The organism is Acidovorax sp. GW835-FHT14B10, assembly GCF_058793725.1.
This window is the reverse complement of the sequence record NZ_JBXAGC010000022.1, coordinates 1-57,671: the sequence shown is the minus strand read 5'-3', so window position 1 is coordinate 57,671 and position 57,671 is coordinate 1. Positions and strand designations below refer to the sequence as shown.

47 protein-coding genes (1 of these 47 running past the window's edge) are annotated in these 57,671 nt (G+C 66.9%); 20 read left to right on the top strand and 27 right to left on the bottom strand.

Annotated features, from left to right (window positions below):
* The 4 genes from AC1Q5S_RS16265 to AC1Q5S_RS16250 form a co-directional block, all read right to left on the bottom strand.
* Positions 1 to 637 carry the beginning of a glycerate kinase type-2 family protein gene (locus tag AC1Q5S_RS16265; RefSeq protein WP_422202804.1) on the bottom strand. Its footprint begins 716 nt before the window's first position, so only the first 637 of its 1,353 coding nucleotides appear in the window; it begins with the start codon at positions 635 to 637; its stop codon lies off the left edge, out of view.
* A gap of 116 nt (positions 638 to 753) precedes the next feature.
* Positions 754 to 2,250, bottom strand: coding sequence for an efflux transporter outer membrane subunit (locus AC1Q5S_RS16260; RefSeq protein WP_492239070.1), 1,497 nt, complete (start codon positions 2,248 to 2,250; stop codon positions 754 to 756).
* Positions 2,243 to 5,401 (bottom strand): efflux RND transporter permease subunit, encoded by a 3,159-nt coding sequence (locus AC1Q5S_RS16255; RefSeq protein WP_422202806.1) that lies wholly within the window; start codon positions 5,399 to 5,401, stop codon positions 2,243 to 2,245. The genes AC1Q5S_RS16260 and AC1Q5S_RS16255 overlap by 8 nt, the downstream gene beginning before the upstream one ends.
* 12 nt (positions 5,402 to 5,413) lie before the next feature.
* Positions 5,414 to 6,715: an efflux RND transporter periplasmic adaptor subunit gene (locus AC1Q5S_RS16250; protein ID WP_422202807.1), complete on the bottom strand. Its 1,302-nt coding sequence runs from the start codon at positions 6,713 to 6,715 to the stop codon at positions 5,414 to 5,416.
* Positions 6,716 to 6,888: 173 nt separating this feature from the next.
* Between AC1Q5S_RS16250 and AC1Q5S_RS16245 the strand changes: the two genes are divergently transcribed.
* A complete protein-coding gene (locus AC1Q5S_RS16245; RefSeq protein WP_303833779.1) occupies positions 6,889 to 7,521 on the top strand; it encodes a TetR family transcriptional regulator in 633 nt (210 codons plus the stop codon).
* Here the strand turns inward: AC1Q5S_RS16245 and AC1Q5S_RS16240 are convergent, their stop codons facing one another.
* Together AC1Q5S_RS16240 and xdhC are read right to left on the bottom strand one after the other, a co-directional pair.
* Positions 7,522 to 8,748 (bottom strand): urate hydroxylase PuuD, encoded by a 1,227-nt coding sequence (locus AC1Q5S_RS16240; protein ID WP_422202808.1) that lies wholly within the window; start codon positions 8,746 to 8,748, stop codon positions 7,522 to 7,524.
* Between the two features lie 184 nt (positions 8,749 to 8,932).
* Entirely contained in the window at positions 8,933 to 9,772 is an 840-nt protein-coding gene (gene xdhC / locus AC1Q5S_RS16235) for a xanthine dehydrogenase accessory protein XdhC (protein ID WP_303833777.1), read from the bottom strand.
* 141 nt (positions 9,773 to 9,913) lie between these two features.
* On the opposite strand from xdhC, the gene AC1Q5S_RS16230 reads away from it, so the two are divergent.
* Positions 9,914 to 10,384, top strand: a complete 471-nt coding sequence (locus tag AC1Q5S_RS16230; protein WP_303833785.1) for a hypothetical protein — start codon at positions 9,914 to 9,916, stop codon at positions 10,382 to 10,384.
* 75 nt (positions 10,385 to 10,459) lie between these two features.
* Here the strand turns inward: AC1Q5S_RS16230 and uraH are convergent, their stop codons facing one another.
* On the bottom strand, positions 10,460 to 10,810 hold the full coding sequence (uraH, locus tag AC1Q5S_RS16225) for a hydroxyisourate hydrolase (RefSeq protein ID WP_303833776.1): 351 nt from the start codon (positions 10,808 to 10,810) through the stop codon (positions 10,460 to 10,462).
* Between the two features lie 270 nt (positions 10,811 to 11,080).
* Between uraH and puuE the strand changes: the two genes are divergently transcribed.
* From puuE to otnI, 11 genes are all read left to right on the top strand, one after another.
* On the top strand, positions 11,081 to 12,031 hold the full coding sequence (puuE, locus tag AC1Q5S_RS16220) for an allantoinase PuuE (RefSeq protein WP_303833775.1): 951 nt from the start codon (positions 11,081 to 11,083) through the stop codon (positions 12,029 to 12,031).
* A 64-nt stretch (positions 12,032 to 12,095) separates the two neighbouring features.
* Entirely contained in the window at positions 12,096 to 13,874 is a 1,779-nt protein-coding gene (gene uraD / locus AC1Q5S_RS16215) for a 2-oxo-4-hydroxy-4-carboxy-5-ureidoimidazoline decarboxylase (protein WP_303833774.1), read from the top strand.
* Positions 13,871 to 15,118, top strand: a complete 1,248-nt coding sequence (locus AC1Q5S_RS16210; RefSeq protein WP_422202809.1) for a M20 family metallopeptidase — start codon at positions 13,871 to 13,873, stop codon at positions 15,116 to 15,118. Before uraD ends, AC1Q5S_RS16210 begins: the two co-directional genes overlap by 4 nt.
* Positions 15,119 to 15,459: 341 nt before the next feature.
* Complete coding sequence (locus AC1Q5S_RS16205; protein WP_303833772.1) at positions 15,460 to 17,766, top strand: NADP-dependent malic enzyme; 2,307 nt, start codon at positions 15,460 to 15,462, stop codon at positions 17,764 to 17,766.
* 207 nt (positions 17,767 to 17,973) lie between these two features.
* The gene (locus AC1Q5S_RS16200) at positions 17,974 to 19,026 is read left to right on the top strand and encodes a patatin-like phospholipase family protein (RefSeq protein ID WP_303833771.1); all 1,053 of its coding nucleotides are present in this window, start codon (positions 17,974 to 17,976) and stop codon (positions 19,024 to 19,026) included.
* A gap of 150 nt (positions 19,027 to 19,176) precedes the next feature.
* Positions 19,177 to 19,956 (top strand): FadR/GntR family transcriptional regulator, encoded by a 780-nt coding sequence (locus AC1Q5S_RS16195; protein ID WP_303833770.1) that lies wholly within the window; start codon positions 19,177 to 19,179, stop codon positions 19,954 to 19,956.
* Positions 19,957 to 20,095: 139 nt separating this feature from the next.
* Complete coding sequence (locus AC1Q5S_RS16190) at positions 20,096 to 21,463, top strand: GntP family transporter (protein WP_303833769.1); 1,368 nt, start codon at positions 20,096 to 20,098, stop codon at positions 21,461 to 21,463.
* Between the two features lie 35 nt (positions 21,464 to 21,498).
* Positions 21,499 to 22,413, top strand: coding sequence for an L-threonate dehydrogenase (gene ltnD, locus AC1Q5S_RS16185; protein ID WP_303833768.1), 915 nt, complete (start codon positions 21,499 to 21,501; stop codon positions 22,411 to 22,413).
* Positions 22,410 to 23,768, top strand: coding sequence for a 3-oxo-tetronate kinase (otnK, locus tag AC1Q5S_RS16180; RefSeq protein WP_303833767.1), 1,359 nt, complete (start codon positions 22,410 to 22,412; stop codon positions 23,766 to 23,768). The genes ltnD and otnK overlap by 4 nt, the downstream gene beginning before the upstream one ends.
* A 29-nt stretch (positions 23,769 to 23,797) precedes the next feature.
* A complete protein-coding gene (locus AC1Q5S_RS16175; RefSeq protein ID WP_303833784.1) occupies positions 23,798 to 24,487 on the top strand; it encodes a class II aldolase/adducin family protein in 690 nt (229 codons plus the stop codon).
* Positions 24,488 to 24,520: 33 nt separating this feature from the next.
* On the top strand, positions 24,521 to 25,318 hold the full coding sequence (gene otnI, locus AC1Q5S_RS16170) for a 2-oxo-tetronate isomerase (RefSeq protein WP_422202810.1): 798 nt from the start codon (positions 24,521 to 24,523) through the stop codon (positions 25,316 to 25,318).
* Positions 25,319 to 25,495: 177 nt separating this feature from the next.
* Here otnI and AC1Q5S_RS16165 read toward each other — a convergent pair whose 3' ends face one another.
* The 19 genes from AC1Q5S_RS16165 to apbC form a co-directional block, all read right to left on the bottom strand.
* Positions 25,496 to 25,873: a M48 family metalloprotease gene (locus AC1Q5S_RS16165; RefSeq protein WP_369693245.1), complete on the bottom strand. Its 378-nt coding sequence runs from the start codon at positions 25,871 to 25,873 to the stop codon at positions 25,496 to 25,498.
* Positions 25,798 to 26,172 carry a LemA family protein gene (locus AC1Q5S_RS16160; RefSeq protein ID WP_422202811.1) on the bottom strand — a complete coding sequence of 125 codons (375 nt, stop codon included), beginning with the start codon at positions 26,170 to 26,172 and terminating at the stop codon, positions 25,798 to 25,800. Before AC1Q5S_RS16160 ends, AC1Q5S_RS16165 begins: the two co-directional genes overlap by 76 nt.
* 63 nt (positions 26,173 to 26,235) lie before the next feature.
* Positions 26,236 to 26,667 (bottom strand): group II truncated hemoglobin, encoded by a 432-nt coding sequence (locus AC1Q5S_RS16155; RefSeq protein ID WP_422202812.1) that lies wholly within the window; start codon positions 26,665 to 26,667, stop codon positions 26,236 to 26,238.
* Positions 26,668 to 26,759: 92 nt separating this feature from the next.
* Positions 26,760 to 29,279: an ABC transporter permease gene (locus AC1Q5S_RS16150; RefSeq protein WP_303833764.1), complete on the bottom strand. Its 2,520-nt coding sequence runs from the start codon at positions 29,277 to 29,279 to the stop codon at positions 26,760 to 26,762.
* A gap of 39 nt (positions 29,280 to 29,318) precedes the next feature.
* Positions 29,319 to 30,179 carry a formate dehydrogenase accessory sulfurtransferase FdhD gene (locus AC1Q5S_RS16145; RefSeq protein ID WP_303833763.1) on the bottom strand — a complete coding sequence of 287 codons (861 nt, stop codon included), beginning with the start codon at positions 30,177 to 30,179 and terminating at the stop codon, positions 29,319 to 29,321.
* Between the two features lie 63 nt (positions 30,180 to 30,242).
* On the bottom strand, positions 30,243 to 30,614 hold the full coding sequence (locus AC1Q5S_RS16140; RefSeq protein ID WP_303833762.1) for a hypothetical protein: 372 nt from the start codon (positions 30,612 to 30,614) through the stop codon (positions 30,243 to 30,245).
* A gap of 2 nt (positions 30,615 to 30,616) precedes the next feature.
* Complete coding sequence (locus AC1Q5S_RS16135; protein ID WP_422202813.1) at positions 30,617 to 31,822, bottom strand: formate dehydrogenase subunit gamma; 1,206 nt, start codon at positions 31,820 to 31,822, stop codon at positions 30,617 to 30,619.
* 8 nt (positions 31,823 to 31,830) lie between these two features.
* Positions 31,831 to 32,067 (bottom strand): hypothetical protein, encoded by a 237-nt coding sequence (locus tag AC1Q5S_RS16130; RefSeq protein ID WP_303833760.1) that lies wholly within the window; start codon positions 32,065 to 32,067, stop codon positions 31,831 to 31,833.
* A complete protein-coding gene (gene fdh3B, locus AC1Q5S_RS16125; protein ID WP_422202814.1) occupies positions 32,064 to 32,684 on the bottom strand; it encodes a formate dehydrogenase FDH3 subunit beta in 621 nt (206 codons plus the stop codon). Before fdh3B ends, AC1Q5S_RS16130 begins: the two co-directional genes overlap by 4 nt.
* A 29-nt stretch (positions 32,685 to 32,713) precedes the next feature.
* On the bottom strand, positions 32,714 to 35,683 hold the full coding sequence (locus AC1Q5S_RS16120; RefSeq protein ID WP_303833758.1) for a formate dehydrogenase subunit alpha: 2,970 nt from the start codon (positions 35,681 to 35,683) through the stop codon (positions 32,714 to 32,716).
* A gap of 14 nt (positions 35,684 to 35,697) precedes the next feature.
* On the bottom strand, positions 35,698 to 35,907 hold the full coding sequence (locus AC1Q5S_RS16115) for a formate dehydrogenase (RefSeq protein ID WP_303833757.1): 210 nt from the start codon (positions 35,905 to 35,907) through the stop codon (positions 35,698 to 35,700).
* Between the two features lie 148 nt (positions 35,908 to 36,055).
* Positions 36,056 to 36,685, bottom strand: coding sequence for a TorD/DmsD family molecular chaperone (locus tag AC1Q5S_RS16110; RefSeq protein ID WP_422202815.1), 630 nt, complete (start codon positions 36,683 to 36,685; stop codon positions 36,056 to 36,058).
* Entirely contained in the window at positions 36,682 to 38,751 is a 2,070-nt protein-coding gene (locus AC1Q5S_RS16105) for a 4Fe-4S binding protein (RefSeq protein WP_422202828.1), read from the bottom strand. Before AC1Q5S_RS16105 ends, AC1Q5S_RS16110 begins: the two co-directional genes overlap by 4 nt.
* Positions 38,711 to 39,457, bottom strand: coding sequence for a DUF3306 domain-containing protein (locus tag AC1Q5S_RS16100; RefSeq protein WP_303833754.1), 747 nt, complete (start codon positions 39,455 to 39,457; stop codon positions 38,711 to 38,713). The genes AC1Q5S_RS16105 and AC1Q5S_RS16100 overlap by 41 nt, the downstream gene beginning before the upstream one ends.
* Entirely contained in the window at positions 39,450 to 40,010 is a 561-nt protein-coding gene (locus AC1Q5S_RS16095) for a DUF3305 domain-containing protein (protein ID WP_422202816.1), read from the bottom strand. The genes AC1Q5S_RS16100 and AC1Q5S_RS16095 overlap by 8 nt, the downstream gene beginning before the upstream one ends.
* 62 nt (positions 40,011 to 40,072) lie before the next feature.
* Entirely contained in the window at positions 40,073 to 42,970 is a 2,898-nt protein-coding gene (fdhF, locus tag AC1Q5S_RS16090; RefSeq protein ID WP_422202817.1) for a formate dehydrogenase subunit alpha, read from the bottom strand.
* Positions 42,967 to 44,865, bottom strand: a complete 1,899-nt coding sequence (locus AC1Q5S_RS16085) for an NADH-ubiquinone oxidoreductase-F iron-sulfur binding region domain-containing protein (RefSeq protein WP_422202818.1) — start codon at positions 44,863 to 44,865, stop codon at positions 42,967 to 42,969. The genes fdhF and AC1Q5S_RS16085 overlap by 4 nt, the downstream gene beginning before the upstream one ends.
* A gap of 188 nt (positions 44,866 to 45,053) precedes the next feature.
* Complete coding sequence (locus AC1Q5S_RS16080) at positions 45,054 to 46,010, bottom strand: LysR substrate-binding domain-containing protein (RefSeq protein WP_422202819.1); 957 nt, start codon at positions 46,008 to 46,010, stop codon at positions 45,054 to 45,056.
* 25 nt (positions 46,011 to 46,035) lie between these two features.
* Complete coding sequence (gene apbC / locus AC1Q5S_RS16075; protein WP_303833749.1) at positions 46,036 to 47,127, bottom strand: iron-sulfur cluster carrier protein ApbC; 1,092 nt, start codon at positions 47,125 to 47,127, stop codon at positions 46,036 to 46,038.
* 119 nt (positions 47,128 to 47,246) lie between these two features.
* On the opposite strand from apbC, the gene AC1Q5S_RS16070 reads away from it, so the two are divergent.
* The 4 genes from AC1Q5S_RS16070 to AC1Q5S_RS16055 are packed head-to-tail and all read left to right on the top strand — an operon-like array spanning position 47,247 to position 51,613.
* Positions 47,247 to 47,825, top strand: a complete 579-nt coding sequence (locus AC1Q5S_RS16070) for a restriction endonuclease (RefSeq protein ID WP_303833748.1) — start codon at positions 47,247 to 47,249, stop codon at positions 47,823 to 47,825.
* Between the two features lie 33 nt (positions 47,826 to 47,858).
* The gene (locus tag AC1Q5S_RS16065; protein ID WP_422202820.1) at positions 47,859 to 49,094 is read left to right on the top strand and encodes a patatin-like phospholipase family protein; all 1,236 of its coding nucleotides are present in this window, start codon (positions 47,859 to 47,861) and stop codon (positions 49,092 to 49,094) included.
* 60 nt (positions 49,095 to 49,154) lie between these two features.
* On the top strand, positions 49,155 to 51,248 hold the full coding sequence (metG, locus tag AC1Q5S_RS16060; protein WP_303833746.1) for a methionine--tRNA ligase: 2,094 nt from the start codon (positions 49,155 to 49,157) through the stop codon (positions 51,246 to 51,248).
* Positions 51,249 to 51,262: 14 nt separating this feature from the next.
* A complete protein-coding gene (locus tag AC1Q5S_RS16055; protein WP_303833745.1) occupies positions 51,263 to 51,613 on the top strand; it encodes a hypothetical protein in 351 nt (116 codons plus the stop codon).
* Here AC1Q5S_RS16055 and AC1Q5S_RS16050 read toward each other — a convergent pair.
* On the bottom strand, positions 51,579 to 52,199 hold the full coding sequence (locus AC1Q5S_RS16050; RefSeq protein ID WP_303833744.1) for a YitT family protein: 621 nt from the start codon (positions 52,197 to 52,199) through the stop codon (positions 51,579 to 51,581). The two genes, AC1Q5S_RS16055 and AC1Q5S_RS16050, sit on opposite strands and share 35 nt — an antisense overlap.
* A 265-nt stretch (positions 52,200 to 52,464) precedes the next feature.
* Here AC1Q5S_RS16050 and AC1Q5S_RS16045 point away from each other — a divergent pair, with 265 nt between their 5' ends.
* The 3 genes from AC1Q5S_RS16045 to AC1Q5S_RS16035 are packed head-to-tail and all read left to right on the top strand — an operon-like array spanning position 52,465 to position 57,489.
* Positions 52,465 to 54,204 carry a SulP family inorganic anion transporter gene (locus AC1Q5S_RS16045; RefSeq protein WP_422202821.1) on the top strand — a complete coding sequence of 580 codons (1,740 nt, stop codon included), beginning with the start codon at positions 52,465 to 52,467 and terminating at the stop codon, positions 54,202 to 54,204.
* A complete protein-coding gene (locus tag AC1Q5S_RS16040; RefSeq protein WP_422202823.1) occupies positions 54,185 to 55,810 on the top strand; it encodes an FAD-dependent oxidoreductase in 1,626 nt (541 codons plus the stop codon). Before AC1Q5S_RS16045 ends, AC1Q5S_RS16040 begins: the two co-directional genes overlap by 20 nt.
* Before the next feature lie 20 nt (positions 55,811 to 55,830).
* Positions 55,831 to 57,489 (top strand): acetolactate synthase large subunit, encoded by a 1,659-nt coding sequence (locus AC1Q5S_RS16035; RefSeq protein WP_303833741.1) that lies wholly within the window; start codon positions 55,831 to 55,833, stop codon positions 57,487 to 57,489.
* Positions 57,490 to 57,671: the final 182 nt, after the last annotated feature.

Below are 57,671 nucleotides of genomic sequence, written 5' to 3'. Positions count from 1 at the left end.
CGCCCGGCACATCACTGATGGTGAGCGTGACCACCCGCGCCGGCGCGCAGGCCGCGGCCAGGCGGCCGCCCTTGATGCGGGAGAGGTGCTTGCGCACGCAATTCATCTCGCCAATGCTGGCGCCGCTTTCCAGCAGGGCGCGGTTGATGCGTTGTTTGTCTTCCAGCACCAGGCCGTCGGCGGGCAGCGTGAGCAAGGAGGAGCCGCCGCCCGAAATCAGGCACAGGACCAGGTCATCGGCGGTCAACCCGGCGGTGAGCCCCAGCATGCGCTCCGCCGCCGCCATGCCCGCCGCATCGGGCACGGGGTGCGCGGCCTCGACCACCTCGATGCGCTGCGCCAGCCCCTGCGGCCGGGGCGGCAGATGGCCGTAGCGCGTCACCACCAGACCCGACAGGGGTGCGTCGGCAGGCCACAGGGCCTCCAGCGCCTGGGCCATGGAGCCCCCCGCCTTGCCGGCGCCCAGCACCAGCGTGCGTCCGCGTGGCGGCGCGGGCAGCCAGGCCCGCATGCCGTGCAGTGGCTGGGCACTGCGCACGGCGATGTGAAAGAGCGCTTGCAAAAATGCGCGCGGCTGGGAACGAAAGTCCGGCAGGCTCGCGCCCGAAACGTCAGAAGGTGCTGGCATGGCAGGCATTGTCGCCGCAGTCCCACGCAGCGCGAAGCGGCGGCACGGTGCAGGCCCGTCTTCCCATCGCCCGGAGCGAAAGACCTCCCAGGTCAACCCCGCAGCCGACGCCCGGCCCGCCCCCCTCAGTTTTGTGGGCCCGTGCTTGCGGCACTGACAACCGCATCGCGCCAGCCGCCGCCGAGCGCCTTGTACAGCGCCACCTGGTTTTGCCGCTGGGCCAGCTGGGTCTGCGCCAGCGCCTGCTGCGTGGCAAACAGGGCGCGCTGGGCATCGAGCACATCGAGGTAGCTGGCCACGCCGTTGCGGTAGCGCAGATCGGCCAGGCGAAAGCGGTCGGCCTCGGCGGTGGCCTGCTCCTGCTGGGCCCGCACCTGCTCGCCCAGGGTGGCGCGGCCCGCCAGGGCGTCGGCCACTTCACGAAACGCGCTCTGGATGGCCTTGTCGTACTGGGCCACCGCAATTTCGCGCGCGGCACGGGCCGAGTCGAGCCCGGCCTGGTTGCGCCCGGCATCAAAAATGGGCAGCACTGCCTGGGGGGCCAGCGTCCAGCCCCACGAGCCGCTCTTGAACAGGCCCGACAGCGCACTGCTGGCGGTGCCTGCGCTGGCCGTGAGGGCGATGCGCGGAAAGAACGCGGCCCGCGCCGCACCGATGTTGGCGTTGGCCGCGATCAGTTGCTGCTCGGCCTGGCGGATGTCGGGGCGGCGTTCCAGCAGATCGGACGGCATGCCTTCGGGCACGTCGCGCAGGGCCACCGCGCGCTCATCGCCCTGCGGCGTGGGCAACAGCCGCTCGGGCAGGGCTTGCCCCACCAGCAGCGTGAGCGCGTTCACATCGAGCGCGCGCAGGCGTTGCTGCTGGGCCAGGGTGGAGCGCGCGGCAGCCGTGAGGGATTCGGCCTGCCGCAGGTCCAGGGCCGAGGTCACGCCCTGGTCAAAGCGCAAGCGGTTGAGCCGCAACGAGTCGTCCCGGGTGGCCAGGGTGCGCTGCGTCAGGACCAGCAGTTCTTCGTTGGTCTGCAGGCTCAGCCAGGTGCTGACCACGGAGGCGACCAGGCTGGTCTGCACCGCACTGCGCGCCTCCTGCGTGGCCAGGAACTGCGCCAGGGCCGCTTCCTTCAGGCTGGCCACGCGGCCAAAGAAGTCGATTTCCCAGGATGCCATGGTCAGGCCAGCGGTGTAGGCGCTGCTGATCCCGCCGCTGCCATCGGTGGCCGGCTGGCGGTTACCCATGGCGGCGGCGTTGATGGTGGGCAACTGGTCGGCCCGGCGGATCTGGTACTGGGCGCGGGCCTGCTCGATGGAGAGCACCGCCACGCGCAGGTCGCGGTTGTTTTGCAGCGCCAGCGCCACCAGCTCGCGCAGGCGCGCGTCCCCCACGAAGTCCTGCCAGGGCAGATCGGCCGCCGCGGTGGTGCCTGTGGCGGCTGCGGCGGCCGTGGTGCCTTGGGCAGCGCCCACGGCGGGCCATTGCGCCGCCACGGGGGCCGCGGGCCGCTCATAGGTGGGAATCATGGAGCAGCCGGCCAGCAGCGCTGCGGCGGCGGCAAGCACCGTGGCAGCAGGCAGGCGGGCCGCGCAAGCGCCGGCAGCGCGGCGGGGCGTGAAAACATTAAGCATGGGAGTCCCCTGGGCCAGCCTGGTGGGAATGCTGGGCATCAAATTGCCGCTGGCGCTGGCTGCCCTTGAACAGGCTGCGCACCACCACGAAGAAGATCGGCACGAAAAACACGGCCAGGAAGGTGCCCACCACCATGCCGGAGATCACGCCCGTGCCAATGGCGCGCTGGCTCGCCGAGCTGGCGCCCGAGGCAATGGCCAGTGGCACCACGCCCAGGATGAAGGCCAGCGAGGTCATGACGATCGGGCGAAAGCGCAGATGGGCCGCGGCCAGCGCCGACTCGATGACGCCCTTGCCCTGCGCCTGCAGGTCTTTCGCGAACTCGATGATCAAGATGGCGTTCTTGGCCGACAGGCCGATGATGGTGATCAGCCCCACCTGGAAATACACGTCATTGGTCATGCCCCGCAGGCTGATGCCCAGCAGCACGCCCAGCACCCCCAGCGGAACCACCAGAATCACCGACAGCGGAATCGACCAACTCTCGTACAGCGCCGCCAGGCACAGGAACACCGCCAGGATGGCAAAGCCGTACAGCACGATGGCCTGCGAGCCGGCGAGCTTTTCTTCGCGCGACTGCCCCGTCCATTCAAAGCCGAAACCGGCCGGCAGCTGCGCGGCCATGCGCTCCATCTCGGCCATGGCCTCGCCGGTGCTGTAGCCGGGGGCCGCGCCACCGGCAATGCGCATGGCGGGGTAGCCGTTGTAACGCACGGTCTGCATGGCACCACTGATCCAGCGCGTGGTGGCAAACGACGACAGCGGCACGGCCTTGCCCTGGCTGTTCAGTGCCGTGAGCTGGAGGATGTCCTCGGGCTGCATGCGGGCCTCGGCCTCGGCCTGCACCACCACCCGCTGCAGACGCCCGGCGTTCGGGAAGTCGTTGATGTAGGCCGAGCCCAGAGCGGTAGAGATGGCATGGTTGATGGCGGCAAAGCCTACGCCCTGGGCGCTGGCCTTGTCACGGTCGATGTCCACCTGCAATTGCGGCGCGTCTTCCAGGCCGTCGGGTCGCACACCCGCGAGCACCTTGCTCTTGGAGGCCATGCCCAGCATCTGGTTGCGCGCCGCCACCAGCGCATCATGGCCGTTGCTGCCGCGGTCCTGCAGGCGGAAGGTGAAGCCTGAACTCACGCCCAGCTCGGGAATGGGCGGTGGGCTCAGTGCAAAGATGAACGCATCGCGCACGCCCGACAGCGCACCCATGGCCCGGCCCGCAATGGCATCGGCCGTGTGCCCGGCACCCACGCGCTCGGACCAGTCCTTGAGCGTCACGAACGAGAGACCGGCGTTCTGCCCCTGGCCAGAGAAGCTGAAGCCCAGCACGGCGACGATGTTCTTGACTTCCGGCTGCTGCAGCATGAAACCCTCGACCTTTTCCACCACGGCCTGGGTGCGCTCGAGCGTGGCGCCAGGCGGCAGCTGGATGTTGACCAGCAGGTTGCCCTGGTCTTCGTTGGGCAGGAACGAGGTGGGCAGGCGCAGGTACAGCACGCCCACGGCGGCGATCAATGCCACATAGATGACCATCATGCGGCCGCCGCGGCGCAGCAGCTTGGCCACCCAGCCCTCATAGCCCTTGGCACCGCGGGCAAAGCTGCGGTTGAACCACCCGAAAAAGCCCGTCTTGGCGTGGCCATGCCCGGCCTCGACCGGCTTGAGCAGGGTGGCGCACAGCGCGGGCGTGAGCGACAGCGCCATGAAGGCAGAAAAGGCGATGGACACCGCCATCACCGCCGAAAACTGGCGGTAGATGTTGCCCACCGAGCCGGCAAAGAAGGCCAGCGGCAAAAACACCGAGATCAGCACCACGGTGATGCCAATGATGGCGCCCGAGATCTGGCCCATGGCCTTGCGGGTGGCCTCCAGCGGCGGCAGGCCTTCCTCGTTCATGATGCGCTCGACGTTTTCCACCACCACGATGGCGTCGTCCACCACGATGCCGATCACCAGCACCATGCCGAACATGGTCAGCACGTTGATCGAAAAGCCCATCGCCAGCAACGCGCCGAAGGTGCCCAGCAGTGCCACCGGCACCACGATGGTCGGGATGACGGTATAGCGGAAGTTCTGCAGAAACAGGAACATCACCAGAAACACCAGCGCGATGGCTTCCAGCAGGGTCACTGCCACCTGCTTGATGGAAATCTTGACGAAGTCGGAGCTGTCGTAGGGGATGGTCCAGCTCACGCCCGGCGGAAAGTATTTTTCCAGCTCGGCCATGCGGGTCTTGACCGCCGTGGCTGCAGCCAGCGCATTGCCCGAGGGCGACAACTGCAGTCCCATGCCGGTGGCCGGCTTGCCGTTCAGGCGCGCGGTGGTGGCATACGACTGGGCGCCCAGCTCGATGCGCGCCACATCCTTGAGGCGCACCGTGGAGCCATCGGTATTGGCGCGCAGCACGATGTCGCCAAACTCCTGGGTCGAGCTGATCTGCCCGGGCACCACCACGGTGGCCGAGATGCTCTGGCCGCGCAGGTTGGGCAACTCGCCCAGGCTGCCGGCCGAGACCTGCGCGTTCTGCGCCTGGATGGCGCTGGCCACATCGGCGGCAGACAGGTTGTAGCCCTGCAGCTTGGCCGGATCGACCCAGACGCGCATGGCGCGCTCGGCACCGAACAACTGCACCTGGCCGATGCCGGGCACGCGCTGCAGTTCCGGCACCACGTTGCGTGCGGCGTAATCGCTCAGCGCGTTGACGTCGAACTTGGGGTCTGATGACGACAGCATGGTGAACAGCAGGAAGTTGCTGCGCGACTTGTCCACGCGCACGCCCTGCTGGGTCACCACGGCGGGCAACCGCGGCGTGGCGCGCGACAGGCGGTTTTGCACCTCGACCTGGGCCAGATCGGGATTCGTGCCCGGCTCGAAGCTCAGCGTCAGGGTGCCGGTGCCGTTGGCCTGGCTCACCGCTTCCATATAAGCGAGTCCGGGCGCGCCATTCATTTCGCGTTCGATCACGGCCAGCACGCTGTCTTCCAGCGTCTGTGCCGAAGCACCCGGATAGGCAGCGGTGACCACGATGCTCGGAGGTGCCACGGAGGGATACTGCGACACCGGCAGCCGGGTGATCGACACGGCGCCCAGCACCATGATGAACAAGGCAATCACCCACGCAAAGATGGGACGGTCAATAAAGAACTTGGCCATGGGGATGGCTCCTTATTTCTGGCCGGCGCTGGCAGCCGCAGCGGGGGCGCTGGCCGCTGGCGCAGCACCTGAGGCCGCGGGTGCCGGAGCAGCGGCGCTGCCAGGGGCCTGCCACGGCACCGCCTTCACGGGCGTGCCGGGCGGCATCATCTGCAGCTTCTGGAAGCCATCGACCATGACCTGCTCGCCTTCTTTCAGGCCTTCGAGCACAACCCACTGGTTGTTGCGCGCGGCACCCACCTTCACCGTGCGCTGGCTGGGCTTGCCGTCGGTGCCCACCACCGTGATGCGGTCGCCCTGCTGGGTGCGCGTCACGGCCTGCTGCGGCAGCGTGATGGCGTTGGCCACCTCGGCCTGCTCCAGCCGCACGCGCACATACAGGCCCGGCAGCAAATCGCCCTTGGGGTTGGGCACCTCGGCGCGCAACGTGATCTGGCCCGTGCTGGCGTCCACCGTCAGGTCGGAAAACAGCAGCTTGCCGGGGCGTGCGTATTCGCTGCCATCTTCCAGCACCACGCGCACGCTGGCCGCATCACTGCCCCCGGCGCGCTGGAGCTGGCCGTCGGCCATGGCGCGGCGCAGCTTCATCACCTCGCCAGCCGACTGGGTGAAATTGACATACACCGGGTCGATCTGCTGGATCACGGCCAGTTGCGTGGCCTCGCCTTGCCCCACCAGCGCGCCTTCGGTGACCAGGGCGCGGCCGATGCGGCCCGCAATCGGCGCCGTGACGCTGGCGTAATTCAGGTTGATGCGCCCCGTCTGCACCGCGGCCTTGCCGGCGGCGACATCGGCCTCGGCCTGCTTGTGCGCGGCCACGGCGTTCGCGTATTCCTGCTGGCTGACCGCATTGGCGGCCAGCAGCGGCTTGTAGCGCTCTGCCAGCGCGGCGGCCTGGGTCAGGTTGGCCTGGGCCCGCGCCAGCGTGGCCTCGGCACTTTGCAGGGCCGCCGCGTAGGGGGCGGGGTCAATCGCAAAAAGTGGCTGGCCGGCCTTCACGTCACTGCCTTCACGGAACAGCCGCTTTTGCAGAATGCCGGCCGCCCGGGCCCGCACCTGGGCCACGCGCGAGGCTTCCAGACGCCCGGGCAGTTCGGTGACCAGGCCCACATTGCCCGGCGTTGCCACGATCACACCCACTTCGGGTGGGGGCATGCCGCCACCGGCCGCTGCCGCTGGCGCCTCGGACTTGCCACAGGCTGCCAACAGCAAGACAACAGACAGGCCACCCGCCGCAACACCCAGGCGCACCAGCGCAGGGGACGAGGCAGAGGCAACAACGGGGACAGTCTTGACATGGCGCAAGGCAGACATGGTGTTCCTTGGAGAGAGAGGCGCGGTGAATCCGCGGATGGAGTCAGTCTAGTGTGGCTCGGCGTTCAGCACACAGGACCGCAGCACGGTAACGAAGTGCTGCATTAGAGCATACATACATTCAAGAATGTATGTATAGTGGCAAAAGCACCCCTGCCAATGAAAGGTATTCCATGGCCCGCCGCACCAAGACAGACGCACAGACCACGCGCAACAACCTGCTCGATGCTGCGGAACAATTGTTTCAATCGCGTGGCGTTTCACACACCTCCCTCAATGACATTGCGGTGGCGGCAGGCACCACGCGGGGAGCGATCTATTGGCATTTCAAGGACAAGGCCGACCTGTTCAACGCCATGATGGAGCGCGTGACCCTGCCGCTGGAGCAAACCCTGGTAGCGGCCTGTGTGGAGCAATCGCACCACCCCGTGGCCGAGATCCGCCGCGCCATGCTGGATGCGCTGCACCTGATCGCCACCGACGCGCAAACCCGTTGCGTGCTGCAAATCGCCACCCACCAGGTGGAATACACCGCCGACATGGGTGCCGTGCTGGAGCGCCATCTGAGCGTGCACGACGGCTGCGTGGCGCGCAACCATGTCGCGCTGCAAAGAGCCTTCGACGCCCGCAGCCAGCCCCCGCCGGTGCCGCTGGACTGCGCGGCCCGGGGCCTGCAGGTGCTGATCGAGGGGCTGGTGCACCAATGGCTGCTCAACCCCGCCGCGTTTGACCTGCAGGCCAACGGCCGGGCTGCGCTGGACATCTACCTGACGGGTCTGGGCCTGCAGACCAACACACCCGCCTGATCACTGCGCGGGGGCACCCGCCGCGTACCAGCGCCCGATCAGTGCGCGTTCATCGTCGGTCATCTGCGTGGCATTGTTCATGGGCATGAGCTTTTGCACCACCACCTGCTGGTAAATGGCCTGGGCGTGCTGCTTCACGCTGCCCGGCGAATCCAGGCGCAGGTTCTTCATCTGCACCTGGGCGCCATGGCACTGGGTGCAGCGCTGCTCCAGCACCGCCTGCACGGACACATAGCCATTTTGGCCTCCAGCGCTTACTTCACCTGCACCAGCAGCTCCTGCAACAGGAGCAACAACGGCTGCCGGGCGCATCCACACGATGGCGCCCAGAATCACGGCCACGCCCACCAACGCATACGGCAGCGGATTGCCGTTCTTGCCCAGCTTGTAGCCATGGCGCATCACAAAGAACTGGCGGATGGCCGCGCCTGCCAACATCATGAGGATGAGCACCAGCCAGTTCTGCGGATGGCTCCAGGTAAAGCTGTAGTGGTTGCTCAGCATGGCAAACAACACCGGCAGCGTGAAGTAGGTGTTGTGCACGCTGCGCTGCTTGCCACGCTTGCCGTGAATGGGGTCCACCGGCTGGCCGGCTTTGATCTGGGCCACCACCGTGCGCTGGCCGGGGATGATCCAGAAAAACACGTTGGCGCTCATGGCGGTGGCGATCATGGCGCCCACCAGCAAAAAGGCCGCGCGGCCGGCAAACCAGTGGCAGGCCAGCCAGGAGGCCACGCACACCAGCACGAACGCCAGGGCGCCCACGGTGGCGTCGCCGTTCTTCTTCTGGCCAAAGATGCGGCAGATGGCGTCGTACAACAGCCAGAACACCCCAAAGAACGCCAGCGCCACCCCGATGGCCGTGGCAGGCGCCCAGTCCATGCGCGCTTTGTCGATGAGGTAGGTGCTGGCGCTGTAGAGATAAGACACCGTGAACAGCGCAAACCCGCTGAGCCAGGTGCTGTAGCTTTCCCAGAAGAACCAGTGCAGGTGTTTGGGCAACCGGGGCGGCGACACGGCGAACTTGACCGGATGGTAGAAGCCGCCGCCGTGCACGGCCCACAGCTCGCCGCTGACTCCCTGCTTTTTCAGGTCTGCATCTTCGGGCGGCGTGAGGCTGCTGTCGAGGAAGACGAAGTAGAACGACGAGCCGATCCAGGCAATCGCGGTAATGACGTGGACCCAGCGCAGCAGCAGGTTGGCCCAGTCGAGAAGATAGCTTTCCATGTCTCAACCCTGGCAGCGCCGGCGCGCTGCGTTGCAAACCTGCTCACCACTGCGGGCGCTCTGAGCAGACAAAAGGGGCCGCGCACCGTGGCAGACATCTGCCGGGGCACCGCTGCGACCCAGACACCTTGCGGTTCGGCACAAAGTGTAAGCAGGAATTTTTCCGGCGATGCCCAAACCCGCTTCATCGACCGCTGGAATGGCGCCTGAAAGCCGTTCGCGCCCCCTGCAAGGTCTGCAGCAGCTGCGCGGCCACGGCCACCGCAATCACCTCGGGCTCCTTGCCTGCGATGCCCGGCACCCCGATGGGGCAAGTCACATGCGCCAGCTCTTGCGGCGTGAACCCCCGCCCCTGCAGCCGGCTCGCAAACCTGGCCCATTTGGTCTGGCTGCCGATCAGCCCGATGAAGGGCAGATCGCCCTGCACGCGCTGGCGCTGCAGGCAGGCCGCGACCACATCCAGGTCTTCGGCATGGCTGAAGCTCATGACCAGCACGCGGCTGCCCGCTGCCAGACGCGGCACCGCCATGTGTACCGGCTCGGAATGCTCGCACACCCCATCGCCCGGCGGATGGGCAGGAAAGACAGCCTCGCGGCTGTCGATCCAGGTCAGCGCAAACGGCAGCGGCGCCAGCACACGCGCCAGCGCATGGCCCACATGCCCGCCGCCAAACAAGGCCACCGGGTGGCGCACGCTCGCCAGGCGCTGCTGCAGGTCTGCCCCGTCCTGCGCCCCCACCAACGCAAATCGCAGGTGCATCACACCGCCACAGCACTGACCGAGGGCAGGCCCCAGTGCGTAACGCAGCTGCGGCGCCCCCTGCCCCCCGCGCAGCCTGCGCCGGGCCTCGGCAATGGCCTGGTGCTCGATATGTCCGCCACCGACCGTGCCCACCAGGTTGTCTTCAAACACCGACATCCACGCCCCCACTTCCCGCGGGGTAGAGCCTTGTGTAGACTCCACGGTCACCAAACAGGCCGGGGCAGCCTTCAGGCCCTCCAGCAGTAACAACAGATCAGCCACGGCAAACTTCCCACAGGTTCGTTGCACGCCCCATGCACAGCGCGCATGAATCGTGCCCACCAGCATAGCGACAACACCATGCCCCCCACCTCGCTCCAACGCTCCTCCCGAACGGGTCGTCACTGGCTGCTGGCCAGCCTCATGGCGGCCGTTGGCGCCATCGTTGCCGCCTGCAAGTCCACCCCTGAAAACGTGCCCCCGCCTCCCGAAAGCCGCTCGCCCAGTGACGATGCTGCGGCGCATTCCCTGGGCAAATCGGTCACACCGGGCCCCTCAGCGGCCAGCACCGCGCGCGCTTATCGCCGCGACGCGGCGACCCATCTCTACAACCAGAACAACCAGCGGGTTTTCAAGGGCAAGCTCCCGCCCATGCTGTACGCCATTGGGGTGCTGGAAGTGGACATCGACCGCAGCGGCCGTATCACCAAATTGCACTGGATGCGCGCCCCGCGCCATGCCCCCGAAGTGGTGGCCGAGATCGAGCGCACCGTGCGTGCCGCCGCACCGTTCCCGGTACCCGCCCGCATGGGCCGCGTCACCTATACCGACACCTGGCTGTGGCACAAGAGCGGGCATTTCCAGCTGGATACCCTGACCGAAGGTCAACTCTAAGGAAATCCCCCGGAGGCGCTGTGCGCCTTCCGTGCGTGGGGCGTGCCAGTTTCGGCCCGCGCAGCCATGCTCTCATCACGACCCCCGGTAGGTCGAATAGCTCCAGGGGCTCACCAGCAGCGGCACGTGGTAATGCTGGTCGGCATGGGCGATGCCGAAGTCCAGGTTCACCTGGTTCAAGAAATTGGGCTCGGGCAGCGCCACGCCCCGGGCCTTGAAGTATCCCGCCACGTCAAAACGCAGCCGGTAGGTGCCAGCGTGCAGGCTGGCGTTGTCCAACAGCGGCGCATCGGTGCGGCCATCGTGGTTGAGCACCAGCCGCTGGATCAGCGTGGCCTCGTCACCCCGGGTGGAAAACAGCGACACCTCCATGCCAGCCGCAGGGCAGCCGTGCATGGTGTCCAGAACGTGGGTGCTCAAGCCCATGGGGAAATCTCCTGAAGGTGGAAGACCGGCACGGGATACCACAGCCGGCGCCCAAAGTGTAGGCACTGCGGGTCGCGCCACCCCGCATCGGGTGCATGGAATTTTCGCCCACCAGCACCAAGGCATGGAGGCCTGCCGTCGCACCCCGCTGCTTCAACCCGGCCTCCGGCGGGCCGATGATTGGCTTGCCGGGGGCAGGGGTACCCCGCCAGCCATTCGGCGGCGATACTGCCAGGCAACACATGATTTCCCACCCCTTTGCCACCGTCCATGATCTACGACTCCACCCTGCCTTACCCGCGCGACCTGATCGGCTACGGCAAGAACCCGCCCCATCCGCATTGGCCCGGCGGTGCCCGCATTGCCGTGCAGTTTGTGCTGAACTACGAGGAAGGTGGCGAGAACGCCGTGCTGCACGGCGACGCGGGCAGTGAGCAGTTTTTGTCGGAAATGTTCAACCCCGCCAGCTACCCCGAGCGGCACATGAGCATGGAAGGCATCTACGAATACGGCGCGCGCGCGGGCGTGTGGCGCATCCTGCGCGCGTTTGAAAAGCGCAAGCTGCCGCTCACGGTGTTCGGCGTATCGACCGCGCTGCAGCGCCACCCCGAGCTCACGGCCGCTTTCGTGGAACTGGGCCACGAGATCGCCTGCCATGGCCTCAAGTGGATCCACTACCAGAACGTGCCCGAGGATGTAGAGCGCGCCCATATGCAGCAGGCCATGGACATCATCGAGCGCCTGACTGGAGAGCGGGCCCTGGGCTGGTACACCGGCCGCGACAGCCCCAACACCCACCGCCTGGTGGCCGACGATGGCGGCTTTGCCTACGACAGCGACTACTACGGCGACGACCTGCCCTTCTGGATGAAGGTGCAGCGCACCGACGGCACGGCGGTGCCCCAGCTCATCGTGCCCTACACGCTGGACTGCAACGACATGCGCTTTGCCCTGCCCCAGGGCTACTCGCACGCCGACCCGTTTTTCCAGTACCTCAAGGACACATTCGATGCCCTGTACGCCGAGGGCGATCCGGCCGGCGACGACGCCCCCAAGATGATGAGCGTCGGCATGCACTGCCGCCTGCTGGGCCGCCCCGGGCGCATCACGGCGCTGCAGCGTTTTCTGGACCACATCGCCCGGCACGACAAGGTGTGGGTGGCCCGGCGCATCGACATTGCGCGCCACTGGACACAGCGGTTTCCAGCGCCTATTTTTTGAATCAAATGGGCCAATGACGCTTATTCGACAAGCGCAAGCAGCTCACTTTTTAGAAGCAAAAACCATGCCCCTGACTCTGGAACAACTCAACACCGCCAGCGCGGCCGATGCCCTGCAGTGGCTGGACGGACTGTACGAACATTCGCCCTGGATTGCCAAGCAGGCGCTGGCGCAGCGGCCTTTTCGCTCGCTGGCACACCTGAAGCACGCCATGGTGCAAGCCGTGCGCACAGCCCATGCTGACGCGCAGCTGGCACTGATCCGCGCCCACCCCGAACTCGCAGGCAAGGCCATGGTGGCAAAAAGCCTCACGGAAGAGTCCACCCACGAGCAAACCAAGGCGGGCCTGACGCAGTGCACGCCCGAGGAGTTGGAGCACATCCAGCAGCTCAACGCCGCGTACAACGAGCGCTTCGGCTTCCCCTTCATCCTGGCCGTGCGCGGCCCGCGTGGCACGGGTTTGGCCCAGCGCGAGATCATCGACACCTTTGCCCGGCGGCTCGATAACCACCCGGAGTTTGAGCTGGCCGAGGCCCTGCGCAACATCCACCGCATCGCCGAGATTCGCCTGAACGACAAGTTTGGCGCCGAGCCCGTACTGGGCGGCGATGTGTGGGACTGGCAAGAACAACTGGCCGAACACTCCGACCCCGGCTTTGCCGAAAAAGGCCAGCTCACCGTCACCTACCTCACCGACGCACACCGCGCCTGTGCGCAGCGCATCAGCCAATGGATGCGCGCGTGCGGCTTTGACAGCGTGGAGACCGATGCCGTGGGCAATGTGGTGGGCCGCTACCACGGCGCGCAGCCCGTAGCCAGATACCTCATGAGCGGATCGCACTATGACACGGTGCGCAACGGTGGCAAGTACGACGGACGCCTGGGTATCTTTGTGCCCATGGCCTGCGTGCGCGAACTGCACCGCGCAGGCCAGCGCCTGCCGTTTGGCATCGAGGTGGTGGCGTTTGCGGAGGAAGAAGGCCAGCGCTACAAGGCCACCTTCCTCGGCTCGGGCGCGCTGATCGGGCACTTCAACCCCGCCTGGCTGGACCAGAAGGATGCCGATGGCGTGAGCATGCGCGAAGCCATGCAGCACGCGGGCCTGTGCATCGACGACATCGCAAAGCTTCAGCGCGACCCAGCGCAGTACCTGGGCTTCATCGAAGTGCACATTGAGCAGGGCCCGGTGCTCAACGGACTGGACCTGCCCCTGGGCGTGGTCACCTCCATCAACGGCGGTGTGCGTTTCGTGGCCGAGATGATCGGTACCGCCAGCCACGCTGGCACCACCCCCATGGACAGCCGCCGCGACGCCGCCGTGGCCGTGGCCGAACTGGCGCTGTATGTGGAGCAGCGCGCCGCGCAGGATGGCGACTCGGTGGGCACCATCGGCCTGCTGAGTGTGCCCGGCGGCTCCATCAACGTGGTGCCGGGGCGCTGCAGCTTTTCACTGGACTTGCGCGCCCCCACCGACGCCCAGCGTGACGCCCTGGTGCGCGACGTGCTCGATGCGCTGGCGCGCATTGCCCAACGGCGCGGCCTGCGCTACACGATCGAAGAATCCATGCGCGCCGCCGCAGCGCCCAGCGCCCCTGCCCTGCAGCACCACTGGGAGCGCGCCGTGGACGCCCTGGGCCTGCCCGTGTTCCGCATGCCCAGCGGCGCGGGGCACGATGCCATGAAGCTGCATGAAATCATGCCGCAGGCCATGCTGTTCGTGCGCGGGCAAAACTCCGGCATCAGCCACAACCCGCTCGAATCCACCACCCACAACGACATGCAGCTGGCCGTGGACGCCTTCACCCAGGTGCTGCAGCAGCTGGCCAAGGAACACCAACCATGACAACCCCCACACCAGCCCCTTACTCCGCCCTGGACGCCTGGATCGACCAGCACTTTGACGACGAAGTGCGCTTTTTGCAGGCCTTGGTACGCGTGCCCACCGACACGCCGCCGGGCAACAACGCGCCGCACGCCGAGCGCACCGCCGAGCTGCTGCAGGGTTTCGGCTTCACCGCCGAGAAACATGCCGTGCCGTCTGCCGATGTGCTGGCCTACGGCATGGAATCCATCACCAACCTGATCGTGCGCCGGCCCTACGGCGCACCCGGTTCGGGCAGGACCATCGCCCTGAACGCCCATGGCGACGTGGTGCCCCCCGGCGAAGGCTGGACGCACGACCCCTATGGCGCCGAGATCGTGGACGGCACGATGTACGGCCGCGCCACCGCCGTGAGCAAAAGCGACTTTGCCAGTTTCACCTTTGCCGTGCGCGCGCTCGAAGCCGTGGCCAGGCCCACGAAAGGCGCAGTAGAGCTGCACTTCACCTACGACGAAGAGTTTGGCGGCGAACTCGGCCCGGGCTGGCTGCTGAAGAACGGCCTGACACAACCCGATCTTCTGATCGCCGCGGGCTTCAGCCACGAGGTGGTGACCGCCCACAACGGCTGCCTGCAGATGGAAGTGACCGTGCACGGCAAGATGGCCCATGCCGCCGTGCCCCACACCGGCGTCGATGCGCTGCAGGGCGCAGTGCACATCCTGAACGCGCTGTATGCGCAGAACCAGGACTACCTGAAGGTCACGTCCAGCATCGCGGGCATCCAGCACCCGTACCTCAACGTGGGCCGCATCGAAGGCGGCACCAACACCAACGTGGTGCCCGGCAAGGTCACGTTCAAGCTCGACCGCCGCATGATTCCCGAAGAAAACCCGGTGGAGGTGGAAGCCACGATCCGCCGCGTGATCGAGCAGGCCACAAGCGAGCGCGCCGGCATCAGCGTGGAGATCAAGCGCCTGCTGCTGGCCAACGCGATGACGCCGCTGGCGGGCAATGCCCCATTGGTACAGGCTATCCAAAAGCACGCCCAGGCCGTGCTGGGCGAGCCCGTGCCTGCCGTGGGCACGCCGCTGTACACCGATGTGCGCCTGTATGGGGAACGTGGCATTCCGGGCGTGATCTATGGCGCCGGCCCGCGCACCGTGCTCGAATCGCATGCCAAGCGGGCCGACGAGCGGCTCGATCTGGACGACCTGCGCCGCGCCACCCAGGTGATTGCCCGGGCACTCAGCGACCTGCTTGCCTGAGCGCTGCGGCAGCGTTCACGCCCGCCCCAAAGCAACCCTCGGCCGTCAGGATTCACTCAGCCAGAACCGTAACCCGGTTATCCTGTCAGCCAGCTCCATCCCGGGGACATTCCAGTGCCCTGCACCGGCCCGGTCGCGACACCTGCGCGACTGTGTGCTCGCCCACCTGGCCGCCGCGCACCCGCGTTCGGCAGGGTGGCGACAGATGCAGGAAAGGAAGGTCCGGCCCCATCTGCGCGCGGCGGCACACCCTTTCGCCTGCGCACGAAACAACCCATGGGCCCCGTGACCCCCGGGGTGCGCTGGTTTTGCATTCCGCCGACGATTTCCAGGATTTCCGCATGACACAGAATATTTCCGCCGCCGAACAGGCTTTGCGCGACGCTGCGCGCGAATACCACCGCAACCCCACGCGGGGCAAGATTTCGGTCACCCCCACCAAGCCTTTGTCCAACCAGCGCGACCTGTCGCTGGCCTACTCGCCCGGCGTGGCCTACCCCTGCCTCGATATCCAGGCCGACCCCAGCAAGGCCTTCGACTACACCTCGCGCGGCAACCTGGTGGGCGTGATCACCAACGGCACGGCCGTGCTCGGCCTCGGCGACATCGGCCCGCTGGCCGGCAAGCCGGTGATGGAGGGCAAGGGCTGCCTGTTCAAGAAGTTTGCGGGCGTGGACGTGTTCGACATCGAACTGGCCGAGCGCGACCCCGACAAGCTCATCGACATCATTGCCGCGCTGGAGCCCACGCTGGGCGGCATCAACCTCGAAGACATCAAGGCGCCCGAGTGCTTCTACATCGAACAGGAGCTGAGCAAGCGCATGAACATCCCCGTGTTCCATGACGACCAGCACGGCACCGCCATCATCAGCAGCGCCGCGCTGCTCAATGGCCTGGAACTGGTGGGCAAGGACATCGGCGCCGTCAGGATCGCGGTGTCGGGCGCCGGCGCCGCCGCCATTGCCTGCGTGGGCGTGATGGTGGGCCTGGGCGTGAAGGTGGAAAACATCTTCATGTGCGACTCCAAGGGCGTGATCTACGAAGGCCGCCCCGGCGGCTACGACGAATCCAAGGCCCGCTACGCGCAAAAAACCGAAGCGCGCACGCTGGCCGATGCCGTCAACGGCGCCGACGTGTTCCTGGGCTGCTCGGCCCCGGGCGTGCTCACGGCCGAGATGGTGAAAACCATGGCACCCAAGCCCATCATCCTGGCGCTGGCCAACCCCGAGCCCGAGATCCGCCCCGAACTGGCCAAGGCCATCCGCCCCGACTGCATCATCGCCACGGGCCGCTCGGACTACCCGAACCAGGTCAACAACGTCCTGTGCTTCCCCTACATCTTCCGGGGCGCGCTGGACTGTGGCGCCACCAAGATCACCGAGGCCATGAAGCTGGCCTGCGTGCGCCAGATCGCCGATCTGGCCAAGGCCGACATCAGCGAAGAAGTGGCCAGCGCCTACGCGGGCAAGGAACTCACCTTCGGCCCCGACTACCTCATCCCCACACCGTTCGACTCGCGCCTGATTCTCAAGATCGCTCCCGCCGTGGCCAAGGCCGCGGCCGAATCGGGCGTGGCCACGCGCCCCATCGAAGACATGGAGGCCTACAAGGAGACGCTGTCGCGCTTTGTGTACCAGACCGGCATGCTCATGCGCCCCGTGATCAACGCAGCCAAGGCCCTGCCCGATGCGCAAAAGCGCGTGGCCTACGCCGACGGCGAAGACGAGCGCGCCCTGCGCGCCGCGCAGATGGCGATTGACGACAAGATCGCCCAGCCCATCCTGATCGGCCGCCCTGCCGTGATCGCCGCGCGCATTGCCAAGGCCGGCCTGCGCATGCAGCTGGGCAAGGATGTGGAGGTCTGCAATCCCGAGGACGACCCGCGCTTTCGCCAGTACTGGGAGCACTACCACCAGCTCATGAAGCGCAACGGTGCCACGCCCGAAGTGGCCAAGGCCGCCGTGCGCCGCTCCAACACCATCATCGCCTCGCTGATGGTGTCGCTGGGCGACGCCGACGCGATGATCTGCGGCCTGGTGGGCACCTACGAGACGCACCTGGAGCGCATCCACAGCATCCTGGGCCGGCAGGCCGGCGTGAACGATTACGCCGCGCTGAACGCCCTGATGACCAACCGCGGCACGCTCTTCATCGCCGACACCTATGTGAACGAAGACCCCACGGCGCAGCAGCTCGCCGACATCGCCTGGATGTCGGTGCAGGAGGTGCAGCGCTTTGGCCTGCCGCCCAAGGTGGCCTTCCTGTCGCATTCGAGCTACGGCTCGTCCAAACGCGCCTCGGCCCGCAAGATGCGCGAGGCGCGCGACCTGTTTGTGGCGGCCCACCCCGAGATCGAGTGCGACGGCGAGCTGCACGGCGACGCCGCGCTGGAGCCGAACATCCGCAACGCCTGCATGGCGGATTCCACGCTCACGGATTCGGCCAACCTGCTGATCTGCCCCAACCTGGATGCCGCCAACATCCTCTACAACGTGCTGAAAACCACCACCAGCGGTGGTGTGACCGTGGGCCCCATCCTGATGGGCGTTGCGGCCACGGCCTGCATCCTGACGCCCGCATCCACCGTGCGCCGGGTGTTCAACATGACGGCACTGGCCGTGGCCAGCGCGGCGGCAAGGCCCAGGTAAGGGCAAGGCGCTCTGCTGCCCGAGGCCCGCAGAGGGCGTAACGGTGCGCGGGCGTGCTAGTCCGTTGAAATTCAGCCCAAAAACCTTCTAGCGCAATCAGGTCAAGCGCCAAAAGCTCCTTTTCCAGGGGCAAATACCACCACCCACGGCGTCAGGGGAATGCCACCGCTATACTGCCCGCCCCGTTGGACCGCAGGATTGCCTGGCATGCGCTTGACCGCTTTTTTCCATCCACTGGCCGCCCCCGCTGCAGTGACCGTGCTGGCAGCCCTGGCCCTGGCGGCCTGTGGTGGCACCACGCCCACGCGTCCCGAAGCCTCGGCGCAGCCCCCTCTGGCATCTTCCACCACCCCCATCCGCGTGGGCATTGCCCTGGGCGGCGGTGCGGCCAAGGGTTTTGCGCACATCGGCGTGATCAAGATGCTGGAGGCCAATGGCTTTGCACCCGCTGTCATCTCCGGCACCAGCGCAGGCAGCGTGGTCGGCGCGCTGTATGCCAGCGGCATGAATGCCTTCGAGATGCAGGAAAAAGCCGTGGCACTCGACGAAACCCGGATCCGCGACCTGCAGCTGTCTTCGGGCGGGCTTGTGCTGGGCCAGAAGCTCGAAGACTATGTGAACGAGCAGGTGCGCCGCAAGCCCATGGAGCAGCTGGCCAGGCCCTTCGTGGCCGTGGCCACAAGGCTTGAAGACGGCGAGCGCACCGTGTTTGCGCGCGGCAACACGGGCCAGGCCGTGCGCGCCTCCAGCAGCGTGCCGGGCGTGTTCCAGCCCGTGACCATCGGCAAATACCATTTTGTGGATGGCGGCGTCGTGAGCCCCGTGCCGGTGGATGCGGCGCGCCAGCTGGGCGCGGACATCGTGATCGCCGTGGACATCTCCAGCAAGGCCCGGGGCAAATCACCCGGCGACATGCTGGGCACGCTGGGCCAGTCGATTGCCATCATGGGCCAGAAACTGGGCCAAGCCGAACTGGCGCGTGCCGATGTGATCATCCGCCCCCAGGTGCTGGACATCGGCGCGACGGACTTCAGCCAGCGCGCCAATGCCATCGTGGAAGGTGAAAAATCGGCCCTGGCCGCCATGCCGCAAATCCGCGAGCGAATGGCCCAGCTGCAGGCCGAACGCGCCAACGCTGCGCGGCTGGCCCAGCAGAAGACCGCCGAGGCACATTACCAGACCTGCTTGGACAGCCGTTCCCGCCTGCAAAAAATCGCGGACCTGGCGCGGCTGGACGATGCCTGCGCGGCGCCAAAGTAGCCAGACGGCGGGTTGCACGCCGGGCCATGCGTCCTTGTGCACCTGCCCTGGCCCCTTCGCTGCGCCGGTGTCCATGCAGGCGCTTGGGGTACAGTCAGCCGGGCTTGCCTCCCCCGCGCTGCCGCCGTCATCCCTGAGCCTGCTTTACCCATGTCGTCACCTTTTTCCGCCATCAAACCCGGCATCAAGCTGTCCGATCAGGTCGCCAGCGCGCTGGAGGCGGAGATCCGCGCAGGCCGCATCCAGGCGGCGGAAAAGCTGCCCACCGAGGCCGCGCTGGCGCAGCAGTTCCAGGTCAGCCGCACGGTGGTGCGCGAAGCCGTTTCGCGCCTGAAATCGCTGGGGCTGGTGGATTCGCGCCAGGGCAGCGGCGTGTATGTGCAGGCCCCGGGCATCGAGCCGCTCCACTTTGACCTGCCGCACTCGGCATCGCGCGAGGCCGTGATGCAGATCGTGGAAGTGCGCAAGGCCCTCGAATCCGAAGTGGCCGAGCTGGCCGCGCAGCGCCGCAATCCCGGCGACGTGGCCGCCATCCGCCACGCCATGCGACAGATTGCCCAGGCCGTGCAGACCGGGCGCGATGGCGTGGAAGAAGATGTGCTGTTTCACCGCGCCATCGCCCGGGCCGCGGGCAATCCCTTCATGATCAGCACGCTGGACTACCTGGCCCAGTTCCTCAAGGGCGCCACGCGCGTGACCCGCGCCAACGAAGCGCGGCGCGCCGACTTCGCCCAGGCCGTGACGCAGGAGCATGAGCGCATCGTGCAGGCCATAGAAGCGGGTGATGCCCCCGCAGCCCGGCATGCCGCTGCCGAACACATGCGCAACGCCCTGTCACGCATCGAGCAGGCCGATCCCGCCTTCTGGGCCCAGGACGGCGAGCGGCTGGCCCAGCCCCTGGTACAGGCCTCGCCGCCGCTGCTGTTTTAGCCCGCGCGGCAATACACCCACCCAGAATCAGGGTTAACCCGTAACAAAGGTGTTCCCATAAATTTGTATGATAACCATATAAACATACCAACAGAAGTGCGACGCCTCGCGGTCGCCCTTCCCTTCAGAGAACCCTCGCATGTCCACCCTCGCACTCCTCGGCATTGGCGCCGGCAGCATTGCCCTGCTTCTTTTGCTCATCATCCGCTGGCAGGTCCACGCCTTCGTGGCCATGATGCTGGTGAGCTTTCTGGTGGCATTTGCCACCGGCATGCCCATGGGCGACATCATCAGCACGCTGATTGCGGGCATGGGTGGCACGCTGGGTTCGGTGGCCATCCTGGTGGCGCTGGGCTCCATGCTGGGCCGCATGATCGAGGTTTCGGGCGGCGCGGCCAGCCTGGCCAACCGCTTCACCCAGCTGCTGGGCCCCACGCGGGTGCCCATGGCGCTCACGGCGGCGGCGCTGGTGCTGGCCGTCCCCGTGTTTTTTGACGTGGGCTTCATCATCCTGGTGCCCATCGTCTATGGCTTTTGCAAGGCAGCGGGCGTCAACCCGGTGAAGTTCGGGTTGCCCGTGGCGGGCATCATGCTGGCCGCACATGTGGTGGTGCCGCCGCACCCCGGCATCGTGGGCGGTGCGGCCATCGTCAAGGGCGACATTGGCTGGATCACCATCATTGGCCTGTCCATCTGCATTCCGCTGGCGGCGCTGTCGCAGTATGTGGCAGGCTGGCTCAACCGCAAGGGCTACCCCCTGCTGCCCACCACGGCCGAGCAGTTTGCCGCCTTTGGCAACAGCGACGAAACCGCTGCATCCAAAGCCCGCAGCGCCCCGGGCGTGGGCACCATCCTGGCGCTGATCCTGGTCCCGCTGGCCCTCATCATGGCCGGCACCACCGGCGCCACCCTGCTGCCCAAGGGGGACAGCCTGCGCAATGTGCTGGGCTTTATCGGTTCACCCATCTTTGCGCTGATGGTGGCCGTAGGCCTGGCCATGTACCTGCTGGGCCGCAACCAGGGCTGGACTCGTGAGCGCACCAACGCCATCATGGAATCCGCCCTGCCCCCCGCCGCCACCGTGATCCTGGTGACGGGCGCGGGCGGTGTGTTCGCCAAGGTGCTCACCGCCAGCGGCATTGGCGCGGCGCTGTCGCAAAGCCTGACGGCCACGCACCTGCCGCTGATCCTGCTGGCGTTCATCATCGCGCTGGCCCTGCGCGCCGCACAGGGCTCGGCCACCGTGGCCATCATCACCACCTGCGGTCTGCTGGCCGACGCGATGGCGGGCGGTGGGTATTCCCCCCTGCAGGTCGCGCTGCTCACCGTGGCCATCGGCTTTGGCAGCCTGGGGCTGTCGCACGTCAACGATTCAGGCTTCTGGATCGTGACCCGCTACCTGGGCCTGAGCGTGGGCGATGGCCTGCGCACCTGGACGGTGCTGACCACCGTGCTGGGCCTGGCGGGCTTTGCGCTCACCGCCCTGCTGTGGGCCCTGGTGGCCTGAGACACTTTTCCCTGATTCTCTGAAGGACTGACAACATGACCCAACCCACCGTAGGCATCATCGGCCTGGGCGCCATGGGCGCCGGCATTGCCCAAACCCTGCGCAACAACGGCTTTGCCATCCATGTGTGCGATGTGCGCCCCGGCGTGGCCGAGGCCTTCGTGGCCGACGGCGGCACCGCCCACGCCACGACCGCTGCCCTGGCGGCGGTGAGCGATGTGGTGGTGTCGGTGGTGGTGAACGCCGCGCAGACCGAAAGCGTGCTGTTTGGCGAGAACGGTGCCGCCGCGGCGATGCGCCCCGGCAGCACCTTTGTGATGTGTTCCACGGTGGACCCCAACTGGTCCGTGGCACTCGAAGCGCGCCTGAACGCGCTGGGCCTCCACTACGTGGACGCCCCCATCTCCGGCGGTGCCGCCAAGGCCGCATCGGGCCAGATGACCATGATGACCTCGGCCCAACCCGAAGCCTATGCGGCCGCCAACGCCGTGCTCGACGGCATGGCCGGCAAGGTGTACCGCCTGGGCCACCAGGCCGGTGCGGGCAGCAAGGTCAAGATCATCAACCAACTGCTGGCCGGTGTGCACATTGCCGTGGCCGCCGAAGCCATGGCCCTGGGCCTGCGCGAAGGCGTGGACGCCGCCGCGCTGTACGAAGTCATCACCCACAGCGCGGGCAACAGCTGGATGTTCGAGAACCGCATGGCCCATGTGCTGGCGGGCGACTACACACCCCTGTCGGCCGTGGACATCTTCGTGAAGGACCTGGGCCTGGTGCTCGACACCGCGCGCGCCAGCAAATTCCCCCTGCCCCTGGCCGCCACCGCGCACCAGATGTTCATGCAGGCATCCACCGCCGGCTTTGCCAAGGAAGATGACAGCGCCGTGATCAAGATCTTCCCCGGCATCACGCTGCCAACTAGCGAAGGTCAGGACAAGGAGAAGGCATGACACGCGCACTGCTGGGCTGCATTGCCGACGACTTCACCGGCGCCACCGACCTGGCCAACAACCTGGTGCGGGCCGGCATGCGCGTGGTACAGGTCATGGACGTGCCCAATGCGCGCCGCGCTGGGCCGCCCCAAGCCAGCGCGCACCCCCTTGGGGGGCAGCGAGGACACGAAGTGCCGAGCGTGGGGGCCGTATTGCAGCCGCTCGATACGGAAGCCGATGCCATCGTGGTGGCACTCAAGTCGCGCACCGTCCCCAAGGCAGAAGCCATCGCCCAGTCGCTGGCCGCGCTGCAGTGGCTGCAAGCCCAGGGCGCCGCGCAGATTTACCTCAAGTACTGCTCCACGTTTGACAGCACGGCCGAAGGCAATATCGGCCCCGTGACCGATGCGCTGATGCAGGCGCTGGGCACCGACTTCACCATCGCCACGCCCGCCTTCCCCGACAACAAGCGCACCGTGTTCAAGGGCTACCTGTTCGTGGGCGATGTGCTGCTCAATGAAAGCGGCATGCAGAACCACCCGCTCACGCCCATGGCCGACCCCAACCTGGTGCGCGTGCTGCAGGCGCAGACGCCGAGCCGCGTGGGCCTGATCGACCACAGCGTGGTGGCGCAGGGCGAGGGGGCCATTCGCGCACGCATCGCCCAACTCAAGGCCGAAGGCGTGCGCATCGCGGTGGTGGATGCCGTGTCGAACGCCGACCTGCTGCGCCTGGGCCCGGCCCTCCAGGGCATGCCGCTGGTCACCGCAGGCTCGGGCGTGGCCATTGGCCTGCCCCCGAACTTTGGCGTGGCCCCCAGCCACGAGGCCGCGCGCCTGCCTGCTGCCCACGGCCTGCAGGCCATTGTGTCAGGCAGCTGCTCGGTGGCCACCAACCAGCAGGTCATGGATTTCATCAAGGCCGGCAAACCGGCCCTGGCCATCGACCCGCTGCGCATTGCCGCCGGTGTGGACGTGGCCGCCGAAGCGCTGGCCTGGGCCGAGGGCCACGTTGCCCACGGCCCGGTGCTGGTGTATTCCACCGCCGAGCCCTCGGCCGTGCGCGCTATCCAGGGCAAGCTGGGCTCCGACAAGGCGGGCGCCATGGTCGAAGAAACCATTGCCGCCATCGCACGCGGCCTGGTGCAGCGCGGCGTGCGCCAGCTCATCGTGGCGGGTGGCGAAACCTCGGGCGCCTGCGTGCAGGCCCTGGGCATCACGCAGATGCGCATTGGCGCGCAGATCGACCCCGGCGTGCCGTGGTGCCACGCCGTAGCGCCCGACGCGGCGGACGGCCTGCACATCACGCTGAAATCGGGCAACTTTGGCAGCACCGATTTCTTCACCAAGGCTTTTGCACAATGGCAGGCATGAGCACCACCACCCCAGCCATCACCGCCTTCATGGACGAAGCCCAGGCCCGCGACGACATCTGCCGCGTGGGCCGCAGCCTGTTCGAGCGGGGCTACGTGCACGCCACCGCTGGCAACATCAGCGTGCGGCTGGCCGATGGCTACCTCATCACCCCCACCGATGCCTGCCTGGGCACGCTGCAGCCCGAACGGCTGGCGCGGCTGGATGCGCAGGGACAGCAAATGGCAGGCGACCGGGCCAGCAAGACCATTGCGCTGCACCGGCAGATCTACAGCGCATCGGCCGCCACAGCCGCCCCGGCGCGCTGCGTGATCCACACCCACAGCACGCACCTGGTGGGCTGCTCGCTGCAGGCCGATACCGCTGCAGGCGGCCAGCTCGCGCCCGATGCGCCATTGCTGCCCCCCATCACACCCTACTTTGTGATGAAAGTGGGCCGTGTGCCGCATATCCCCTACCACCGCCCCGGCGACGCTGCAGCGGCAGCCATGGTGGCGCAAGCCATCACCCGCTACGCCGCACAGGGCAGCCCCGTGCGCGCCGTGATGCTGGCGCGCCTGGGGCCCAATGTGTGGCACGAGACGCCCGCCGCGGCCATGGCCGTGCTGGAGGAGCTGGAAGAAACTGCGCGCCTGTGGCTGCTGTGCCAACTCCGCCCCACGCCGCTGACCGAGCCCCAGATTGAAGAATTGCGCCAGACATTTGGCGCGCAGTGGTAAGGCAACGCCTTAGCCCCAGACTGAAAGAAGCCCATGCCCCGTTTTGCCGCCAACCTGTCCATGCTCTACAACGACGTGGACTTCCTCGACCGCTTTGCCGCCGCAGCCCGCGACGGCTTCAAGGCGGTGGAATACCTCTTCCCCTACGCCTACCCCGCCCCGGAGCTGGCCGCGCGCCTGCAGGCCAACGGCCTGCAGCAGGTGCTGTTCAATGCCCCGCCCGGCGACTGGGACGCGGGCGAGCGCGGCCTGGCCTGCCTGCCCGGGCGCGAGGCCGAGTTCCGCGACGGCATGGCCAAGGCCATTGAGTACGCCAAGGCGCTGCAGTGCCCGCGCATCCACGTGATGGCCGGCCTGGTGCCCGCCGGGGCCGATGCGGCCACCGTGCGCGCCACCTACATCGCCAACGTGCGCCATGCCGCCGAGCAGGCCGCGCCCCACGGCATCCAGATCCTGCTGGAACCCATCAACGGCCGCGACATGCCCGGCTTCTTCCTCAGCCGCCAGGACCAGGCCCACGCGCTGATTGCCGAGATCGGTGCGACCAACGTCAAGGTGCAGATGGACCTGTACCACGCGCAGATCGTGGAAGGCGACCTGGCCATGAAGATCCGCCAGTACCTGCCCACCGGCAATGTGGGCCACCTGCAGATCGCGGGCGTGCCCGAGCGCCACGAACCCGATGTGGGGGAGGTGAACTACACCTACCTGTTCCAGCTGCTGGACAGCCTGGGCTATGGCGGCTGGATTGGCTGCGAATACCGCCCCGCGCGCGGTGCAGCGCCCCACGCCACATCGGACGGACTCGGCTGGCTCAAGCCCTGGCTGTGAGGCGCGCCCTGGATCCTGCAGCGTAAAGCCCCCGCACGTTTTCCGGACGGCAGGAGACCGGCGCTGCTGCAATGCGTGATACATGCGCTGCCCGTGAAGATGCCATGGTGCCGGAGCATCAAGAACCCAGTGGCACAGGGACAAGGTCATCCAAAGGACGCTGTCATGCCCATGGATTCACAGGCGAGCGAACGGATCGACCAGCGAGGCCAGTGTCACGGCGCCGGGCGCCGCGGTGCCCGCGCGGCGGGTGGTCTCGGGAGGCTCGTGGACCGGTTTGAGCGGCAGCGGCTGCATGCTGCGGCCGTAGATGCGCTGCACACGTTCTGCCAGCGTGGGATGCGCGTCGAGCCAGCGCTCCATGGTGCCCGCACCCTCCAGGTCCACCAGCAGCATGTGCTGCACCGCGGGGCGTGCCAGGCCCTGGTGGGTGGCGCGCCGCTGCGCCATCACCTTGCGCAGCACGCCGCCCAGGCCATCTAGGCTGCGCGTCCATTGCAAGGCACTGGCATCGGCCAGGTACTCGCGCTGCCGCGACACAGCGGCCTTGGGCACGCGGCCTGCCGGCCAGCAAAGCCCGCCAGCATGGTGCCCGAGCCGAACAGCCACGCCAGACCACGGTGTTCGCGCACTTCGGCGCCAAAGTTGTAGACCAACTCCAGCATGGCCGCTTCGTGGGCCGGGTAACCGCGCGCCACCTCCACCAGGTGGGGCACCAGGTCGTAGCGGCGCTTGAGCTGCACGTCGATCGGCGCAAAGGCGTTGGCGATGCGGTTGCGCAACTGCACCAGCCGGTTGTCAACAGCGATGGCCCACACCACCAACGCCACAACAATCCATGCAGTTGCCGACATATCCCACCCTCTGCTTGCTTGAATAGAGCCATCTTAACGGCCAAAGATGGCTTGGCGGAACCCTCAAACGCCCTTGTTGCGCATCCAGTCGGCCGTACCCATGAAGCTCTCTTTCAGCCGTGCACGCAGATCCTGCGGCACACCGGTTTCGCCCATGGCCTGGTCCATGCAGGCCACCCACTGATCGCGCTCCTTGATGCCGATGGCAAACGGCATGTGGCGCGCACGCAGGCGGGGGTGGCCAAACTGGTCGGTGTAGTACGAGGGCCCGCCCAGCCAGCCGCACAGGAACATGAAGAGCTTTTGCCGGGCATCGGCCAGTTCACTGCCGTGGGCAGCGCGCAGTTCGGCGTAGCCGGGCTCCAGGTCCATCAGGTCGTAAAAGCGCTCGGTGAGCGCGTGCACACGGCTTTCGCCACCGATCCATTCAAAGGGCGTCTGGGTGGCTGCGGGTTCGGAGCTGTTCCGGTGCGCACCAGGGGTTGAAGAGTTCATATAAAACCGGCTCTAGCGCAATGGGAGCATGCGCTGACAACTGTCAAATCCATACCAAGATAAAACCATCTCGCGGCAGTGGCTCGCACCGCCTATTCCGCTGCGCGCCGCAGCGTATCCACCACAGGGCGGTTGAGCACATCGCGCAGCCCCCACCAGCCAGCGGCCAGCGCCAGCACGGCGCCGGCCAAGGCCCCCGCCAGCGGCACCCAGGGCGCGGCAGTCCAGGCGAAATCGAACACGTAGCGCGCCAGGGCCCAGCCCACGGCCACGGCCACGCAACTGGCCAGAAAGCCAGCCAGCAGACCCACGCCCAGCAGCTCGGCGCGCTGCACCTGGCGCAGCAGGCTGGCGCGGGCCCCCACGGCACGCATGATCGCGAACTCGCGTGCACGCTCCTCGCGCGTGGCCGTGACGGCGGCAAACAGCACCACCAGACCGGCTGCCAGCGTGAAGGCGAACAGGAATTCCACCGCCTGGATCACCTGTTCCAGCACGCGCTGGACCTGGGCAATGGTGGCACCCATGTCCACGTTGGTGATGTTGGGAAACTGGCGCACCAGGGTGTTGTCAAAGCCCGCCTTGTCGGGCGCGCGGTAGGCGGCAAGATAGGTCACCGGCACATCCTGGAGGCTGGCCACGGGATACATCACGAAGAAATTGGCGCGCATGGAACCCCAGTCCACCTTGCGCAGACTGGTGATACGGGCTTCGTTGTGCACACCGCCCATGTCGAACCGCAGGCGGTCACCCAGCTTCAGGCCCAGGGTCTGCGCAATACCCTCTTCCACGCTGATGGCACCCTCTTCGCCGGGCGTCCACTGGCCGGCCACCACCTGGTTGTGGCGGGGCTGGTCCACCGCGGTGGAAAGGTTGAACTCACGGTCCACCAGGCGCTTGGCGCGGTCTTCGGCGTAGCTGTCGGGGCCCACGGGCTGGCCGTTCACGGCCAGCAGGCGGCCACGAATCATCGGATACCAGTCGTAGCGGGCCACGCCAGCGTCTTTCAGCACCTGCTGAAAGGCATCGGCCTGATCCGGCATGACATTGATGACGAAGCGGTTCGGCGCATCGGGCGGCGTGGCCTTGCGCCAGCTGGCAATCAGGTCGGTACGCAACAGCACCAGCAGCACCAGCGCCAGCAGCCCCACGGCCAGGCTGCTGACCTGCACCACCGCGTAGCCCGGGCGGGCTGAAATCTGCCGCGTGGCCAGCACCAGCCAGCGCGGCGCGGTGGATTCGTGGACGCTTTTGCGCAGCAGCTTCACCGCCGCCCAGCTCAGCAGCGCAAACAGCGCCACGGCGCCGGCAAAGCCGCCCACGGCAATCAAGCCCAGCACCAGATCGCTGCTCACGGCCAGCAGCAATGCCGCAAAACCGGCCACGCCCACCGCCAGCACCGCCAGCGACACAGGCTTGAGCCCGCCCATGTCGCGCCGGATCACCCGCAGCGGCGGCACCTGGGCCAGTTGCAGCACCGGTGGCAGCCCGAAGGCCAGCAGCAGCGTCAGGCCCATGCCCAGGCCAAATGCCACGGGCCACAGGCTGGGCGCGGGCAAAGCCGACTCCACCAGCCCTGCCAGCAGCAGCACGAAAACGTTGTGCACCAGATAACCGAGCGCCACGCCCAGGGCGCTGGCAAACAGCCCGATCAGCGCGAACTCGGTGGTGTAAGCGCCTGCGATGGCGCGCTGGCTCTGGCCCAGCACGCGCAGCATGGCCGAGGCATCGAGATGGTCGGCCGCAAAGCCCCTGGCCGCCAGCGCCACGGCCACGGCCGACAGCAGGGCCGCCAGCAGGGCCACCAGATTGAGGAATTTCTGGGCACGGTCCAGCGTCTGGCGCATCTCGGGGCGGCCGCTTTCAAGCGACTCCACACGCACGCCGTGCACCTCGGGCTTCTTTGCCTCGGTGGCAGCCCATTCGCTGAAGGCCTTGACGGCAGCGGGCGATCCGGCCACGGCAAAACGGTAGGTCAGGCGGCTGGCCGGCTGCACCAGGCCGGTGGCGGGTACGTCGGCCTGGTTGATCAGGGCGCGCGGCGCAAAGCTCATGAAGCCGGCACCCCGGTCGGGCTCCACCACGATGATGCGTGCAATGCGCAGCTGTGCATCGCCCAACAGCAGCATGTCGCCCATGGCGAGGTTCAGCGCTTCCAGCAAGGGCGCATCGACCCAGACCTCGCCCGGCGCAGGAATATCGCGGGTGGCCTCACCCAAGGCATCGGGTGAGTCGGCCACCTGCAGATTGCCGCGCAAGGGATAGCCCGGCTCCACGCTCTTGAGGGCCACCAGCTTGGTGGCACCGCCCTGCAGATCGCTGGCCCGGCCCATGGTGGGGAAGCCCATGGTCGTCACGGCCTGCAGGCCCAGCGCCCGGGCGCGCTCGGCAAAAGCCGGGGGCGTGGGGTTGTCGCTGGCCACCACGGCATCGCCACCCAGCAACTGCAGGGCGTCCCGCTCCAGCCCCCCCTGCAGCCGGTCGGCAAAAAAACCCACCGACGTCAGCGCCGCCACCGCCAGCGTGACAGCCACCATGAGCAGGCGCAACTCTCCGGCGCGCAAATCACGTGCCAGGGTGCGCAGCCCCAGGCGGAAAAAGGACAGATTCATGGAGGCGGACCTTAGCGCAATTGCGCTGCCGAAGCGGCTTTAGGGATTTGCCGCAGCCAGTTCGGGTTGCAGCAGCAGGCGGTCGGCGCCGCTGTAACAGACGAAGCGCCGGTTGGTTGCGCGGCCAATCGCGCACAGGCCGAGTTGCTGCGCCACGGCATGGCCCATCTGCGTCATGCCGCTGCGCGAGACCACGATGGGCACGCCCATCTGAGCCGACTTGATGACCATCTCGCTGGTCAGCCGGCCCGTGGTGTAGAAGACCTTGTCGCCACCCGCCATGTCGCCTGCCTGCATCCACATCCAGCCGGCGATGGTGTCGATGGCGTTGTGCCGGCCCACGTCTTCCACGAACGTGAGCAGTTCCTCGCCGCGAAACAGCGCGCAGCCGTGCACCGAGCCGGCGGACTTGTAGGTGCTTTCCTTGAGGCGAATCGCGTTGACGATGCCGTAAAGCTGCGCCTGCGTGAGCTGCGCTGCCGGCAGCACGATGCGGTCCACCTCGTCCATCAAACCACCGAACACGCTGCCCTGCCCACAGCCGGTGGTGACCACCCTGGCCGCTGTGCGCTCTTCGATGCGCTCGATGCCGCTGCGCGTCTTGACGGCCGCAGCGTTGACCTCCCAGTCGACGGTGATGGATTCGATGTCATGCACCGATTGCACCAGCCGCTGGTTGCGCAAATAGCCCAGCACCAGCAGCTCGGGCAGGGCACCCAGCGTCATCAGCGTGACGAGCTCGCGCTTGTCCACATACACGGTCAACGGGCGTTCGGCGGGAATATGCACCTGCTCGCGTTCACCGTGCTCGTTCACCACCTCCACGGCGTGGGTCAGGGGGGCTTGTGCCTGGGTCAGGCGCGGCAAGGCGGTGGCCGCAAGATCGGGTACGTCAGTCATGCGATCAGCGTACACGCATTCCTCGCCAGCCCGCCGCAGGACTGGGGGAATATCGACACGAACTCAGGGCTTGGGCGCTGACGCCGCAGGCATGAGCGTGCTGGGCGGGCTGCTGGCGGTGCCGGGTGGCGAATGGGCACCCGCAGCTTCGAGCGGCTTGGCAGCCGGCGGGGTGTAGGCAAAAGGACCCGGATCGGTGCACCCGCTGGTGGCCACGGCGGGCTTGGCATCCGTGGCCGTGCGCCGGTAGTGCGCAGCCACCTTGTCCTGCGATTGGCAGAGCTTGTAGCTGCCCACCTTGCCGCTCCAGGCGGCTTTGGCAGCAGACTCGGCCGCCTTGGCCTGTGCTTCGGGTGTGGGCGCTGGCAACTTGGCAAGTGCCACAGAGGATGCGCCGGCCAACAGGAAGGCCAGCAGGGAATGGTGCATGCTCATTTTCATGTAGGCCTCGCTGCCTGCGCCGCACGGGCGGCACTTTCGGTGGGTACGGCAACGCTGCTGCGCTGCGCTGGAATCTTGCCGGCACGGACATCATCGGCCCAGAGCTCGTGGTGCTCGCGGGCCCAGCCCTCGCTGACATAGCCGGTTTTCATGGCCTTGTAGGCGCCCCGCATGCCGACGGTACCCATGTAGATGTGACCGCAGATCAAGGCCATCATCCAGATCGCCAGCACGGCATGGACCATGTGGGCGATCTGCATGTCACCACGCACATCACCAAAGCCGGGGATCAGCTTGTCCAGCACCAGCCCCGTGGCCACCACAAAGATGCCAGGGATGGTGATACCCCACCAGAACAAGCCCTTTTCACCCGCGTTGAAGCGGTGTGAAGGCACCTGGTGGTCACCGCCACCGAGCAGGCCGCCGCCCTTGCTGAGCCAGATGAAATCAGCGCGGTTGGCGATGTTGTCCTTCACGAAGGTGAGGATGATGACCAGCAGCGAGACCGCAAACAGGGGGCCCATGAAGTTGTGCACATTCTTGAGCGCATAGGCCAGCCAGCCAAACAGCGTGCTGCCGATGACCGGCAGCAGAAAGAACTTGCCAAACGCCATGACGATGCCCGAAATCGCCAGCGCGATGAAGGCACCGGCATTGGCCCAGTGCGCCGCCCGCTCAAATGGCGTGAAACGCTCGATCCGGCGGTCTGATTCGGGGTGCTCGTGCCCCATGGGGCCCTTGGTGAAGTAGAAAATCGCCAGGGCCAGCAACACCAGTCCCAGCAAGGCAGCACCGTAGGGAATGATCCACTGGTTGCGCACCTGGCGCCAGCCCTCACCCGCGTTGGTCACCCGGGCTCCGGGGTATGCCACCATCGGCTGGATCAGGTTGCCGGCCTCGGGCGCCTGGGTCCGGGGCAGACTGCTGTAGCCCGTCACACCCTGTCCCACCTGGCGCCACATGGGGGCGTTGTTGCCAGGCTGTACCTTGGCGCGCTCGGCGTTGGTCTGATCGGCGTATTGGGGGTCGGCGCTGGCGTCGGGCTTGATTTCAAAAATGTTCTGGCTCTGAATGCCACCGGGCGCTGCAGCAGGCGCGGGCGCCATCGCGGCCGGAGCCGCGGACGCATCCTGGGCCTGCGCATGGGCAGGCACCCATGCCAGACCCGCCGTCAATGCCAGGGACCACATGATGTGTTTCATGGTGGGCCTCACTTGGATTGGGTGCGGGGGTATTCGTTCTGGCCGTACTGCTGGCGCGCCTTCAGCTGCTGCTCCCAACTGGTCTTGTCGCCCGCCTTCCAACCCGGCTGGGTGAAGTTGCTGCCTGTGCCCGCATAGGGTGCAACGTCGCTCTTGATGCCGCCACCGGTCTGCGGCTTTTCGGTGCAGGCGGCCAGGCCGGCAAGGGCCAGCACCGCCGTCAGGGTGATGGAAATGCGCTTCATGACTTGGCTCCTGCGGGTGGCTGCGCACCCTTGTGCGTACCGTAGGCTGTTCCCCAGCCCCACACTTCGGCCCCCTTGCCGCGCTGCACCACGCGGTTGCGGAAGATGTCTGCCACCACATCGCCATCGCCAGCCAGCAGCGCCTTGGTCGAGCACATTTCGGCACAGGCGGGCAGCTTGCCTTCTGCCAGGCGATTGCGCCCATATTTCTCGAACTCGGCCTGGCTGCCATTGGCCTCGGGGCCGCCGGCGCAGAAAGTGCACTTGTCCATCTTGCCACGCACGCCGAACGTGCCTTGCGACGGGAACTGGGGGGCGCCAAACGGGCAGGCATAGCTGCAGTACCCGCAACCGATGCAGACATCCTTGTCGTGCAGCACCACACCTTCGTCGGTGCGGTAAAAGCAGTTCACAGGGCAGACAGCCATGCAGGGCGCATCGCTGCAGTGCATGCAGGCCACCGAGATGGATTTTTCGCCGGGGACACCGTCGTTGAGCGTGACCACGCGGCGGCGGTTCACGCCCCACGGTACCTCGTGCTCGTTCTTGCAGGCGGTGACGCAGCCATTGCATTCGATACAGCGTTCTGCATCGCAGATGAATTTCATTCGTGCCATTGTTCTGTCTCCTGATCAGTGCCGCGCGCTCACGCCCGTTCCACGTTGCAGATCGTGGTCTTGGTTTCCTGCATCATGGTCACGCTGTCGTAGCCATAGGTGGTGGCCGTGTTCACTGCCTCGCCCCGCACAACGGGTGCGGCCCCCTTCGGGTAGTGCGCCAGCATGTCGGCACCTTGCCACCGGCCAGAGAAGTGAAAGGGCATCCAGACCGTGTCTGGAGCGACACGCTCGGTGACCAGTGCCTGCACATTCAGGCGCGCACCCGTGGGGGAGCTCAGCCACACGCGCTCACCATTGCGGATGCCCCGGTCGGCAGCCGTCTTGGGGTTGATTTCCACAAACGCCTCTTGCTGCAGTTCGGCCAGCCAGGGATTGGAGCGGGTTTCCTCGCCGCCGCCTTCGTATTCGACCAGGCGGCCGGAAGTCAGGATGAGCGGGAATTTCTCGTAGACCTTGTCGGCCACGTTCTTGTCCTGCAGGGACTTGTAGAGCGTGGGCAGGCGCCAGAAAGCCTTCTTGTCGTCGTGCGTGGGGTACTTGGCCACCAGGTCGGGACGCGTGCCGTAAATGGGCTCGCGGTGCTGCGGAATCGCATCGGGGAAGTTCCACACCACGGCCCGTGCCTTGGCGTTGCCAAACGGATGGCAACCATGCTTCATGGCCACGCGGATGATGGCGCCCGTGGGGTCGGTCTTCCAGTTCTTGCCTTCGGCCTTGGCCTTCTCGGCGTCCGAAAGATCGTCCCACCAGCCCAGCTTCTTGAGCAGCACATGGTCGAACTCGGGGTAGCCCGTGGTGATTTCCGCACCCAGCGAATGCGATCCATCTTCGGCCAGCAGGTTCTGGCCATCCTTTTCGACACCGAAATTTGCGCGGAAGTTACCGCCACCATCCATCACATGCTTGGAGGTGTCGTACAGATTGGACGAGCCCGGGTGCTTGAGTTCGGGTGTGCCATAACAGGGCCAGGGCAAGCCAAAGTAGTCACCGGTGAAGTCGTAGCCGGTTTCCTTGTCCTTGCCACCCTTGGCCTTGAGGGTTTTCACATCGAACACATGCATGTTCTTCATGTGGGCCTTCAGGCGCTCGGGGCTCTGGCCGGTGTAGCCAATGGTCCAGACACTGCGGTTGATCTCGCGCAGGATGTCCTCCGGCATGGGCTCGTCCAGGCCCTTGATCTTTTGCATCTTGTAGTTCTTGGACAGCTCGTTGGCAAAACCGAGCTTTTCAGCGAACTGGTGCATGATCATGTGGTCGCTGCGACTCTCCCAGAGCGGGTCGATCACCTTCTCGCGCCACTGCAACGAGCGGTTGGATGCCGTGCAGGAACCGCTGGTTTCGAACTGCGTGGCCGCCGGCAACAGGTACACCGCCCGGTCGGGGTTCAGGTCTTCAGGCTGGCCCGGCATGGCCGCCATGGCGGCAGTGGCCGACGGATAAGGGTCCACCACCACCAGCAGATCCAGCTTGTCCATGGCCCGCTTCATCTCCAGACCGCGGGTCTGCGAATTGGGGGCATGGCCCCAATAGAACACGCCACGCAGGTTGGCATCCTGGTCGATCAGTTCGTTTTTCTCCAGCACACCGTCGATCCAGCGCGACACGGTGATACCGTTCTTGGTCATCATCGCGGGCGAGGCGTACTGCTTCTTGATCCATTCGAAGTCCACGCCCCACACGGCCGCAAAATGCTTCCACGATCCTTCGGCCAGGCCGTAGTAGCCGGGCAGCGAATCGGGGTTGGGGCCCACATCGGTGGCGCCCTGCACATTGTCATGGCCGCGGAAGATGTTGGTGCCACCACCGCTCTTGCCCACATTGCCCAGCGCCAGCTGCACGATGCACGAGGCGCGCACCATGGCATTGCCGATGCTGTGCTGTGTCTGGCCCATGCACCAGACGATGGTGCCGGGGTTGTTGTCGTGCAGCATCTTGGCGACCTTGAACATCTGGTCTTCCTTGACGCCGCAGGCTTCTTCCACCTTGTCGGGCGACCACTTGGCCAGTACGTCCTCGCGCACCTTGTCCATGCCATAGACACGGTCGTTGATGTATTGCTTGTCTTCCCAGCCGTTCTTGAAGATGTGGTACAGCAGGCCAAACAGGAAGGGGATGTCGGTGCCCGAGCGGATGCGCACGTATTCGTCGGCCTTGGCCGCGGTGCGGGTGAAGCGCGGGTCCACCACGATCATCTTGCAGCCGGTTTCCTTGGCATGCAGCATGTGCAGCATGCTCACCGGGTGGGCTTCGGCGGCGTTGGAGCCGATGTACAGAGCGACCTTGCTGTTTTGCATGTCGTTGTACGAATTGGTCATGGCGCCGTAGCCCCATGTGTTGGCCACGCCCGCCACGGTGGTCGAGTGGCAGATGCGCGCCTGGTGGTCGCAGTTGTTGGTGCCCCAGAAGCTCACGAACTTGCGCAACAGGTAAGACTGCTCGTTGTTGTGCTTGGAGGAGCCAATGAAATACACGCTGTCAGGACCGCTGGCCTTGCGCAGCTCCTGCATCTTGGCCGTGATCTCGTTCAGGGCCGTGTCCCAGCTGATGCGCTCGTACTTGCCGTTGACCAGCTTCATGGGGTAGCGCAGGCGGTATTCGCCGTGGCCGTGTTCGCGCAGGGCCGCGCCCTTGGCACAGTGGGCGCCCAGGTTGATGGGCGAGTCGAACACAGGCTCCTGGCGCACCCACACGCCGTTTTCCACCACGGCATCGACCGCGCAGCCCACCGAACAGTGGGTGCAGACAGTGCGGCGCACTTCGATCTTGCTGTCGCCCATGCCGACCTTGGCACCTTCGGCGGCGTTGGATTTCTTGACCAGCGTGAGTTGCGTCGCGGCAATGCCGACGCCCACCCCCAGGCCGGAGCGGCGCAGGAACGAACGACGGTCCATCGTTGGCAGAGCCTGCGACAGGCCACGGCGCAGGCTGTGCACAAAAGGAGACGCCGAGGACGATGCGACCTGCGCGGCGTGGGAGGACTTCTTGGTAAGCAACATGGTGCGCCCCGCTGTCAGAGTTGGGTGGTTTTGTAGTACTGCTTGACGTGGGCAGACAGGTGGTAGCCACCGCCCTTTTCAGGGGCCACGCGGGCAGGCTCGGACACCGTGGCGTCAGAGGGCATCACCTGGGGAAGCGCCACGACGGCTGCTGCTGCAGCCCCTACGGTGGCGGCACCGGAAAAGAAACTCCGGCGTGAGGAATGGGGCTGGCGGTTCTGCATGCTTGTCTCCAGAATGGCTGGCAGCTATGAAACGGATTTCATACAAGTCTATGCCAGTGTGTCAAACCCTGCAATCGCGCTTTCCACCTCCCACCAATGCGCTCATCTTTTATAGCGTCCGCATCAGGGTTTTTACGGACTCCAAGACTCACTCCAGCATATCGAAGCCCTGGGCCTCCACCGCCATGAAAGCCCGCGTGAACTGGGCCAGTGCAGCATAAAACCGGGCCGCCGGCTGCCCCTGCAGGGCATCGCACAACTGCAGGATCCAGGGTTGCAGGTGTGCCGCAAAAAAATCACGTTGCACCGTCAGGTTGCAGACAGCCATGTCGTCGCCCGCGATCAGGTAGCGCATCACCTCGCACAGGCAGGCCACATGGTCTTCGGTTTCCGACATCGCTTCTGCGCGCGCCAGGCCCAGCGCCGCAAGGTCACTGCGCAAGCGCACCAGCGGCTTTTCGTTCAGGAATCCGCTCAGGTAGTGCGAACCATACAAGAACACCTCGGGCTTGCCCACACCGCCGAACAGGCGATCAAACTCTGCGGCAATGGCCGCATCGCTGTGGGCCCGTGCGGCGCCCACCAGCTGCTGCCAGGGCTCTTGCAGAAAGCCGCCCTCCATGGGGGCTTCGGTGACGGCCACGCGCAGCGCGGCCAGGGATTCCGGCGTGGGCCTGGCGTAGTACAGCTGCGCCAGCAACCCATACACCTCGGCGCGCGCGGTTTCTTCGTCCAGCGCCGAGCTGCCGGCCGCGTTCAGGGAAAGGGAATCGCTCACAGATCGGTCACTTTCGTTTCGCTTTGGGAGGAATACAGGTCGATCACGCGGCAGTCGCTGCACATCTTCAGCCGCTCCAGCGCCTCGCCCTGGAACATGGGGTGGCCCGACAGCTTGCCCAGCATGGCCTCGATGGCCTTGACGGTGCCAAAGGGTTTGCTGCAGCGCACGCAGGCCCAGGGCTTGGCCTCGTTGAGCACACGCAGTTGTGCACGCTCCGGCGCCAGCAGCAGGCGCGGCTGCAGGGTGATGGCGTCTTCCGGGCAGGTGGTGGCGCACAGGCCACACTGCACGCAGTTCTTTTCGATGAAGCGCAGTTGCGGCAGCTGCGGGTTGTCCTGCAGCGCACTGGCGGGGCAGGCGCTCACGCAGCTCAGGCACAGGGTGCAGCGGTCCTTGTTGACTTCGATGGTGCCCAGGGGGGATCCCACGGCCGGCAAGGCGATGGCCTCTGGGCGTGCTGCCACGGGCATCGGGGCCTGCTCGATGAGGTGGTCGAGCGCCATCTCCAGCGTGCTGCGCTTTTCTTGCGCCACCGCAAAACGTGCGGCCACGGCCGGGGTCTTCTGGCGCGTCTGGCCCAGGGACTGCAATGCGGCGTCCAGCTCGGTGGGGTGCGTGGCGCGCAGCAGCTGCACATGCGTGCCGGTGTAGCCCAGGCCCCGCAGAATGGCTTGCGCCACATCCATTTGCGCCTGCAGACCATCGAGGTACTGCGGCGCCTCTTCGTGCGTCGTCAGCACCACCACCTGCGAGGCGCCGTAGGCAATGGCGCCGAGCCACAGGTCCACGCCGGTGCTGGCCGTGTGCCACAGCGCCACCGGGATCACGTGGGCGGGCATGCCCTGCGCCAGCTTCAGTTGCGCGGCACGCCCCAGTTCCTCCACCAGCGCCTGGCCGCGCTCCTGGCTGTGCAGCAGCAGCACGGCGTCCTTGCCGCCTGCGGCGGTGTAGGTGGACAACAAGGTCTTGAACCTGGTGCCCTGCTCCACAGCGCTGGGGTAGGCATAGGTCAGCGCGCCCGTGGGGCACACGGTGGTGCAGGCGCCGCAGCCCACGCACAGGTTGGGGTTCACCTTGATCTGCTGGCGGCCCTTGTCGCTGGCTATCGCCTCGGCCGAGCAGATGTCCACGCAGGCGTTGCAGCCCACGGTTTCGTTGCGGCTGTGGGCGCAGAGCTTTTGTTTGTAGGCAAAGAATCGGGGCTTCTCGAATTCCCCCACCAGTTCGCGCAGTTGGAGCAGGGCCGACAGGTCGCGACCATCCCATCGGAAATAGCCCTGCGGCAGCGCGTGCTGCAGGAAAGTGGGCGTGGCCGTGGGTGAGCGCAGGTCCAGCACCAGGTCAAAGCGCTCGGTCTGCACGGCGGCATCGCGCGTGAAGTCGATGGCACCGGCCACCTGGCACACCTTCACGCAGGCGCGGTGCGACTGGCAGGCGGCCATGTCGATCTGGTAGTCGAGGCCAATGGCGTTCTCGGGGCAGGCCGCCACGCAGGCATTGCAGCGCGTGCACAGATCGAGGTCGATGGGGTTGTCGGCCTTCCATTGCAGCTCGAACGCGCCCAGCCAGCCGGTGAGGCCCGTGATGCGCCCGCCCAGCACCGGAAAGCGCCGTGCCTGCGCGCCACCGGCGTTGCCAGGGCCCTGCGTGAACAGGGTCACATCCAGCACGTCCGACACCAGGGCCGCCGCCTGCTCGGCCTGATCGAGCGGGCCGATGATGAGCAGGCGGCCCGTGCTCTTGTAGGTCACCGTGGGCACGGGCGGCGGGTCGGGCAGCCGGGCGGCCGCCAGCAGCGCGGCGATCTTGGGGCTGGCCTGGGCGGCATCGCGGCTCCAGCCACCGGTTTCGCGGATGTTCACAAACCGGATGGGAGACACCGCCCGTTCGGTCTGCTGGCCCAGGTCGCCAAACAGGCGCTGCTCTTGCGTGCAGGCCACCACCACATCGTCACCCGACTGGATGGCCTTCTGGAAGGCAGCCGCATCGCGCCGGCACAGGGTGGAGTGGAGGGTCAGGTCTTCATGCAGTGCCGCGCCCAACGCCTTCGCGTTGAGGGGCATCGTCTGGTTGCAGTCGCAAATGAGCGTCGTGGTCATGTTCTGTGTGGCTGGCTGGCATGGCCACCGCTTCCTCTGCGGAGCGGGTGACCATCCCAAGCTCGCTGGAGAGGTCGCTAGGAATAGCGTTGCATACCCCGGACTGTGCCACGTTTGGGGGTGTCTCACCCTCGGCATCATCCCGAGGCTGAACAATGGCAGGGGCTCTTGCATCTGCTTGCGCGTCTGCGGTGGCGCCGTCCACCAGCGCACCGGGCGATGCCTCGGCGTCGGCCTTCTTCTCATGGTCAAAGAAGCCCATCGCATGGGCGCTGGCCATGTCTCGCAGCATCCCGGCGGGCAGCGGATCGGGCTGGGTGTAATCGCCAACGTAAATATCGAGGCCATCCATCACATTGAAGTGCGGATCGGCAAACAACTTCTTCATGGCCAGATTGCGCACTTCGGGCGAGACGGCACGGTCCACAAAGGGCTTGAAGTCAGAGGCGGGGGTGAGGGCCTCCGCATCCGACAAAGTGGGCGGTGGCGGCGCATCCGGGGCGGAGGCTGTGGGTGCGGCGGGGGCTGCTCCAGCAGCAGCCGGAGCGGGCACGGGTGCGAGGTTTTCCACCTGCGGGGCTGGCGCGGGCGGCGGCGGGTCCTGCACGGGCTTGCCCGCCAGCACATCCTGCTTGCGGCGCGACCAGCGCCCGAGGAATCCATCAGCCATGGCCGGCCCCTCCTCCACCGCCGCCACGCTGCTTTTCGGTGGACACGGAGGCCGGATTGCCAAACCGGTCCTGCAGTGGCCGGAAGCTGTCGGGGCGCTTGCGGCGCTTGGGCTCGGGCTGGTAGTGCTCGGCCACGAAGACGCGCAGGGCCTCCACCACCTCGGGCGCCGCAGGCACCTGTTCCACGGTTTCCTGCGCGTCCAGCCAGCGGCCCGCGTCGTGGTAGCTCAGACTCACTTCGACCGGGCGGGCCAGCGGGATCTCGCCGGTGCCGGGGTCTTCATCGCGGCGCCACATCACAAACCAGCAGGGGGCTGGCGAACTGAGATTCAGGTGGTAGCCCTCGGCGTCGTCGCGGAACAGCTCCACGCGAAAGCCCGGGAACAGCCAGCGCTGCTCGCGCTCGTCCTGGATGATCTGGCGCGGCTCGGCGCCAAAGCCGGGCTCGTTGATCACCACCTCGGCCAGCGACCACCGCCAGGGCTGCCAGCGGTTGTCGATGTGCTCGCAGCGCATGATCACGGCAACGTCGGTGTAGGGGCGCTCAGTCATGGACGCAGACTTTACCCCGGAGCCGCGCCATCGGCGGCAATGCCCGTAGAACCTGCTCACCGTCAGCTTGCAGCCCCTTCCAGCACGTCCACCGCCACCGCGCAGTACTTGAACTCCGGGATCTTGCCGAACGGGTCCAGCGCCGCGTTGGTCAGCAGATTGGCCGCCGCCTCCACGTATGCAAACGGCATGAACACCGTGCCACGCGGCGTGCCGTCGTCACGGCGCACGCGCACCTGCACCATGCCGCGCCGCGAGCGAATGTCCACCAGCGCCCCAGGCGCCACGCCCAAGCGCGCCAGCTCGTCGCCATGCAGCGATGCGGTGGCCATGGGCTCGATGGCATCGAGCACGGTGCTGCGCCGCGTCATGCTGCCGGTGTGCCAGTGCTCCAGCTGGCGGCCGGTGATGAGCACCAGGGGATAGTCAGCGTTGGGCGTTTCGGCCGCAGGGATCACGCTGGCGGGCACCAGCTGCAGGCGCCCCGTGGGCGTCGGAAATTTTTCGGTGAAGACGATGGGTTGGCCCGGGTCGCCTTCGGTGAGGCAAGGATAGGTCACGCTGGAATCGCGCTCCAGCCGCTCCCAGGTGATGCCCTCGATGCTGGCGTGCATGGCCTGGCGCATCTCGTCGTACACGGCGGCCACGCCCGACTCGTCGCCTTCGTAGTTCCACGCCAACCCCATGCGTGCGGCGATCTGCTGGATGATCCACAAGTCCGGTTGGGCATCTCCGGGCGGATTCAACGCGCGGCGGCCCATCTGCACCATGCGGTCGGTGTTGCTGGCGGTGCCGGTCTTCTCGGGCCAGGCGCTGGCGGGCAGCACCACGTCGGCCAGCCAGGCGGTTTCGGTCAGGAAAATGTCTTGCACCACCAGATGCGACAGGCTGGCCAGCGCATGGCGCGCGTGGTTCAGGTCGGGGTCGCTCATGGCGGGGTTCTCGCCCATGATGTACATGCCGTGCACCTTGTGCGGGTCGCTGTCATCGGCCAGGGCCTTGTGCATGATCTCGACCACGGTGTAGCCGGGCGCTTCATCCAGCTTGGTACCCCAGAAATTCTCAAACCAGGCGTGTGCCCCGGCGTTGTCCACGCGCTGGTAGTTGGGGAACATCATGGGGATGAGCCCCGCGTCGCTCGCGCCCTGCACGTTGTTCTGGCCGCGCAGCGGGTGCAGGCCCGAGCCGGGCTTGCCGATCTGGCCGGTGACGGCGCACAGGGCGATCAGGCAGCGCGCATTGTCGGTGCCGTGCACATGCTGGCTCACGCCCATGCCCCAGAGGATCATGGCGGACTTGGCGTTGGCGAAGGCGCGCGCCACCTCGCGCAGCGTTTCGGCCGGAATGCCGCACACCGGGGCCATGGCCTCGGGGCTGCAGTCCATCACGTTGGCCTTGAGCGCCTCGAAGTTGTTCGCGCGATCACGGATGAAGGCCTCATCCACCAGGCCCTCGTCGATCACCGTGTGGATGAGCGCGTTGAGCATGGCCACATCGGTGTCGGCCTTGAACTGCAGGGTGCGCCAGGCGTGGCGGCCGATGTCGGTCACGCGCGGGTCGGCCAGGACGATCCTGGCGCCGCGTTGTGCGGCATTTTTCATCCAGGTAGCGGCCACCGGGTGGTTGGCCGTGGGGTTGGAGCCGATCACGAAGATCAGCCCGGCATGCTCCACGTCCTTGACCGGGTTGCTCACCGCGCCCGAGCCCACGCCTTCGAGCAGCGCGGCCACGCTGGAGGCATGGCACAACCGCGTGCAATGGTCCACGTTGTTGCTGCCGAAACCCGTGCGCACCAGCTTCTGGAACAGGTAGGCCTCTTCGTTGCTGCCCTTGGCCGAGCCGAAGCCCGCCAGCGCCTTGGGGCCGTGCGTGTCACGCAGGTTTTTGAGCGTACCTGCGGCCAAGTCCAAGGCCTCATCCCAGGTCGCTTCGCGGAAGGTGTCACGCCAGTCGGCACCGTAGGGCATCACCTCTTTCGGCACACCAGGCTTGCGGATCAGCGGCATGGTCAGGCGATCGGGGTGGTGGGCGTAGTCGAAACCGAAGCGCCCTTTCACGCACAGGCGGCCCCGGTTGGCCGGACCGTCGCGGCCTTCGACGCTGATGATCTTTTCATCGCGCACGTTGTAGGTGATGAGGCAGCCCACGCCGCAGAAGGGGCAGACCGAATCGACCTTGCGGTCCACTTTTTGCGAACCGATGTGCGTCTTGGGGCTGAGCGCGCCGGTGGGGCAGGCCTGCACACATTCGCCGCAGGCCACGCAGGTGCTCTCGGCCATCGGATCGTCGAGGTCGAACACGATCTTGCTGTCCGCCCCGCGCAGCGCGTAGCCGATCACATCGTTGACCTGTTCCTCGCGGCAGGCGCGCACGCAGCGGTTGCACTGGATGCAGGCGTCGAGGTTGACCGCCATCGCGGGGTGGCTCAAGTCGGGCGCGGGCTGCTCGCGGCGCAGGGCTTTGAGCGCCGGACGCACGGCCACGCCCAGGCGGTTGGCCCAGGCGCTCAGCTCACCATGCTGGCCCACCGCTGGTGCGGTTTTTGAATCAGATTGGCCTCTAGCGATTGATTTACATGCACTACCAGCTATCAATTCAGGGCTATCTTCTCCGACGTCGTTCCATTGGTAGCCCGAATCCGGCATGTCCGACAGCAGCATCTCCACCACCATCTGCTGGCTCTTGCGGGCGCGCGGGCTGGTCGCCTGCACCCTCATGCCTTCGGTCGGTGCGCGGCAGCAGCTGGGGGCCAGCGTGCGCTCACCCGCGATCTCGACCACGCAAGCGCGGCAGTTGCCGTCGGGGCGCAGGCCATCGGTGTAGCAAAGATGGGGGATATCCACGCCGTGGCGCTGCGCGGCTTTCAGGATGGTTTCGCCGGGGTGGGCCGTAACCGGCTGGCCGTCCAGCTCGAACGCCACGCCAGGCTGCTCAGCAGCAGAAGTCAACACGGCGCTCATGGCTTCAAACCTCCGGGCAGTTGTTCGATGAGGGGGCTGTTGCGCGGCTTGGGCAGATCGCCCGGCCAGGGTCCCTCGCCCACTTCGTGCGGGAAGTACTTGTGGATGCAGCGGATCGGATTGGGCGCGGCCTGCCCCAGCCCGCAAATCGATGCATCGGCCATCACCTGGGCCAGGTCGTCCAGCAGGTCGGCGTTCCACTGCGGCGCCTCCATCAGCGTGGCGGCCTTGGCCGTTCCCACGCGGCAGGGCGTGCACTGGCCGCAGCTTTCGTGCGCGAAGAAACGCATCACGTTCAGCGCCGCATCGCGCGCCCGGTCGTGCTGGCTGAGCACGATGACGGCGGCCGAGCCGATGAAGCAGCCGTAGGGCTGCAGCGTGTCGAAGTCCAGCGGAATCTGGTTCAGGTGGGCGGGCAGGATGCCGCCCGAGGCGCCGCCGGGCAGGTAGGCGTAGAGCTGGTGGCCGTCCAGCATGCCGCCGCAGTATTCGTCGATGAGCTCCTGCACCGTGATGCCCGCCGGCGCGAGCTTCACGCCCGGATGCTTCACACGCCCGCTCACGCTGAAGCTGCGCAGCCCCTTGCGGCCGTGGCGGCCAAAGCTGGCAAACCACTGAGGCCCGCGCTCCACGATGTCGCGCACCCAGTACAGTGTCTCGAAGTTGTGCTCCAGCGTGGGTCGGCCGAACAGGCCCACCTGCGCGATGTAGGGCGGGCGCATGCGCGGCTCGCCGCGTTTGCCTTCGATGCTCTCGATCATGGCCGACTCTTCGCCGCAGATGTACGCGCCCGCGCCGCGCCGCAGCTCAATGTGCGGCAAGGGGCATGGCGGCTGGGTGTGCAGGTCGTCGAGCGCCGCCTGCAGCAGCGCGCGGCAGCCGTGGTATTCGTCGCGCAGGTAGATGTAGACCGCCTCCGTGCCCACCACCTGGGCGGCGATGAGCACGCCTTCCAGGAAGCGGTGCGGGTCGCGTTCGAGGTAGGTGCGGTCCTTGAAGGTACCGGGCTCGCCCTCGTCGATGTTGACGGCCATCAGGCGCGGGGTTGCTTGCTCCCGGACAATCCGCCACTTCCGCCCGGCGGGGAAGCCCGCCCCGCCCAGGCCGCGCAGGCCCGAATCCTCCATGGCGGTGAGCACGGCGTCGACGGGCATCTCGCCGTTGGCCAGCGCCGCTGCCAGCTGGTAACCGCCGTGGGCGCGGTAGGTAGCCAGGTCGGTGTGGGCGGGACTGATGTCGTACGGCAGCATGGGCACACTGGCTTCCGCCAACGCCGAAATATCAAAATTGATAGCATCCAGCGTTCGTGGATGAAGCGCCAGGGACCGATTGGGCTTACTACTCACCACAGCCATCACGGCATCCACCGTGGCGCGGGGCACCGGGCACTGGTGCACCACGGCCACGGGCGCCTGCTCGCAGCGGCCCACGCAGGGCACAGCCTGCACCTGCACGTCGCCCTGCCCGGCCGCACGCAGGCGCTCGGGCAGCGCGGCCAGCAATTCGCGCGCACCGGCCATGCTGCAGCCCAGGCTGTCGCACACGCGCAGCACCAGGCGCGGTGCCTGGGCCTGGTCGCCGCGCACGATCTCGAAGTGGTGGTAGAAGCTGGCCACTTCGTACACCTCGGCCATGGGCAGATCCATCTGCTTTGCCAGCGCCACCAGGTGCCGGTCATGCAGCACGCCGAAGTGGTCGTTCAGGCGGTGCAGGTACTCGATGAGCCAATCCTGCCGAAAACCCGTGGCCGGGCGCGGGCCCAGCAGTTGCGCCACCTCGGCCAAGGCCGCGTCCTCGGGCTGGCGACCCTTGAGGCGGCTTTTGCGGCGGATGCGCTCGCGCATGTCGTTGACCGACACGGCGGCCACGGTGGGGGTTTCAGGGGCAAGATGCATGGACCGGGGGCGTGGAGACGTTGTTTTGTATAAAGGCGCCGGCACAGGGCGCACGGGCCACCGCAGTGTCGACCACTGCGGCCGCGTGCGTCAAATTGCCGATGCACATGGGTCGATCACAAAAACAAATGAAACGCCCGAAAATGGGGCGACCCGCGAATCACCCACGGCCACCCACCTCCCTGCGGTCAGTGGGCGGCCAGCAGCCCGCTGTGCTCGGCAACGTGCTGCAACCAGTCAGCATCCTGCGCCAGCGCCAGCGCGGCGTCCAACGCACGCGTGGGCTGCACCTGGCGGTGCGACATGAATCCGATGGGCGTGGTCAGCAAAGGGCCGGTCAGCGGCAGCGCCTCCAGCCCGTCATGGCCGCGCACGGCATCCACCAGCGCGCCGGGCAGCACGCTGCACACACCGCCCGCCACCACGCTCAGGGCCAAGGTCAGAACAGAATCTGTTTCCATCGCCGGGCATACCGTGGCGCCTGCGCTGCGAAAGGCGCCATCGACCAGGCTGCGGTTGTGCATCTCGGGTGTGAGCAGGCACAGCGGCAGCGCCGCCGCATCGGCCCAGCCCATGGGCCTGCCCATCTGCAACCCGCGCACCTTTCCCTTGGGCAGACGCGGCGCCCGGCGCAGCAGAAAATAGTGCTCCACATACTGAGGCCACGCCCTGAACTGGCCGCCGCGCGCGGGCATGCGCTCGGTGTAGCCCAGAGCAAGGTCGAGCGAAATACTCTCCAACCCTGTCTCCAGCGCCTGTGAGCTCATCGACAGAACCACCGGCACGATGCCCGGGTGCCGCGCCTGCAATTGCGCCGCAAACCGCGCCAGGATGGGCATGGCGGTGGGCACGGCGCCCAGGCGCAGCGTGCCACGCGGGTGGGCAGCGTCGCTGGAGAGATCCTGCTGCAACACCTGGCGCTCGTGCAGCATGCGCTGCGCCGTGGCCAGCACCCGCTCGCCCTCGGGCGTGAAGCCTTCAAAACTGCGCCCCCGGCGCACTACCACCACCCCGAACTCCTTCTCCAAGGAGCGCAGGGCGTTGGACAACGCCGGCTGCGTGATGTGGCAGGCCTGTGCTGCCCGGCCAAAGTGCCGGTGCTCGTGCAGCGCGACCAGGTAGCGCAGGGACGCGAGCAGGTTCATGGGGCAGTACGGCGCCTGGCGGAGATCAGGTGTTCTTGCTGATCGAGATCGTTGGGAACTTGCTGGAGAAGTCTTTCGCCTGCCGGGCGATCTTCACCGCCACGTCGCGCGCCACCTTCTTGTAGATCCTGGCCACGTCGCCATCGGGGTCGGCCACCACCGTGGGCTTGCCACTGTCGGCCTGCAGGCGGATGCTCATGTCGAGCGGCAGCGCGCCCAGATAGTCCATACCGTACTCGGCCGCCATCTTCTTGCCGCCATCGGCGCCAAAGATGTGCTCGACCTGGCCACAGTTGCTGCACACATGCACGGCCATGTTCTCGACGATGCCCAGGATGGGCACGCCCACCTTCTCGAACATCTTGATGCCCTTCTTGGCATCGAGCAGGGCGATGTCCTGGGGCGTGGTCACGATCACGGCGCCCGTCATGGGAACGCGCTGGGAGAGCGTGAGCTGGATGTCACCGGTGCCGGGCGGCATGTCGATGATGAGGTAGTCGAGGTCTTTCCAGTTGGTCTGGCGCAGCAGCTGCTCCAGCGCCTGGGTGGCCATGGGGCCGCGCCAGATCATGGCCTCGTCCTGGTCCACCAGGAAGCCGATGGACATGACCTGCACGCCATAGTTCTCCAGGGGCTCCATGGTCTTGCCATCGTCGCTTTCGGGGCGGCGATTGATGCCCAGCATCATGGGCTGGCTGGGGCCGTAGATGTCGGCATCGAGCACGCCCACGCTGGCGCCCTCGGCGGCCAGCGCCAGGGCCAGGTTGGCGGCCGTGGTGCTCTTGCCCACGCCGCCCTTGCCCGAAGCCACGGCAATGATGTTCTTGACCTGCGGCAGCAGCTGCACACCGCGCTGCACCGCATGGGCCACCACTTTGGTGGTGATGTTGACCGACACGTTTTCGACCCCCGCCACGCCCTTGGCGGCGGCCACCAGGCTGCGGCGCAGCTCGGGCACCAGGCTCTTGGCGGGGTAGCCCAGCTCTACATCAAAGGCCACATCGCCGCCGGTGATCTGCACATTGCGCAGAGCGCGGGTGCTGACGAAATCCTGGCCTGTGTGGGGGTCCAGCACGCTGGAAAGTGCGGCCAAGAGGCCCTGTTCGGTGACTGCCATTCAATAAACTCCAGAAGAGGCCGGTAGTCTATCCAAGCGCTGTTCCCCCGTTGCCTGAAGGACAATGCGCACGCCCCGTCGCAGTCGGCGCCCCGTGAAACCGAAAGAAAAGGACCTCCGTGAAATTCAAGATGGCCGAGAAATCCCTGTTTGCCCTGCTGCTGCGCTCGCCGTGGTGGGTCAGCTTCGTGGTGGTGGGCGCCATCGTCCTGGCGGCAGGTGCGCTGCTGCCCAGGGAGTATTTCGTGGTGGGTGCGCTGGCCGGCTTTCCCATCTTCGTGGTGGGCTGTCTTGCCGCCTGGAAGCAGCTGCGCGCGCCCAACCCAGCCCAACTGACCGGAATGCTCGACGCAGCGGCCCGCATGCCCTGGCGTGACTTCGCCGATGCGCTCGTGGCCGCCTGGACGCGCGCGGGCTACACCGTGGAGCGCCTGCCAGGCACCGCTGCCGCCGATTTCTGCCTGGCGAAGAACGGCAGCACCACGCTGGCCAGTGCCCGCCGCTGGAAAGCCGCCACCCATGGCGTGGAGCCGCTGCGCGAACTGCGCGCCGCCATGGACCAGCGCGGCGCTCCCACGGGCCTGTATGTGCTGGCGCAGGGCGGCCTGAGCGACAACGCCCGGCTGTATGCGCGCGACAACGGCATCACCATCGTGCAGGACACCGCCCTGGCCGCGCTGCTGCTCGCCAAAGCCTGAGCCAGCGCCCCGCACAAGCCGACCCGCCGCACCATGCCGACCGCCCCCCCCTCGCCCCGCACAGGCCTGCTCCTCACCGGGGGCGGAGCACGGGCCGCTTACCAGATGGGCGTGCTCGAAGCCATTGCCGACCTGCGCCACGCCTGCGGCGCCAGCCGCCAGCCCAATCCGTTTCCCATCATCACGGGCACCTCGGCGGGGGCCATCAACGCCGCCGCGCTGGCCTGCGGCGCCGATGATTTCGACCGCACCGTGCGCCGCATCGCCCGCGTGTGGCGCCAGTTCCACGCTGGCCAGGTATACGGCGCAGATCCGTTCAGCGTGATGCGCAGCGGCGCGCGCTGGCTCACCCTGGTGTCGCTGGGCTGGGCGCTGGCCCGCTGGCGCCGCCTGCGCCCGCGCTCGCTGCTGGACAATGCGCCGCTCGAAAAACTGCTGGGCAAGATGGTGCCGCTCATGCGCCTGCCCCGGCTGATGCACAAAGGTCACCTCACGGCACTGGCGGTCACGGCATCGAGCTACAGCTCGGGCGAGCATGTCACTTTTTTCCAGGTGGCCGACGGTGAGCAGCCCTGGGTGCGCTCGCAGCGCAAGGCGGTGCGCACCCGCATCACGCACGAGCACCTGCTGGCGTCTTCGGCCATTCCCTTCGTCTTTCCGGCCAAGGGCCTCGCCATCAATGGCCACACCGAATACTTTGGCGACGGCTCCATGCGCCAGTCGGCTCCCATCGCCGCGGCGATCCACCTGGGGGCCGAGCGTGTGCTGGTCATCGGCGCGGGCCGCATGCACGAGCCCCGGGGCGACAGCGCCGCCACGCCCTCGCCCGGGTACCCATCGCTGGCGCAGATTGCCGGGCATGCGCTGTCCAATATCTTTCTGGATGCGCTGTCGGTCGATGTGGAGCGGGTCAAACGCATCAACCAGACGCTGTCGCTCATCTCCGAGGACAAACGCTCCCACAGTGCGCTGCGGCCCATCGAACTGCTGGTGATTGCCCCCTCGCAGCGGCTCGACGCCATAGCGGCCCGCCATGTGGGCGACCTGCCCGGTCCCGTGCGCGCCATGCTGGGCGCGCTGGGCGTGACATCGAACATGGCCGATGTGCGCGGCGCGGCGCTGGCCAGCTACCTGCTGTTCGAACGGGGCTACACCCAGGAACTGATGGCCCTGGGCCGCAAGGACACCCTGGCCCGGCGGGCCGAGGTGTGCCACTTCTTTGGCTGGAAGGACACGGGCGCCGAACTGCGCACCCGCCCATACACCTGACGCCGGGTCTGCATCCCAGAGCGCCTAAAATTGCGGGTTCCGCCCGAGAAAGCCGCTTCCATGACGTCCTCCGCACGCAAACTCTTCGTCACCACCGCCCTGCCGTATGCCAACGGCAACTTCCACATCGGCCACATCATGGAATACATCCAGGCCGACATCTGGGTGCGCACGCAGCGGCTGCTGGGCAACGCGGTGAACTTCGTCGGCGCCGACGACACCCACGGCGCGCCCATCATGATCGCCGCCGAAAAAGCCGGCAAGACACCGCAGCAGTTCGTGGCCGACATTGCCGCCGGCCGCAAGCAGTACCTGGACGGCTTTCACATCGAATTCGACAACTGGCACAGCACGGACGCCCCCGAAAACCACCAGCTCGCGCAAGATATCTACCGCGACCTCAAGGCCAACGGCCTGATCGAGACGCGCACCATCGAGCAGTTCTTCGACCCCGAGAAGAACATGTTCCTGCCCGACCGCTTCATCAAGGGCGAATGCCCCAAGTGCCACGCCAAGGACCAGTACGGCGACAACTGCGAGGTCTGTGGCGCCGTGTATGCGCCCACCGACCTGGTCAACCCCTACTCGGCGCTCTCGGGCGCCAAGCCGGTGCTCAAAAGCTCGGAGCATTTCTTCTTCAAGCTGTCCGACCCGCGCTGCGTGGCCTTTCTGGAAGAGTGGACGCAAAACGGCCGCCTGCAACCCGAAGTGGCCAACAAGGTGCGCGAATGGTTCACCGTGCGCACCAACCCCGACGGCACGACCAGCGAGGGCCTGGGCGACTGGGACATCTCGCGCGATGCACCCTATTTCGGCATCGAGATCCCCGACGCGCCGGGCAAATACTTCTACGTGTGGCTCGACGCACCCATTGGCTACCTAGCCTCGTTGAAAAACCTGCTGACCAAGCGCGGTGAAGATTACGAGGCCTACATGGCCGACCCGCAGCTGGAGCAGTACCACTTCATCGGCAAGGACATCGTCACCTTCCACACCCTGTTCTGGCCCGCCACGCTGAAATTCAGCGGACGCAAGGTGCCTGACTCGGTGTTCGTGCACGGCTTCCTCACGGTGAACAACGGTGAGAAGATGAGCAAGAGCCGCGGCACGGGCCTGGACCCGCTCAAGTACCTGGGCCTCGGTATGAACGCCGAATGGCTGCGCTACTACCTGGCCACCAAGCTGAGCAGCCGCAACGAGGACATCGACTTCAACGCCGACGACTTCATGGCCCGCGTCAACAGCGACCTGATCGGCAAGTACATCAACATCGCCAGCCGGGCGGCCGGCTTCATCGCCAAACGCTTCGGTGGCCAGCTTGGTGAAGTGTCGGCCGATGGCGATGCGCTGCTGGACCACCTGCGCACCGTGGCGCCGTCGATCATCGAGCTGCTGGCCGAGCGCGAATATGGCAAGGCCCTGCGCGAGACCATGCTGCTGACCGACCGCGTCAACGCCTACGTGGACCAGAACAAACCCTGGGAGCTGGCCAAGCAAGAGGGCATGGAAGGCCGCCTGCAGGACGTGTGCACCACCTGCATCGAGGCCTTCCGCCTGCTCACCATCCTGCTCAAGCCCGTGCTGCCCGCGCTGGCCGCGCAGGTCGAGGCCTTCCTCAAGGTGCCGCCCTTCTCCTTTGCCGACGCCGCCACCATGCTGGGCAAGGGCCATGGGATCGGCGAATACAAGCACCTGATGCAGCGCGTGGATGCCAAGCAGCTGGAAGCATTGTTTGAGCCCCCAGCGCAGGCAGCGGCTGAAACCGCAGCACCCGGCGGCGAGGAACTGGCCCCCACCATCACCATCGATGACTTCACCAAGGTCGACCTGCGCATTGCGCTGATCGTGCACTGCGAGGCCGTGGAAGGCTCGACCAAGCTGCTGCGCCTGACGTTGGACGTGGGTGAGGGCACCGACCCGCAGGGGAATCCCGTCACGCGCAATGTCTTCAGCGGCATTGCCAGCGCCTACCAGCCCGCCGACCTGATCGGCAAGCACACCGTGATGGTGGCCAATCTGGCGCCGCGCAAGATGAAGTTTGGCGTGTCGGAAGGCATGGTGCTGGCCGCCAGCCATGGCGACGAAAAGGCCAACCCCGGCATCTACGTGCTCAACCCCTGGCCCGGCGCCACGCCCGGCATGCGCGTGCGCTGAAAGCGGCCCGTCTTATGCGCAGTCTGGCCTGTACCCTGGTGAGCGCCTTGCTGCTACCGCAGTTGCTGGCCGGCTGCACGGTGGTGGCGGTGACCACCACGGCCGTCAGCGTCACGGCCACCGCCGTGGGCCTGGCGGCGGATGCTGCCGTGGGCACGGCCAAGGTGGTGGGCAAGGGCGTGGGAATGGCCGTCGATGCCATGTCCAGTGACGGGGCAGCGGCAGACAACAGCGGCATCACGATCAGGGAATCCATCCGCCCGGCGCCCGGAGCGCAATCCGCACCACCCGCTCTGCCGGACCCACAGCCCCAGTCAAATCCGCCCCCGCTCACTCCCCGGTATAGCGCCCCGGCCGGTGGCTGATCCACAAAAAACCGCTCATCACCAGAACCGCCAGCACCGAATACGCCACCCGTTCCCCCGGCACGACGAACAGCGCCAGCAGCACCACGGTGCCGTCGATCATCATCTGCACCTTGCCGGCGCGCATGCCGTAGCGGCTTTGCAGGTACAGCGACACCACCGTGGCCCCACCCAGGCTGGAGCGGTGGCGCGCCAGAAACAGGCAGCCCGTGCCCAGCAGCAGCCCGCCCAGCAACGATGCGAACAGCGGGTTCAGGTAGTCCACATGCATCACATGCGGGAACAGCTCGGTCAGCAGCGACAGCAGGGCCACGCAGACAAAGGTCTTGATCGTGAATTCGCGCCCCATGCGCGTCCAGGCGAACCAGTAAAACGGCAGGTTCACCACAAAGAACAGTTTGCCAAACGAGATGCCCGTGACGTAGTGCAGCAAGAATGCCGCCCCCGCCGTGCCCCCCACCAGCAGACCTGCCTGGTTGAACAGCATGAGCGCCATGGCCACGAACAGCGTGCCGGCAAACAGTGCCTGCACGTCTTCAAACGTGCCGTGGCGCAGGGAAGAAGGCGGAGGGGAGGCGTCAGGCATGGAGGAGTTCACGAGAGGAGTACAAGCAAGCAACGCGCCAAGCCATGGAGCGGCTGACCGCTGCGCCAGCAAGGCCCGCCACAGCATCTTGGGCCAAAAATGCCTGTAGCGCTTATGAAAAAAGCGCATTATGCTATTAATTATATAGCATCAACAAAAAACATGCGCTCGCAGGGCACGACCGCAGCGGTTGTGCTTTGTTACCGGTTCACTACACTGGGCCACCGGCTTTTGCCTTCGCTGGCCACCCGCGCCCCGTCCATCCATGCGTTTCTCGCCTGCCTTTCGCCCCCGCCTGCTCGATGCCCTGCGCGGTTACAGCCGCAGCCGCTGGCTGGCCGACCTGGGTGCGGGCGTTACCGTGGGCATCGTGGCGCTGCCGCTGGCCATGGCGTTTGCGATCGCCAGCGGGCTCAAGCCCGAAGCCGGGCTGTGGACGGCCATCATCGGCGGCTTTCTGATTGCACTGCTGGGCGGCACCAATGTGCAGATCGGCGGGCCGGCAGGGGCGTTCATCGTCATCGTGTATGGCATCGTCGAGCGTTACGGTGTGGCCAACCTGCTGATCTCCACGGCCTGCGCGGGCGTGCTGCTGTTCCTGCTCGGGATGTTCAAGCTCGGCAGCCTGGTGCGCTTCGTGCCGGTGAGCATCGTCATCGGTTTCACCAACGGCATTGCGGTGCTGATTGCGCTGTCGCAGCTCAAGGACTGGGCGGGGCTGGCCATCGACAAGATGCCGGGCAACTTCTTCTCGCAGGTGCACACGCTGGCGCTGCACATCGGCAGCTTCAACCCCCATGCGCTGGCGCTGGGCGCTGCCTGCCTGGGCGGGCTTTTTCTGTGGCCACGCCTGTTCGCGCACGGCTCACCGGTGCTGCGCGTGGCCGAGGGCCACACCGTGCGCCGCTTTGCCCGCATTCCGGCGCCCGTGGTGGCGCTGGTCACGCTCACGGCGCTGGCACGCTGGCTGGAGATGCCGGTCGAGACCATCGGCAGCCAATTTGGCGGCATTCCGCAGCAGCCACCGGCCTTTGCGCTGCCCGATTTTTCGTGGGACACGGTGCGCCTGCTGGTCACACCCACCGTCACCATTGCGCTGCTGGGCGCCATTGAATCGCTGCTGTGCGCGCGCGTGGCCGACCAGGTGGCCACCGACCCGCACTACCGCAAGCACGACCCTAACCAGGAACTCATGGCCCAGGGCGTGGCCAATTTAGTGGTGCCGTTCTTCGGCGGCATGCCGGCCACCGGCACCATTGCCCGCACCGTGACCAACCTGCGGGCAGGCGCCACCAGCCCCATTGCCGGCATGGTGCATGCAGCCACGCTGGCGGTGATCGTGCTGGTGGCCGCGCCGCTGGCGCTGCATATTCCGCTGGCGGTGCTGGCCGGCATCCTGCTGCATGTGGCGTGGAACATGGGCGAGTGGCACGAGTTTGTGCGCCTGCGGCATTTCAGCAACCACTACCGGCTGCTGATGCTGGGCACGTTTTTCCTCACCGTGGTGTTCGACCTCACGGTGGCCGTGGAGGTGGGGCTGGGGCTGGCCTGCGTGCTGTTTGTGCGGCGTATGAGTGCGCTGTTCCGCGCCGAACCCGAGTCCGCGTCCACCCCTGGCACCGATGGCCTCGCCCTGGAGGCTGGCCCCCGTCCCCGCATGGCCTGGCGCCTGCGCGGCGCGCTGTTCTTTGGCGCAGCGGCCAAGATCGACCCCATCGTGCAGGCCATCGAAGCCGGCCCCGACGGCCCCGAAGTGCTGCTGGATGCACGCGACCTGTTCGCGCTCGACACCACCGGCCTCGAAGGCCTGGAACAGATTCTCAAGGCCGTGGGCCAGCGCGGCGGCGTGCTGAGCGTGCTGGATGCGCAAGAGCAGCCGCGCTCGCTGATGGAGCGATCGGGCTTCAGCGCCCGGCTGGCCGAGCAGAACGCGGCGCAGGCGACCGGCACCGGCGTCCACCACAAGAACCGGGAGGAGACACCCCATGCAGGCACAGCACCATGATGTGGTGATCGTCGGCGGCGGGCTGGCCGGTATCGTCACCGCACTCGAGTGCCTGCGTGCCGGCCCGTCGGTCGCCCTGATCGACCGCGACACGCCCGAGCGCCTGGGCGGCCTGGCCCTGTGGGCCTTTGGCGGCATGGCGCTGGTGGGTACGCCGCTGCAGGCGCGCATGAAGATCCCCGACACGCCCGAGCGCGCGCTGGCCGACTGGCTGCGCTTTGGCGAACTGGGCACCGACGATGTGCTGCCCCGCCAGTGGGTCGCGCACTACGTGCAGCATTCGCGCACCGAGGTCTATGACTGGCTGCTGGCCAAGGGCCTGAAGTTCATGCCCGCCGTGAACTGGGTGGAGCGCGGCATGCACGGCAACGGCAACAGCGTGCCGCGCTACCACATCGTCTGGGGCACGTCGCGCGAACTCACGCGCCGCATGATTGCCGCGATGCAAGCGGCGGGCGAGTCGGGCAAAGGGCGGCTCACCTTGCTGCACCGCCACCGCGCCACCGCGCTCGACCTGCAGCAGGGCCGGCCCACCGGCGTGCTGGCGGTGAACGAGGACACCGGCGCCGAGCGGCTGCTCCAGGCCCCCGTGGTGGTGCTGGCCATGGGCGGCATCAACGGCGGCCACGCGCAGACCCGCGCCAACTGGCCCAAGGACCGCCCCCTGCCCGCCACGATGCTCAACGGCGCCCACCCGTTCGCGGACGGCCAGATGCACCACTGGGTGGCCGAAACCTTGAGCGCGCGCATCACCCATGCGGGCGAGATGTGGAACTACGCCGCCGGTTTTCCGCACCCCTTCCCGCATTTCGAGGGGCATGGCCTGTCCGCCATTCCGTGCAAATCGGCGCTGTGGCTCGACCACAGCGGCCGGCGCATCGGCCCCGAGCCGCTGGTGGCCGGTTTTGACACCCACTGGCTGTGCCAGCGCGTGGCGCAACAAGAGAAACCCTGGACCTGGCACCTGCTGAACTGGCGCATCGCGGCCAAGGAGTTCGCTATCTCGGGCGCCGAGCACAACCAGCGCATCCGCGACATGCAGTTCCCCCAGTTCCTCAAGGAAACGCTGCGGGGCAACCACCGGCTGGTGCAACAGATGGCCGCCGAGAGCCGGCATTTCCTGGTGGACGACACGCTGGCCGGCCTGGCCGTCAAGATGAACGCGCTGACCGGCACCCAGGACGTGCAGCCCGCCGTGCTGCAGGCCACGGCCGACGCCTTCGACGCCAACTTTGCCAGGGGCGCCAGGCTGCACAACGACGACCAGATCCGCCGCATCCTGCACGCGCGCCAATGGGGGCCGGACAAGCTGCGCACCTGCGCGCCCGCGCCGCTGCAAACACCCGGCGCGGGGCCCTACATCGCCGTGCAGATGCAGCTCATCACGCGCAAGAGCCTGGGCGGCCTGCAGACCGATCTGTACAGCCGCGTGCTGGACGGTTCCGGCCAGCCCATCGACGGCCTGTACGGCGTGGGCGAGGCCGCGGGCTTTGGCGGCGGTGGCGCCAGTGGCAAGCGCTCGCTCGAAGGCACGTTTTTGCCCGGCTGCATCCTCACCGGCCGCGCCGCCGCGCGTTCCATCACCACGGGCCACGGCCTCTGCTGACCCACCCCCAGGAGACTTCCATGCCCAACGGCGCCCAAGCCTTGATGAAGACCCTGGCCGATGCCGGCGTCGAGGTCTGCTTCACCAACCCCGGCACCAGCGAGATGCACTTCGTCGCCGCCCTCGACAGCGAACCGCGCATGCGCGCCGTACTGGCCCTGTTCGAGGGCGTGGCCACGGGCGCGGCCGATGGTTACGCCCGCATGGCCGGCAAGCCCGCCGCCACGCTCCTGCACCTGGGCTGCGGCCTGGGCAACGGCCTGGCCAACCTGCACAACGCGCGCAAGGGCAAGGTGCCCGTGGTCAACATCGTGGGCGACCATGCCAGCTACCACGTGCCCTACGACGCGCAATTGCAGTCCGACATCGAGACCGTGGCGCGCAATGTCTCGCCCGGTTTCGTGCGCACCGCGCAGAGCACGGCCGCGCTGTGCCAGGATGCCGTGGACGCGATCGCTGCCGCGCGTGGCCTGCCCGGCCAGGTGGCCACGCTGATCCTGCCCGCAGACGTGTCGTGGGGCGAGGGTGGCGTGCCCTGCGCACCACCACCGCCGCCGCGCCCCGCAGCGGCGGACGACGCCACGGTGCAGGCCATCGCCCAGACGCTGCGCGCGGGCCCCAAGGCCGCGCTGCTGCTGGGCGGGCAGGCGCTGCGCGCGCCCGGCCTGCTGGCGGCCGCGCGCATCGCCGCGCACAGCGGCGTGAAGGTGTTCGCCGAGGTGTTTCCGACCCGGTTGGAGCGCGGCGCGGGCCTGCCCCCCGTGGAGCGCATCGCCTACCTGGCCGAGCTGGCCGGGGTGCAGCTCGCCGGTATCGAGCACCTGGTGCTGGTGGACGCCAAGGCACCGGTGTCCTTCTTCGCCTACCCGGGCAAAAAGAGCGACCTCGTACCCGACAGCTGCACCGTGCACACGCTCTCCACCCCCGCGCAGGACGCGGCCGCGAGCCTGGAAAAGCTCGCCCAGGCCCTGGGCGCCGCCCAGGTGCCGCCGGCGCTGCAGCCGCCCGCCCGCCCGGGCCGTCCGCGCGGCAAGCTCACCGCCGAGAAAGTGTGCAAGGCCGTGGGCCACCTGCTGCCCGAGAACGCCATCGTCATCGATGAGGCCATCACCTCGGGGCTGATGCTCGCCCCCTTCACCGCCGGTGCGCCGCGCCACGACCTCATCACGCTCACGGGCGGCGCCATCGGCCAGGGCCTGCCCAACGCCGTCGGCGCGGCCATCGCCTGCCCCGATCGCCAGGTGCTGGCGCTCGTCGGCGACGGCAGCGCGATGTACACCGTCCAGGCGCTGTGGACCATGGCGCGCGAGCAGCTCAATGTCGTTTCCATCATCTTCAACAACGCCTCGTACTCGGTGCTCAACGTGGAGCTGGAGCGCGTGGGCGCCGAGGAGGTGGGTGCCAAGGCCAGATCGCAGCTGGATCTGGCCGGGCCGGTGCTGAACTTCGCCCACCTTGCCCAGGGCATGGGCGTGCACAGCATGCGCACCACCACGGCCGAGGAGTTTGTGCAGGCGCTGGAGCAGGCCCTGGCCACGCCCGGCCCGCACCTGATCGAGGCCATGGTGCCGCAGTCGCTCAGCGGCCTCAAGCGCAGGCTGCTGCCGTGGCTGCTGCGCTCGCTGCCGAGCTTGCCGCCGGCGGTGGCGAGGGCGCTGAAGCGAAAGATTGCGCCTTGAATTTTTGGGCTTTTTTTGCTTACTTGGCTTACGCTGACAGCTATTGTTTTCGTAGTTGGTAGCGTGCGTTTGCTGAGGGCGGAGGCCGGGTCTCGCCCCGGCGGACGAGGTACTTTTAAATCAACCCGCTGTACGGGTTGTCTTTGCCTCGCCAAAGGTGCGCTTTGCGCACGGTGCTCTCG

Bases quoted from the DNA above. Each gene is read 5' to 3' on its own strand.
- AC1Q5S_RS16260 (WP_492239070.1), bottom strand. From the start codon at position 2,250: ATGCTTAATGTTTTCACGCCCCGCCGCGCTGCCGGCGCTTGCGCGGCC.
- AC1Q5S_RS16255 (WP_422202806.1), bottom strand. From the start codon at position 5,401: ATGGCCAAGTTCTTTATTGACCGTCCCATCTTTGCGTGGGTGATTGCC.
- AC1Q5S_RS16250 (WP_422202807.1), bottom strand. From the start codon at position 6,715: ATGTCTGCCTTGCGCCATGTCAAGACTGTCCCCGTTGTTGCCTCTGCC.
- AC1Q5S_RS16245 (WP_303833779.1), top strand. From the start codon at position 6,889: ATGGCCCGCCGCACCAAGACAGACGCACAGACCACGCGCAACAACCTG.
- AC1Q5S_RS16240 (WP_422202808.1), bottom strand. From the start codon at position 8,748: ATGGAAAGCTATCTTCTCGACTGGGCCAACCTGCTGCTGCGCTGGGTC.
- AC1Q5S_RS16230 (WP_303833785.1), top strand. From the start codon at position 9,914: ATGGCGGCCGTTGGCGCCATCGTTGCCGCCTGCAAGTCCACCCCTGAA.
- uraH (WP_303833776.1), bottom strand. From the start codon at position 10,810: ATGGGCTTGAGCACCCACGTTCTGGACACCATGCACGGCTGCCCTGCG.
- puuE (WP_303833775.1), top strand. From the start codon at position 11,081: ATGATCTACGACTCCACCCTGCCTTACCCGCGCGACCTGATCGGCTAC.
- uraD (WP_303833774.1), top strand. From the start codon at position 12,096: ATGCCCCTGACTCTGGAACAACTCAACACCGCCAGCGCGGCCGATGCC.
- AC1Q5S_RS16210 (WP_422202809.1), top strand. From the start codon at position 13,871: ATGACAACCCCCACACCAGCCCCTTACTCCGCCCTGGACGCCTGGATC.
- AC1Q5S_RS16205 (WP_303833772.1), top strand. From the start codon at position 15,460: ATGACACAGAATATTTCCGCCGCCGAACAGGCTTTGCGCGACGCTGCG.
- AC1Q5S_RS16200 (WP_303833771.1), top strand. From the start codon at position 17,974: ATGCGCTTGACCGCTTTTTTCCATCCACTGGCCGCCCCCGCTGCAGTG.
- AC1Q5S_RS16195 (WP_303833770.1), top strand. From the start codon at position 19,177: ATGTCGTCACCTTTTTCCGCCATCAAACCCGGCATCAAGCTGTCCGAT.
- AC1Q5S_RS16190 (WP_303833769.1), top strand. From the start codon at position 20,096: ATGTCCACCCTCGCACTCCTCGGCATTGGCGCCGGCAGCATTGCCCTG.
- ltnD (WP_303833768.1), top strand. From the start codon at position 21,499: ATGACCCAACCCACCGTAGGCATCATCGGCCTGGGCGCCATGGGCGCC.
- otnK (WP_303833767.1), top strand. From the start codon at position 22,410: ATGACACGCGCACTGCTGGGCTGCATTGCCGACGACTTCACCGGCGCC.
- AC1Q5S_RS16175 (WP_303833784.1), top strand. From the start codon at position 23,798: ATGGACGAAGCCCAGGCCCGCGACGACATCTGCCGCGTGGGCCGCAGC.
- otnI (WP_422202810.1), top strand. From the start codon at position 24,521: ATGCCCCGTTTTGCCGCCAACCTGTCCATGCTCTACAACGACGTGGAC.
- AC1Q5S_RS16160 (WP_422202811.1), bottom strand. From the start codon at position 26,172: ATGTCGGCAACTGCATGGATTGTTGTGGCGTTGGTGGTGTGGGCCATC.
- AC1Q5S_RS16155 (WP_422202812.1), bottom strand. From the start codon at position 26,667: ATGAACTCTTCAACCCCTGGTGCGCACCGGAACAGCTCCGAACCCGCA.
- AC1Q5S_RS16150 (WP_303833764.1), bottom strand. From the start codon at position 29,279: ATGAATCTGTCCTTTTTCCGCCTGGGGCTGCGCACCCTGGCACGTGAT.
- AC1Q5S_RS16145 (WP_303833763.1), bottom strand. From the start codon at position 30,179: ATGACTGACGTACCCGATCTTGCGGCCACCGCCTTGCCGCGCCTGACC.
- AC1Q5S_RS16140 (WP_303833762.1), bottom strand. From the start codon at position 30,614: ATGAGCATGCACCATTCCCTGCTGGCCTTCCTGTTGGCCGGCGCATCC.
- AC1Q5S_RS16135 (WP_422202813.1), bottom strand. From the start codon at position 31,822: ATGAAACACATCATGTGGTCCCTGGCATTGACGGCGGGTCTGGCATGG.
- AC1Q5S_RS16130 (WP_303833760.1), bottom strand. From the start codon at position 32,067: ATGAAGCGCATTTCCATCACCCTGACGGCGGTGCTGGCCCTTGCCGGC.
- fdh3B (WP_422202814.1), bottom strand. From the start codon at position 32,684: ATGGCACGAATGAAATTCATCTGCGATGCAGAACGCTGTATCGAATGC.
- AC1Q5S_RS16120 (WP_303833758.1), bottom strand. From the start codon at position 35,683: ATGTTGCTTACCAAGAAGTCCTCCCACGCCGCGCAGGTCGCATCGTCC.
- AC1Q5S_RS16115 (WP_303833757.1), bottom strand. From the start codon at position 35,907: ATGCAGAACCGCCAGCCCCATTCCTCACGCCGGAGTTTCTTTTCCGGT.
- AC1Q5S_RS16105 (WP_422202828.1), bottom strand. From the start codon at position 38,751: ATGCCCCTCAACGCGAAGGCGTTGGGCGCGGCACTGCATGAAGACCTG.
- AC1Q5S_RS16100 (WP_303833754.1), bottom strand. From the start codon at position 39,457: ATGGCTGATGGATTCCTCGGGCGCTGGTCGCGCCGCAAGCAGGATGTG.
- AC1Q5S_RS16095 (WP_422202816.1), bottom strand. From the start codon at position 40,010: ATGACTGAGCGCCCCTACACCGACGTTGCCGTGATCATGCGCTGCGAG.
- fdhF (WP_422202817.1), bottom strand. From the start codon at position 42,970: ATGAGCGCCGTGTTGACTTCTGCTGCTGAGCAGCCTGGCGTGGCGTTC.
- AC1Q5S_RS16085 (WP_422202818.1), bottom strand. From the start codon at position 44,865: ATGCATCTTGCCCCTGAAACCCCCACCGTGGCCGCCGTGTCGGTCAAC.
- AC1Q5S_RS16080 (WP_422202819.1), bottom strand. From the start codon at position 46,010: ATGAACCTGCTCGCGTCCCTGCGCTACCTGGTCGCGCTGCACGAGCAC.
- apbC (WP_303833749.1), bottom strand. From the start codon at position 47,127: ATGGCAGTCACCGAACAGGGCCTCTTGGCCGCACTTTCCAGCGTGCTG.
- AC1Q5S_RS16065 (WP_422202820.1), top strand. From the start codon at position 47,859: ATGCCGACCGCCCCCCCCTCGCCCCGCACAGGCCTGCTCCTCACCGGG.
- metG (WP_303833746.1), top strand. From the start codon at position 49,155: ATGACGTCCTCCGCACGCAAACTCTTCGTCACCACCGCCCTGCCGTAT.
- AC1Q5S_RS16055 (WP_303833745.1), top strand. From the start codon at position 51,263: ATGCGCAGTCTGGCCTGTACCCTGGTGAGCGCCTTGCTGCTACCGCAG.
- AC1Q5S_RS16050 (WP_303833744.1), bottom strand. From the start codon at position 52,199: ATGCCTGACGCCTCCCCTCCGCCTTCTTCCCTGCGCCACGGCACGTTT.
- AC1Q5S_RS16045 (WP_422202821.1), top strand. From the start codon at position 52,465: ATGCGTTTCTCGCCTGCCTTTCGCCCCCGCCTGCTCGATGCCCTGCGC.
- AC1Q5S_RS16040 (WP_422202823.1), top strand. From the start codon at position 54,185: ATGCAGGCACAGCACCATGATGTGGTGATCGTCGGCGGCGGGCTGGCC.
- AC1Q5S_RS16035 (WP_303833741.1), top strand. From the start codon at position 55,831: ATGCCCAACGGCGCCCAAGCCTTGATGAAGACCCTGGCCGATGCCGGC.